General features: G+C 72.8%; 52 protein-coding genes, 1 pseudogene and 1 riboswitch (1 of these 54 cut by a window edge). Of the genes and pseudogenes, 16 read left to right on the top strand and 37 right to left on the bottom strand.

Going from position 1 to position 56,500, the window contains the following annotated elements; translation table 11 throughout:
• Positions 1–116, bottom strand: the 5' portion of a protein-coding gene (locus VFJ94_RS05405) for a DUF3046 domain-containing protein (RefSeq protein WP_414654568.1). 133 nt of this gene lie to the left of the window's left edge; 116 of the gene's 249 nt are visible here — the first part of the coding sequence; its start codon is at positions 114–116; its stop codon lies off the left edge, out of view.
• A gap of 175 nt (positions 117–291) precedes the next feature.
• Here VFJ94_RS05405 and VFJ94_RS05400 point away from each other — a divergent pair, with 175 nt between their 5' ends.
• Positions 292–1,809 carry a DUF3352 domain-containing protein gene (locus VFJ94_RS05400; protein ID WP_325003173.1) on the top strand — a complete coding sequence of 506 codons (1,518 nt, stop codon included), beginning with the start codon at positions 292–294 and terminating at the stop codon, positions 1,807–1,809.
• A gap of 51 nt (positions 1,810–1,860) precedes the next feature.
• On the opposite strand, the gene VFJ94_RS05395 is transcribed toward VFJ94_RS05400, so the two are convergent.
• The 5 genes from VFJ94_RS05395 to rimO form a co-directional block, all read right to left on the bottom strand.
• A complete protein-coding gene (locus VFJ94_RS05395; RefSeq protein WP_325003172.1) occupies positions 1,861–2,697 on the bottom strand; it encodes a serine hydrolase in 837 nt (278 codons plus the stop codon).
• Positions 2,698–2,704: 7 nt separating this feature from the next.
• Positions 2,705–3,019, bottom strand: coding sequence for a helix-turn-helix transcriptional regulator (locus VFJ94_RS05390; RefSeq protein WP_325003171.1), 315 nt, complete (start codon positions 3,017–3,019; stop codon positions 2,705–2,707).
• A 111-nt stretch (positions 3,020–3,130) separates the two neighbouring features.
• A complete protein-coding gene (locus tag VFJ94_RS05385) occupies positions 3,131–3,634 on the bottom strand; it encodes a CinA family protein (RefSeq protein WP_325003170.1) in 504 nt (167 codons plus the stop codon).
• Positions 3,635–3,641: 7 nt separating this feature from the next.
• Positions 3,642–4,274 carry a CDP-diacylglycerol--glycerol-3-phosphate 3-phosphatidyltransferase gene (gene pgsA, locus VFJ94_RS05380; RefSeq protein WP_325003169.1) on the bottom strand — a complete coding sequence of 211 codons (633 nt, stop codon included), beginning with the start codon at positions 4,272–4,274 and terminating at the stop codon, positions 3,642–3,644.
• Positions 4,271–5,716: a 30S ribosomal protein S12 methylthiotransferase RimO gene (rimO, locus tag VFJ94_RS05375; RefSeq protein WP_325003168.1), complete on the bottom strand. Its 1,446-nt coding sequence runs from the start codon at positions 5,714–5,716 to the stop codon at positions 4,271–4,273. The genes pgsA and rimO overlap by 4 nt, the downstream gene beginning before the upstream one ends.
• Positions 5,717–5,752: 36 nt before the next feature.
• Between rimO and VFJ94_RS05370 the strand changes: the two genes are divergently transcribed.
• Positions 5,753–6,958: a dipeptidase gene (locus VFJ94_RS05370; protein WP_325003166.1), complete on the top strand. Its 1,206-nt coding sequence runs from the start codon at positions 5,753–5,755 to the stop codon at positions 6,956–6,958.
• Here VFJ94_RS05370 and VFJ94_RS05365 read toward each other — a convergent pair.
• The 4 genes from VFJ94_RS05365 to VFJ94_RS05350 form a co-directional block, all read right to left on the bottom strand.
• On the bottom strand, positions 6,951–7,694 hold the full coding sequence (locus VFJ94_RS05365; RefSeq protein ID WP_325003165.1) for an ion channel: 744 nt from the start codon (positions 7,692–7,694) through the stop codon (positions 6,951–6,953). The two genes, VFJ94_RS05370 and VFJ94_RS05365, sit on opposite strands and share 8 nt — an antisense overlap.
• Positions 7,695–7,925: 231 nt before the next feature.
• Positions 7,926–8,219: a hypothetical protein gene (locus tag VFJ94_RS05360; protein WP_325003164.1), complete on the bottom strand. Its 294-nt coding sequence runs from the start codon at positions 8,217–8,219 to the stop codon at positions 7,926–7,928.
• Positions 8,216–8,998 (bottom strand): hypothetical protein, encoded by a 783-nt coding sequence (locus VFJ94_RS05355; protein ID WP_325003163.1) that lies wholly within the window; start codon positions 8,996–8,998, stop codon positions 8,216–8,218. Before VFJ94_RS05355 ends, VFJ94_RS05360 begins: the two co-directional genes overlap by 4 nt.
• Before the next feature lie 833 nt (positions 8,999–9,831).
• Complete coding sequence (locus VFJ94_RS05350) at positions 9,832–12,687, bottom strand: DNA translocase FtsK (protein WP_325003162.1); 2,856 nt, start codon at positions 12,685–12,687, stop codon at positions 9,832–9,834.
• A 179-nt stretch (positions 12,688–12,866) separates the two neighbouring features.
• Positions 12,867–12,981: riboswitch (SAM riboswitch) on the top strand.
• Positions 12,982–13,016: 35 nt separating this feature from the next.
• Here VFJ94_RS05350 and VFJ94_RS05345 point away from each other — a divergent pair.
• On the top strand, positions 13,017–14,420 hold the full coding sequence (locus VFJ94_RS05345) for an aminotransferase class V-fold PLP-dependent enzyme (protein ID WP_325003161.1): 1,404 nt from the start codon (positions 13,017–13,019) through the stop codon (positions 14,418–14,420).
• Here the strand turns inward: VFJ94_RS05345 and VFJ94_RS05340 are convergent.
• The 11 genes from VFJ94_RS05340 to paaA form a co-directional block, all read right to left on the bottom strand.
• A complete protein-coding gene (locus VFJ94_RS05340) occupies positions 14,404–15,372 on the bottom strand; it encodes an endonuclease/exonuclease/phosphatase family protein (RefSeq protein ID WP_325003160.1) in 969 nt (322 codons plus the stop codon). The two genes, VFJ94_RS05345 and VFJ94_RS05340, sit on opposite strands and share 17 nt — an antisense overlap.
• 3 nt (positions 15,373–15,375) lie before the next feature.
• Positions 15,376–17,061 (bottom strand): ribonuclease J, encoded by a 1,686-nt coding sequence (locus VFJ94_RS05335; protein ID WP_325003159.1) that lies wholly within the window; start codon positions 17,059–17,061, stop codon positions 15,376–15,378.
• Between the two features lie 10 nt (positions 17,062–17,071).
• Positions 17,072–17,959, bottom strand: a complete 888-nt coding sequence (gene dapA, locus VFJ94_RS05330; protein ID WP_325003158.1) for a 4-hydroxy-tetrahydrodipicolinate synthase — start codon at positions 17,957–17,959, stop codon at positions 17,072–17,074.
• Between the two features lie 51 nt (positions 17,960–18,010).
• Complete coding sequence (locus VFJ94_RS05325) at positions 18,011–18,481, bottom strand: dihydrofolate reductase (RefSeq protein ID WP_325003157.1); 471 nt, start codon at positions 18,479–18,481, stop codon at positions 18,011–18,013.
• Positions 18,482–18,783: 302 nt separating this feature from the next.
• Positions 18,784–19,599: a thymidylate synthase gene (locus VFJ94_RS05320; RefSeq protein WP_325003156.1), complete on the bottom strand. Its 816-nt coding sequence runs from the start codon at positions 19,597–19,599 to the stop codon at positions 18,784–18,786.
• A gap of 101 nt (positions 19,600–19,700) precedes the next feature.
• The gene (locus VFJ94_RS05315; RefSeq protein WP_325003155.1) at positions 19,701–20,675 is read right to left on the bottom strand and encodes a hypothetical protein; all 975 of its coding nucleotides are present in this window, start codon (positions 20,673–20,675) and stop codon (positions 19,701–19,703) included.
• Between the two features lie 204 nt (positions 20,676–20,879).
• A complete protein-coding gene (gene paaE, locus VFJ94_RS05310) occupies positions 20,880–22,070 on the bottom strand; it encodes a 1,2-phenylacetyl-CoA epoxidase subunit PaaE (RefSeq protein WP_325003154.1) in 1,191 nt (396 codons plus the stop codon).
• A 14-nt stretch (positions 22,071–22,084) separates the two neighbouring features.
• Positions 22,085–22,600, bottom strand: coding sequence for a 1,2-phenylacetyl-CoA epoxidase subunit PaaD (paaD, locus tag VFJ94_RS05305; protein WP_325003153.1), 516 nt, complete (start codon positions 22,598–22,600; stop codon positions 22,085–22,087).
• Positions 22,600–23,424 (bottom strand): 1,2-phenylacetyl-CoA epoxidase subunit PaaC, encoded by an 825-nt coding sequence (gene paaC, locus VFJ94_RS05300; protein ID WP_325003152.1) that lies wholly within the window; start codon positions 23,422–23,424, stop codon positions 22,600–22,602. The genes paaD and paaC overlap by 1 nt, the downstream gene beginning before the upstream one ends.
• Positions 23,421–23,711 carry a 1,2-phenylacetyl-CoA epoxidase subunit PaaB gene (gene paaB / locus VFJ94_RS05295; protein WP_325003151.1) on the bottom strand — a complete coding sequence of 97 codons (291 nt, stop codon included), beginning with the start codon at positions 23,709–23,711 and terminating at the stop codon, positions 23,421–23,423. The genes paaC and paaB overlap by 4 nt, the downstream gene beginning before the upstream one ends.
• Positions 23,708–24,754, bottom strand: coding sequence for a 1,2-phenylacetyl-CoA epoxidase subunit PaaA (gene paaA, locus VFJ94_RS05290; protein WP_325003150.1), 1,047 nt, complete (start codon positions 24,752–24,754; stop codon positions 23,708–23,710). The genes paaB and paaA overlap by 4 nt, the downstream gene beginning before the upstream one ends.
• A 72-nt stretch (positions 24,755–24,826) precedes the next feature.
• On the opposite strand from paaA, the gene VFJ94_RS05285 reads away from it, so the two are divergent.
• The 6 genes from VFJ94_RS05285 to VFJ94_RS05260 are packed head-to-tail and all read left to right on the top strand — an operon-like array spanning position 24,827 to position 29,401.
• Positions 24,827–25,498 (top strand): GNAT family N-acetyltransferase, encoded by a 672-nt coding sequence (locus tag VFJ94_RS05285; RefSeq protein WP_325003149.1) that lies wholly within the window; start codon positions 24,827–24,829, stop codon positions 25,496–25,498.
• Entirely contained in the window at positions 25,495–26,229 is a 735-nt protein-coding gene (locus VFJ94_RS05280) for an AzlC family ABC transporter permease (protein WP_414654566.1), read from the top strand. Before VFJ94_RS05285 ends, VFJ94_RS05280 begins: the two co-directional genes overlap by 4 nt.
• Positions 26,226–26,540, top strand: a complete 315-nt coding sequence (locus tag VFJ94_RS05275; RefSeq protein WP_325003148.1) for an AzlD domain-containing protein — start codon at positions 26,226–26,228, stop codon at positions 26,538–26,540. The genes VFJ94_RS05280 and VFJ94_RS05275 overlap by 4 nt, the downstream gene beginning before the upstream one ends.
• A 1-nt stretch (position 26,541) precedes the next feature.
• A complete protein-coding gene (locus VFJ94_RS05270; protein ID WP_414654565.1) occupies positions 26,542–27,291 on the top strand; it encodes a (Fe-S)-binding protein in 750 nt (249 codons plus the stop codon).
• A complete protein-coding gene (locus VFJ94_RS05265) occupies positions 27,288–28,736 on the top strand; it encodes a LutB/LldF family L-lactate oxidation iron-sulfur protein (RefSeq protein WP_325003146.1) in 1,449 nt (482 codons plus the stop codon). The genes VFJ94_RS05270 and VFJ94_RS05265 overlap by 4 nt, the downstream gene beginning before the upstream one ends.
• On the top strand, positions 28,733–29,401 hold the full coding sequence (locus VFJ94_RS05260) for a LutC/YkgG family protein (protein WP_325003145.1): 669 nt from the start codon (positions 28,733–28,735) through the stop codon (positions 29,399–29,401). Before VFJ94_RS05265 ends, VFJ94_RS05260 begins: the two co-directional genes overlap by 4 nt.
• A gap of 238 nt (positions 29,402–29,639) precedes the next feature.
• Here VFJ94_RS05260 and dapB read toward each other — a convergent pair whose 3' ends face one another.
• Complete coding sequence (gene dapB / locus VFJ94_RS05255; RefSeq protein WP_325003144.1) at positions 29,640–30,440, bottom strand: 4-hydroxy-tetrahydrodipicolinate reductase; 801 nt, start codon at positions 30,438–30,440, stop codon at positions 29,640–29,642.
• A gap of 478 nt (positions 30,441–30,918) precedes the next feature.
• Between dapB and VFJ94_RS05250 the strand changes: the two genes are divergently transcribed.
• Positions 30,919–32,169, top strand: a complete 1,251-nt coding sequence (locus tag VFJ94_RS05250) for a hypothetical protein (RefSeq protein WP_325003143.1) — start codon at positions 30,919–30,921, stop codon at positions 32,167–32,169.
• 50 nt (positions 32,170–32,219) lie between these two features.
• Here VFJ94_RS05250 and VFJ94_RS05245 read toward each other — a convergent pair whose 3' ends face one another.
• Both VFJ94_RS05245 and rpsO read right to left on the bottom strand, forming a co-directional pair.
• The gene (locus VFJ94_RS05245) at positions 32,220–34,517 is read right to left on the bottom strand and encodes a polyribonucleotide nucleotidyltransferase (protein ID WP_325003142.1); all 2,298 of its coding nucleotides are present in this window, start codon (positions 34,515–34,517) and stop codon (positions 32,220–32,222) included.
• Positions 34,518–34,683: 166 nt separating this feature from the next.
• Positions 34,684–34,953 (bottom strand): 30S ribosomal protein S15, encoded by a 270-nt coding sequence (gene rpsO / locus VFJ94_RS05240; protein WP_325003141.1) that lies wholly within the window; start codon positions 34,951–34,953, stop codon positions 34,684–34,686.
• Between the two features lie 243 nt (positions 34,954–35,196).
• Between rpsO and VFJ94_RS05235 the strand changes: the two genes are divergently transcribed.
• Complete coding sequence (locus VFJ94_RS05235; RefSeq protein WP_325003140.1) at positions 35,197–35,352, top strand: DUF6131 family protein; 156 nt, start codon at positions 35,197–35,199, stop codon at positions 35,350–35,352.
• Positions 35,353–35,876: 524 nt separating this feature from the next.
• Here VFJ94_RS05235 and VFJ94_RS16530 read toward each other — a convergent pair.
• Together VFJ94_RS16530 and lpdA are read right to left on the bottom strand one after the other, a co-directional pair.
• A pseudogene (locus tag VFJ94_RS16530) lies at positions 35,877–36,059 on the bottom strand (helix-turn-helix domain-containing protein); the annotation flags it as partial.
• 216 nt (positions 36,060–36,275) lie between these two features.
• On the bottom strand, positions 36,276–37,673 hold the full coding sequence (lpdA, locus tag VFJ94_RS05230) for a dihydrolipoyl dehydrogenase (RefSeq protein ID WP_325003139.1): 1,398 nt from the start codon (positions 37,671–37,673) through the stop codon (positions 36,276–36,278).
• Between the two features lie 135 nt (positions 37,674–37,808).
• Between lpdA and VFJ94_RS05225 the strand changes: the two genes are divergently transcribed.
• Positions 37,809–38,102, top strand: a complete 294-nt coding sequence (locus VFJ94_RS05225) for a DUF3311 domain-containing protein (protein ID WP_325003138.1) — start codon at positions 37,809–37,811, stop codon at positions 38,100–38,102.
• Positions 38,099–39,769, top strand: coding sequence for a monocarboxylate uptake permease MctP (gene mctP, locus VFJ94_RS05220; protein ID WP_325003137.1), 1,671 nt, complete (start codon positions 38,099–38,101; stop codon positions 39,767–39,769). The genes VFJ94_RS05225 and mctP overlap by 4 nt, the downstream gene beginning before the upstream one ends.
• A 28-nt stretch (positions 39,770–39,797) precedes the next feature.
• Here mctP and VFJ94_RS05215 read toward each other — a convergent pair whose 3' ends face one another.
• The 11 genes from VFJ94_RS05215 to ileS all read right to left on the bottom strand — a co-directional run bounded on the left by VFJ94_RS05215 (position 39,798) and on the right by ileS (position 51,984).
• Complete coding sequence (locus VFJ94_RS05215; protein WP_325003136.1) at positions 39,798–40,931, bottom strand: FUSC family protein; 1,134 nt, start codon at positions 40,929–40,931, stop codon at positions 39,798–39,800.
• A 12-nt stretch (positions 40,932–40,943) separates the two neighbouring features.
• Positions 40,944–42,908, bottom strand: coding sequence for a penicillin-binding protein 2 (mrdA, locus tag VFJ94_RS05210; RefSeq protein WP_325003135.1), 1,965 nt, complete (start codon positions 42,906–42,908; stop codon positions 40,944–40,946).
• A 106-nt stretch (positions 42,909–43,014) separates the two neighbouring features.
• A complete protein-coding gene (locus VFJ94_RS05205; RefSeq protein WP_325003134.1) occupies positions 43,015–43,515 on the bottom strand; it encodes a rod shape-determining protein MreD in 501 nt (166 codons plus the stop codon).
• Positions 43,512–44,351, bottom strand: coding sequence for a rod shape-determining protein MreC (gene mreC / locus VFJ94_RS05200; protein ID WP_325003133.1), 840 nt, complete (start codon positions 44,349–44,351; stop codon positions 43,512–43,514). The genes VFJ94_RS05205 and mreC overlap by 4 nt, the downstream gene beginning before the upstream one ends.
• Positions 44,352–44,355: 4 nt before the next feature.
• The gene (locus tag VFJ94_RS05195; protein WP_325003132.1) at positions 44,356–45,381 is read right to left on the bottom strand and encodes a rod shape-determining protein; all 1,026 of its coding nucleotides are present in this window, start codon (positions 45,379–45,381) and stop codon (positions 44,356–44,358) included.
• Between the two features lie 19 nt (positions 45,382–45,400).
• The gene (gene ndk / locus VFJ94_RS05190; protein ID WP_325003131.1) at positions 45,401–45,823 is read right to left on the bottom strand and encodes a nucleoside-diphosphate kinase; all 423 of its coding nucleotides are present in this window, start codon (positions 45,821–45,823) and stop codon (positions 45,401–45,403) included.
• Positions 45,824–45,832: 9 nt separating this feature from the next.
• On the bottom strand, positions 45,833–46,216 hold the full coding sequence (locus VFJ94_RS05185) for a DUF4233 domain-containing protein (RefSeq protein ID WP_325003130.1): 384 nt from the start codon (positions 46,214–46,216) through the stop codon (positions 45,833–45,835).
• 61 nt (positions 46,217–46,277) lie between these two features.
• The gene (locus tag VFJ94_RS05180) at positions 46,278–46,724 is read right to left on the bottom strand and encodes a hypothetical protein (RefSeq protein ID WP_325003129.1); all 447 of its coding nucleotides are present in this window, start codon (positions 46,722–46,724) and stop codon (positions 46,278–46,280) included.
• A gap of 36 nt (positions 46,725–46,760) precedes the next feature.
• Positions 46,761–48,149, bottom strand: coding sequence for a folylpolyglutamate synthase/dihydrofolate synthase family protein (locus VFJ94_RS05175; RefSeq protein ID WP_325003128.1), 1,389 nt, complete (start codon positions 48,147–48,149; stop codon positions 46,761–46,763).
• Entirely contained in the window at positions 48,146–48,703 is a 558-nt protein-coding gene (locus tag VFJ94_RS05170; RefSeq protein WP_325003127.1) for a GNAT family N-acetyltransferase, read from the bottom strand. The genes VFJ94_RS05175 and VFJ94_RS05170 overlap by 4 nt, the downstream gene beginning before the upstream one ends.
• Positions 48,700–51,984 carry an isoleucine--tRNA ligase gene (ileS, locus tag VFJ94_RS05165; protein WP_325003126.1) on the bottom strand — a complete coding sequence of 1,095 codons (3,285 nt, stop codon included), beginning with the start codon at positions 51,982–51,984 and terminating at the stop codon, positions 48,700–48,702. The genes VFJ94_RS05170 and ileS overlap by 4 nt, the downstream gene beginning before the upstream one ends.
• Positions 51,985–52,231: 247 nt before the next feature.
• On the opposite strand from ileS, the gene VFJ94_RS05160 reads away from it, so the two are divergent.
• The 3 genes from VFJ94_RS05160 (at position 52,232) to VFJ94_RS05150 (ending at position 56,239) form a co-directional block, all read left to right on the top strand.
• Positions 52,232–53,590: an FAD-binding oxidoreductase gene (locus tag VFJ94_RS05160; RefSeq protein WP_325003125.1), complete on the top strand. Its 1,359-nt coding sequence runs from the start codon at positions 52,232–52,234 to the stop codon at positions 53,588–53,590.
• Positions 53,591–53,643: 53 nt separating this feature from the next.
• Complete coding sequence (locus VFJ94_RS05155) at positions 53,644–54,177, top strand: NUDIX hydrolase family protein (protein ID WP_325003124.1); 534 nt, start codon at positions 53,644–53,646, stop codon at positions 54,175–54,177.
• Between the two features lie 61 nt (positions 54,178–54,238).
• Positions 54,239–56,239, top strand: coding sequence for a TIGR03960 family B12-binding radical SAM protein (locus VFJ94_RS05150; protein WP_325003123.1), 2,001 nt, complete (start codon positions 54,239–54,241; stop codon positions 56,237–56,239).
• Positions 56,240–56,500: the final 261 nt, after the last annotated feature.

Below are 56,500 nucleotides of genomic sequence, written 5' to 3'. Positions count from 1 at the left end.
GCCTGCAGGACGGTGCGGCCGGACAGCGCATGAAGCACGTGGTCGCGGGCCAGCGAACCGGCATACGCCTGCCCGAACTCGTCGTTCATCAGGGTCCAGAAGTGACTCATCCGCACTCTCGACAGTCTCGCACGACCAGGTGGAGCGACCGGTCGCTCGTTCCCCTTCGAGCGACAGCTCGCGGATGCGGCCATTTGTCCCGCTATGTTCCTGGGTCTCCTGCGCCCGCGATATCCTCTCCGCGGGGCCCCACCGGGTCCGCCGTCCTTTCTTCGAGTCAGGGGAGACCTCATGAGCCAGCCACCGTCCCACGCCACAGCGGGCGCGCCCGAGCCCGTCGGCGTGGGCCTGTCCGACGAGCCGAGCGCGCCGCGCACCAGGAAGACGGGCCTGCTCGTCGGGGGGGTCGCCGCGCTGGCCCTCCTCGGCGGCGGCGCCGCCTTCGCCGCAAGCCAGCTGGGGGGCGGCGGCGCGCAGCCGGCGGACGTCCTCCCCGGCGACGCCTACGCCTACGCGCGCGTCGACATCGACCCCTCCGCCGGCCAGAAGATCGCGGCCGTGCGCTTCCTCGACAAGGTCCCGAAGCTGGGAGACACCCTCGGCTCCGGCGACCCGCGCCAGAAGCTGTGGAACCTCCTGGCCAAGGACGCCGGCAGCTGCGTGCAGGGCTACGACTACGCCAAGGACATCGCCCCGTGGCTCGGGGACCGCGCCGGCGTGGCCGTCCGCCCGGGCGGCACCAAGGACCAGCCCAACGTCGTGGTCGCCGTGCAGGTCAAGGACGAAGCCACCGCCTCGGGCACGCTGGGCAAGCTGCTCGGCTGTGCCAAGGGCGACCAGCAGTCCGAGCTGCGTATGAAGGACGGCTACGCGCTGATCACGCCCAAGGGCCAGGCGGACGCGACGGTCGCCGCCGTCGACAAGGGCACCCTCGCCTCCAACACCACGTTCAGCGGCGACATGCAGGCCCTCGGAGAGCAGGGGGTGATGTCGCTGTGGGTCGACGCCGCCCCAGCGGTCAAGGCCCTCGGGGACGCCGCGGGCGCGGGGACGGCCTCGGCGCCGGTGACGGGCCGGGCGGCCATGGCGCTGCGCTTCGACCCCGGCTACGTCGAGGTCGCCGGGACCGCCCGGGGGACCACGGGGGTCACCAAGGTGGCCGGCGGCGCGACCGAGCTGACCACCCTGCCCCAGGACACCGTCGGGGCGATCCAGGTCTCGGGGGCCGGCCAGCTGCTCGATGCCGCCTGGCCCCAGCTGAAGAAGGTCATCGACGACGCTGCCGCGAAGAGCGGCCAGGACGACCCCGTCGGCATGATCGAGCAGCAGCTCGACGTCAAGCTGCCCGACGACCTCAAGGTGCTCCTCGGCTCCTCGCTCACGGTGGCCGTGCCGGCCCAGGACTTCGGCTCGAGCGCCCTCGCCATCGGCGGCAAGACGGTGACCTCCAACGCCAAGCGCGCCGGGGAGGTGCTGACCTCGATCACCGACGCCGCCGGCGGCGCCCTCACCCTCGACAAGAAGGTCGTCGGCGACAAGGTCTACGTCGCCTCGACGCCGGACTACCTCGACAAGCTCGTCACTGGCGGCAGGCTGGGCGACTCCGACGCCTTCAAGGTGGCCGTCGGCGACACCAAGGACACCAACGTCGCGGTGTTCGTCGACCTCGACCGGATCGAGAAGCACTACCTGTCCGCCGTCGACGAGCAGGCGCGACCGGCTGTCGAGGCGCTGCGCGCGGTGGGGCTCAACTCCGTCATCACCGGCGCCGGCGAGCAGCGGTTCACGCTGCGGCTCGTGGGCAACTGAGCCGCAGGCACGCGGTCGAGGACGTCGCCCTGGCGACGTCCTCGACCGGCGTCACGTGGTGAAGACCCGCCACACCTCTCGAGCGACAGAGGCGACGAGGGCGGCTCCGGCCGCGTCGTCCAGGCCGGTCGTCGTGCACACGGAGAGCACGAACGGCGGCCGGTAGACCGGCCGCACGAGGCAGACGTCGTGCGCGACGCCCGGGACCCACCCGGTCTTGTTGGCGCTCGGGACCGAGCCCGGGAGACCCGCCGGGATCATGTTGCGGTGCACCTGCCTGGCCAGCATCGCCTCGACGGGGGCGCACACCATGGGACCGCCGAGGGCGGTGTCCCGCCTGCCGATGGCGGCCATGATGAGCCCGAGGTCGGCGGCCGTGACGGTGTTGGTGATGCCCGCCTCACGCGCCGTTGCGTCGTCGATGCCGCGCGCGATGGCGGTGGCGGGCGAGCACCCCACCGTCTGGAGGACCCTGCTCACCTCCGGGAGCCCGACGACGTCGAGCAGCAGGTTGGCCGCGAGGTTGCCCGACTGGGCCAGGGCGTGGTCGGCGAGCTGCAGCACCGTGCGGGTCCCGCCGAGCGCGCCCCACGTGCCGGGGTCCTGGTCCTTGGCCGGGTCGAGGGAGTACGTCGAGCCGTCGGCGACCGACCGGAACTCGTTGTGGACGTGGACGGGGGCTGACAGCTGCAGCTCGCCGCGGGCCGCGCGGCGCATGGCGGCGACGACGAGCGGCAGCTTCATCGTCGACGCCGCGTCGTGGGGCACGGTGGCGGCCCGGGCGAAGCGAACCCCGAGCAGGTCGCTCCACCACACGGACACCGTGGCCCCGGAGCCGCCGGCGCTCTCCAGCAGGGCCTCGAGGCCCCGGAACGGGGAGACGGACATGGCCGGCTCAGGCGGCCGAGGCCGACACGACCGTGTCGGGCAGGGCCTGGTCGGGCGGGCCGGGCAGCGCCACCGTGAGCGCGAGCCCCTCGGACTCGGCCATCCGGCTCGAGACGTCGATGAGGACCTGGGAGAGCGGCAGCTCGAGCGCCCCGCAGATCGAGGCGAGCAGCTCGGAGGACGCCTCCTTCTCCCCGCGCTCGACCTCGCTGAGGTAGCCCAGGGATACCGAGGCGGTCGCGGAGATCTCGCGGAGCGTGCGGCCCTGGGCCCGGCGCCGCTCGCGCAGGACGTCACCGAGTTCACGTCGCAGCAAGGTCATGTCGTCCTCCTCGGTGTCGTCGTCGATGTCGGGTGCCCTTGGCTCCTACCGTACCGCCTGCTCGCGTCCGGGGCCCGGGGGTTGTGCGGCACCGGCCTGGCGGGCGGCCGGTCACCCCACCCCGGGCCGCGTCCCCGAGGCGCCGGGGGGCACGCCCATCTGGGTGGCGGCCAGGTCGAGCAGCTGCCGCACGGCCGCGGCCCGCACGTGCGCGCGTGATCCCTGCAACCGCAGACGCTCGGTGCGGATTCCCGCGGGCCCGGCCACCGCGATGTCCACGGTGCCGGCCGGCTTGCCCTCCGCGGGCCCGGGGCCGGCGACGCCGGTCGTCGCCAGGCCCCACGTCGCCCCCAGCCGCGTCCGCGCCCCCGACGCCATGGCGGCGGCGACGGCGGGGTCGACGGTGCCGACGCGCTCGAGGAGCCCGGGGTCGACCCCGAGCAGCGCGACCTTGAGGTCGGCGGCATACGCCACCACCGCGCCGCGCAGCACGAGCGAGGCACCCGGCACGTCGGCCAGGGCGGCGGCGACGAGCCCGGCCGTGAGCGACTCGGCGCAGGCCACCGTCTGCCCGAGCCCGGTGAGGTGCCGCACGATGCGCCCGGACGTCTCCACCGGGCGCTCAGCCCCGGCGCGCGGCCCGCCGGGCCGCCGTGCGGGCACTCGACCGGCGCAGGTGCGCCGCCTTGAAGACGTAGTCGACGCCGGTGACGACGGTGACGACCAGGGCCGCGGCGAGCACGCCGTATGCCGCCCACCGCCACGCCTGCGCGAACGGCAGCACCTGCAGGGGGAAGGTCAGGGCGGCCAGGGCGAGGGTCTGCAGCATCGTCTTGAGCTTGCCCCCGCGCCCGGCCGGCATGACCCCGTGACGGATGACGACGAAGCGCAGCAGCGTGATCCCGAGCTCGCGGGCGAGGATGACCACGGTGACCCACCACCAGATGATGCCGAGGAGCGACAGGCCGATGAAGGCCATGCCGGTGAGCGCCTTGTCGGCGATCGGGTCGGACACCTTGCCGAAGTCCGTGATCTGGCCGCGGCTGCGCGCCAGCCGGCCGTCGATGCCGTCGGTGACGGCCGCCCCGACGAAGACGACCCACGCCCAGAACCGCCACCACGGGTGCGATCCGTCGCCGTGGAGCAGCAGCCCCCCGTAGACCGGCACGAGGAGGATGCGCAGGACCGTGAGGGCGTTGGGCACGTTCCAGTCGGTGGGCTGCCGCGCCGACCGCTCGCCGGGACGAGCCCTCATCGGGGCTCCGCCACGAGGTCGATCCCCTCGCTGTCGACGACGACGGCCCGCACGAGGTCGCCCACCGCGGGGGCGCGCTGCCCCGGCGCAGGTCGCAGCATGGTGACGCCGTCGACGTCCGGCCCCTGGAAGCCGGTCCGCCCGAGGGCACCTCCCGTGGCCGGGTCGTGCTCCTCGACGAGCACCTCGACCTCCTCGCCGACGCGCTCCTCGGCCCGCTCGGCGGTGAGCGCCTCGACGAGCGAGGAGAACCGGTCGACGCGCTCGGCGACGGCCGCGGGGGTCAGCTTCGCGGCATACGACGCTGCCTCCGTGCCCTCCTCGTCGGAGTAGCCGAAGACACCCACGACGTCCATGCGGGCCGCGACGAGGAAGGCCTCGAGCTCGTCGAGGTCGGCGTCGGTCTCGCCCGGGAAGCCGACGATGACGTTGCACCGGATGCCGGCCTGCGGCGACCCGGCGCGGACCCGGCCGAGCAGCTCGAGAAACGCCGCGCGGGAGCCGAAGCGCCGCATGGCGCGCAGCAGGCGCTCGGACGCGTGCTGGAAGGAGATGTCGTAGTAGGGCACGACGCCGGGCGTGTGCGCCATGGCGGCGAGCAGCCCGGGGCGGATCTCGGCCGGCTGGAGGTAGGACACCCGGACCCGCTCGACGCCGTCGACGGCGACGAGCTCGGGCAGCAGCCTCTCGAGCAGGGTCAGGTCGCCGAGGTCCTTGCCGTAGGAGGTGGAGTTCTCCGAGACGAGGAAGAGCTCCTTGACCCCCTGCTGCGCGAGCCACCTGGCCTCGGCCAGCACGTCGGCCGGAGGGCGGGAGACGAAGGCGCCGCGGAACATGGGGATGGCGCAGAAGGCGCACCGCCGGTCACAGCCGCTCGCGATCTTGAGCGGCGCCCAGGGCCGCCCGTCGAGCCGCGCGCGGACCACGGGGGGCCCGGAGGCGGGGGCGCGCCCCTCGGCGGCGGACCCGGCCACGCCGTGACCGGGCAGGGCCACCCGGGCCGCCTCGCGCTGGCGGTCGGCCGGCGTGAGCGGCAGGAGCCGGCGCCGGTCTCCGGGCGTGTGCGAGGGCACCGAGCCGCCGGCGAGGAGGGTGCGCAGATGCGTGGAGAGGTCGCGATACGAGTCGAATCCGAGCACCGCGTCGGCCTCGGGCAGCTGCTCGGCGAGCTGCTCGCCGTAGCGCTCGGCGAGGCAGCCGACCGCGACGACCTTCCTCGTCCGGGCGTCGTGCTTGAGATCGGCCGCCTCGAGGAGGGCGTCGATGCTGTCCTTCTTGGCCTGCTCGACGAAGCCGCACGTGTTGACGACGGCGACGTCTGCGTCGGCCGCGTCCGCGACGAGCCGCCACCCGTCCGCACGGAGCCGGCCGGCCAGCTCCTCGCTGTCGACCTCGTTGCGCGTGCACCCCAGGGTGACGAGGGCGACGCTGCGGTCCGGCATGCGCTCACTCTAGTTGCCGGGTGTTCAATGACCGGCATGTCCCGTCCACCCGACTCCCTCGTGCGCCGCGCCCGCCGCCTCCTCGCGGACCACCCGCTCATCGACGGCCACAACGACCTCCTCTGGGAGGCGCGCGAGCAGGCGGGCTACGACTTCACGGCGCTCGACCTCGCGGGGCCGGTGGCGACCACGCAGACCGACCTCCCACGGCTCACCGAGGGCGGCGTCGGGGGACAGTTCTGGTCGGTCTTCGTGCCGAGCACGCTGCAGGGCGACACGGCGGTCACCGCGACCCTCGAGCAGGTCGACGGCGCGCACCGGATGATCTCCGCGTATGCCGACCGGCTGGCCTTCGCGGGCACGGCGGACGAGGTCGTGGCGGCCACGGCGGACGGCCGGATCGCCTCCCTTCTCGGCGCCGAGGGCGGGCACTCCATCGGCTGCTCCCTGGCCGTGCTCCGGACGCTGCACGTGCTCGGCGTGCGCTACCTCACCCTGACCCACAACGACAACGTCCCCTGGGCGGACTCGGCGACGGACCGGCCCTCGGCCGGCGGCCTGACGGCATTCGGCCACGAGGTCGTGCGCGAGATGAACCGACTGGGCATGATGGTCGACCTCAGCCACGTCGCGCCGACGACGATGCGGGCGGCGCTTCGCACGAGCGAGGCGCCGGTCATCTTCAGCCACTCGTCGGCGCGGGCGCTCTGCGACTCGCCACGCAACGTGCCGGACGACGTGCTCGCGGCGCTGGCCGGCAACGGCGGGGTGTGCATGGTCACCTTCGTGCCGGAGTTCGTCTCCCCGGCCGCCGCGGAGTGGCGGGTGGAGGCAGCGGCAGCCGCCGCGGAGGTCGGCGTGGACGCCAAGGACTGGCTCGCCTTCTCGGGCTTCGTCGCCCGTTACTCCCGGCAGCGGCCGAAGCCCGAGGCGACCATCGAGCAGGTGGTCGCGCACGTCGAGCACGTGCGTGACGTCGCGGGGGTCGACGCCGTCGGGATCGGCGGCGACTACGACGGCACCGACACCTTCCCGGTGGGGCTCGAGGACGTCGCGGCCTACCCACGGCTCGTGGCCGCGCTGCTCGAGCGCGGCTGGTCCGACGCCGACCTGCGTCGCCTGGTCCGGGACAACACGCTGCGGGTCCTGCGGGACGTCGAGGCGGTCGCCCGCGACGCCCAGCAGCGGCGGTCCCCCAGCCTGCGCACGTGGGCCGAGCTGGATGGCGGCACCGCTACTTGAACCGGGCGATCGTGAGCCCGACCACCCGGGCGACCACGAGCGCGACGAAGAGCATCCCGCACACCTGCTCCACCATGACGAACGACCGCGCGTGCTCGGTGACGGGGATGATGTCCGACGGCCCGGCGCCGGTCATCGTCTGGAACGACAGGAAGAGCAGCTGGTACCACGACCGCTCCCCGGTCCCCGCTTGGCCGTGGGCGGCGAACGAGTGCGGCCAGAGCACCTGGACCGCGACGTAGAGATGAGCGAACGCCCACGCGAAGACGGCGAACGCCGCACCGGTCGCGTAGACCTCGTCGCGGGTCACCCACGTGTCGGCGAACATGTACCGCAGCAGCGCGTAGGCCGTGTAGCCGTAGAAAGCCGCATGGAGCAGCGAGGACCAGAGGAGCACCGCCGCGCTGTCGGGCAGGACGACCTGCGCGACGGCCAGCCCGGCAGCCGACAGCCCGAGGATGAGGGCGACCGACAAGGGCGCCGGCGTGACCCGGACGGCGCGCACGGCGAGGAGGAGGACGACCAGCCCGACCAGCCCGACCAGGACCCGGCCGGACTGCCGGAAGCCGCCGAGCGTCGCCGTCTCCAGGAACGGGACGGCGACGATCGCCGCGAGCTGGACGACGAGGAGCAGCGCCGACGGCAGCTGCACGACAGCTCGCCTCAGCCGGTCCCACCGGGTCGGCTGGCCCGTCCGGCGCGGAGGCACGGGCCACAGCTCGAGTGACGCGCTCACGGGTAGTGAGGGGCGCCGTGCCGTTGCCTGTCCGTTTCCCCATCCCCTTTCGCTAGTGCGTGCGGCTTTCCCGAACACGGCTTACTGATGATCTTCTGGACATGGGTACGCAGTCTTCGGATAACGGATCGTGCCACGGACCACGTAGTCGCCAGGTCACTGATGCAGACCGGCGGGTTCAGACCCCGACCACACCACGACTTCACCCTGCGTCGTGAAGAGCCCCTTGTCTCAGGGTGGCGGACTGATGCCTGTGCGGATGCGTATCTCGGGGGCGGGCTTGGCCCGAGCCCATTCGAGAAGGACCGGGAAGGTCACCGGCTGGGGGCTTTCGATGATGTGGCCCTCCTCGTCGGTCCACTCACCGGCCCAACCGTCTCGTTCCTGGTGGAGGTAGACGATGCCGGTCCCGTAGGCGGGTGCGCCGGTCACCCGCGAGAACCCCCCGTCGCCGGGGGCTGCGTCGTGGTGGTAGTGGGAGGCGAACTCGGCCTTGGGGTCGCGTTCGGGCAGCGGTTCGCTCATATGTTCTGCCATCCTCCGCCTGCCGGCGTAAGGGGACCGGACGGGGTGTCCCAGTCGCCCTGGTAGTGCGACTGGTAGCCGATCTCGTGGGTGAACTTGGCCGACTTGGCGAAGTAGTACCACCGGCCTGGGTAGTTGTAATCGCGCCAGAAGACCTCGTGGAACGTCGCCTGGGTCTGGTACGCGCACTGGTTGAGGACCAACCCGTCCCACGACATCGTCGTGCCTGCGGCCTTGTCCAGCGCCGCGGACTGCGCGGACGTACCGCACTTCGTGCCGGAGGGGTAAGTCGAGTTGACCAGCAGGTTGCTGTCGTACCAGATGTTGCCCTTGGTCGCGGCGTCCTTGGTGCTGTGCTGGTTCTGGACCTTGACGAACGTTGAGCCTCCTGTGAGGTAGTCCACGATTGTGAAGAGCCCGATATGGATTTGCTGCGTGCCGATGCCCACGCAGCCGTTGATGTCGCAGGAGCCGTAGCTGCCGACCGCGTCGAACTCGCTGTGGATGTAGAGGGGGCTGTCGGTGTTCCAGAAGTACCAGCACCCCGTCGCGTTGCACCATCCGTTGATGCCGTCGCCGCCGGCCGTCGTGGAGGCCGTGGTCGTCGCTGCCACCGTGGCGGGCAGGGCCGACCCGCTGTAGGCCCCCTTGGTCATCTCGACGTGCGGGCTGCTCACGTCGGGGAAGGTGCCCTTGGCCCGGTCGGCGGCGTGCCGGGCGCCCAGCTCGCGGGACTTGGCGATGTCCACGCAGAACCACCCGCCGTGACGCTGGGACATCGGCTTGCTGCACTGGTCCTGCGACGTGCTAGCCGGGATGGTGTCCCCGGTAAGCCCGGCCGCGCCGCTACTGAAGACGCGCGCGGCTGCGGCAAATGGCACTAGGACACGTGCCCTGGATCTCCGTAACTGCATGTTCGGTTCTCTCTCGCTGCGCCCCCCATGTGGAGAGACGATATTTCGGAGAGTAGACCTGAACCCTCGACGCCGCACGGGCAGCGCATGCCGCGTTAGCCTCGGCCCGAACCGGTGACCCGCGCACTCCTCGTGGGATGGTCGAGTCGCCCAATGGCGTTGAAGACTGCCCGCAAGCCGTCCGCTAAGCCGCGATCTGCGCGCGCCAGGTCGCGCTCCAGATGAGTCACGTCCCCACGTGGTCGCACCCGTAGCCGGTTCGCTCGGCGAATTCCTGTACCGAGAAGTGTACGAAGGAGCGATATGAGCGTGCTGTGGAGATCGATCGCGCTCGGGATTGGGGCAGTTGCTTGGGTGAGCATATCCTGGGGGCAAGGGGTGGCGCTTGCCAAATTGGGCCTGAATAAGCTTAGGGAGCGTCCACCGATGTGCTCGGTGGCGTAGGAGGCATCTCAGGCTCCGCGCAGTCGAAACTCTAGGGCCCCCCGCGAATTCATCCTCAGTCGTGGAGTCAATTTCCCGGCCTTTAGTCGCACAGGTTCAGGAACTATTCGCCTTGGGCTACAGTAACTCGGGACAGCGCCGACTCGCGCTCGTGCCGTTGCCGCCGATGTAGCCCGCTCATGGGGCCTTATGACGTTCATAGCGGCGTGCCTTCGTCCTTTTGGGTCCGCCATTGGGAGCGGCCGCCGGCGGGTTTACCAGCGCTCGCTGCCCCGGTCGGTGAGCGACCAGGCGTCCTCCGACTCTTGGTCCTCCTCCTCGTCGTCCTCGTCGACCACCGGCGTGAGGTCCCCGGGCGTCCACCTGCTCGAGCCGGCCGCCTCCTGCCGCTCGCCTCGGTCCGCCACGATGGCGGCCGTGCGGGGCGACCCGGCATACGTCTGCTCGTCCTCCCCGTCGGCCGCCCGCTCGAGCGCGACGACCGAGTCGTCGTAGGGCTCCGGCTCGGTGACCTCGAGGTCGTCACCCACGCCGGTCGGCGGCGGCACGTCCTCGCCCCGGAGCAGGGCCAGCGTCTGCGGGAGGTCGTCGGGTCGCACGAGCACGTCGCGTGCCTTGGAGCCCTCGCTCGGGCCGACGACGCCGCGGGACTCGAGCAGGTCCATGAGCCGGCCGGCCTTGGCGAAGCCGACCCGCAGCTTGCGCTGGAGCATCGACGTGGAGCCGAACTGGGTCGTCACGACGAGCTCCGTGGCCTGCAGCAGCACGTCGAGGTCGTCGCCGATGTCGTCGTCGACCTGCTTCTTCGGTGTGACCGCCACGACGTCCTCGACGTAGTGCGGCTTCAGCTGGGTCGTGACGAACCTGACGACCTCGTGGATCTCGGACTCGTTGACCCAGGCGCCCTGCACGCGCATCGGCTTGTTGGTGCCCATCGGCAGGAAGAGCGCGTCGCCCTGGCCGATGAGCTTCTCGGCGCCCGGCTGGTCGAGGACGACCCGGGAGTCGGCGAGCGACGACGTGGCGAAGGCCATCCGCGAGGGCACGTTGGCCTTGATGAGGCCGGTGACGACGTCGACCGAGGGGCGCTGGGTCGCGAGGACGAGGTGGATCCCGGCGGCGCGGGCGAGCTGGGTGATCCGCACGACCGACTCCTCGACGTCGCGCGGGGCGACCATCATGAGGTCGGCGAGCTCGTCCACCACGACGAGCAGGTAGGGGTAGGTGCTCAGCTGGCGCTCGGAGCCGGGCAGGGGCTTGACCTTGCCCGCCCGGACCGCCTTGTTGAAGTCGTCGATGTGCTTGAAGCCGAAGGCGGCCAGGTCGTCGTAGCGCTGGTCCATCTCGCGCACGACCCACTGGAGCGCCTCGGCGGCCTTCTTGGGGCTGGTGATGATCGGGGTGATGAGGTGCGGGATGCCCTCGTATGCCGTGAGCTCGACCCGCTTGGGGTCGACGAGGACCATCCGGACCTCCTCGGGCGTCGCCCGCATGAGGATCGAGGTGATCATCGAGTTGACGAAGGAGCTCTTGCCCGAGCCGGTGGCGCCGGCCACGAGCAGGTGCGGCATCTTCGCGAGGTTGGCGATGACGTAGGCGCCCTCGACGTCCTTGCCGACCCCCATGACCATCGGGTGGTCGTTGCCCCGCGCCGTCTGGCTGCGCAGCACGTCACCGAGGGCGACGTTCTCGCGGTCGGTGTTGGGGATCTCGATCCCGATGGCCGACTTGCCCGGGATCGGGGAGAGGATGCGCACGTCGGCCGAGGCGACGGCATACGCGATGTTCTTGGAGAGGGCGGTGACGCGCTCGACCTTGGTGCCGGAGCCGAGCTCGACCTCGTAGCGGGTGACGGTCGGGCCGCGGGTGAAGCCGGTGACCTGGGCGTCGATGTCGAACTGCTCGAAGACATGGGTGAGCGAGTCGACGACCCGGTCGTTGGTCTCGCTGCGCGTCTTGTGCGGCGCTCCCGGCGTGAGGATGGCCTGGTCCGGCAGGCGGTAGGTGATGTCGCCGCCGAGGGAGAGCTGCTCCACCCGGGCCGGGAGGTCGCTCATGGGCGGCGGCACCAGCTCGGCCTTTGGCCCGACGGCGGCGGCATCGACGGTGGCACCCCCTGACCCGACGCCGTCGGGGCGGGCCGGACCGGCGGGCCGCGGCGCGGGAGCGCCCGAGGTCGCGCGCCGCTCCCCCGGACGCGGGCGGGCACCCGCAGCCTCGGTCTCCGCCGCCTTGCGGAAGGCCTCGTCCCCCTCGCGGTCGCCGTCGAGGTCGGCGGCCTTGCGGCGGGAGCGCCGCGGGGGCCCGCCGTCTGCGGCCGCGTCCGCGGTCGATCCCTCCCCCGCGCCCGGGCCGTCGCCGGAGGACCGGTGCAGCACGACGTCGCGCAGCTGGCGCAGCCGGGTGGGGATGAGGCCCACCGGGGTGGCCGTGACGACGAGGAGACCGAAGACGCCGAGCAGCACGAGGATGACCACCGCGCCGTAGACGGACACCGCGGCGGCGAGCGGGCTCGACGCGAGGAAGCCGATGATGCCGCCGGCCGCGCGCATGCCGTCTGCACCGTCGGGCGGGTTGGGGATCCCGTCGCTGATGTGGGCGAGCCCGCACGCAGAGAACGTCAGGGCGATGCTGCCCACGACGAGACGGTTGGTGGCGGCGTCGTCCTGTGGGGCGCGCAGCAGGCGCAGGCCGAGGGCGAGCAGCACCAGCGGCACGGCATACGCGACCCGGCCGAACGTGCCGGCGAAGACGGCGTGCACCGCCTGGCCGAAGAGGCCCGACACGCCCCACCACTCACGGGCCGCGACGACGACGGCGAGGGCGAGCAGGGCGAAGCCGAGACCGTCACGCCGGTGCTCCGGCTCCAGCTCGCGGGCGCTGTGGCCGACGCGGCGCACTGCTCCGCCGGCCACGTGCGAGACGCCCATCCACGTGTTGCGGGCCGCCCGGAGCGGCAGCGGCAGGCCGCCGCCCTTGGCGCGGCCCGCGTGCGCACCACGGGGCGTCGGCGGGCGCTGGGCAGGACGGCTGGCCCGCGGGGCAGGCCGGGAGGAACCGCCCTTGGGCGCGGAACCCGAGCGCGTGGTGCTGGACGGACGAGTCGCCATGCCGGCACGGTACGCCACCGCGACGACATAGCCCAGCAGCCACACTGGCAACGCCAGCCACACGCCGGCGCCGGCGCCGGCGCCGGGGACACTGGGGCATACGGCCGACGCGTCCGGATGGCGACACGCGCGCCCTGCCGGCTGGACAGGGCACCGGCGGTCTCCGTAACCTACGTGCAGGTCATGAGTGCCAGTGACAAGCCCCGGCTCGCTGGTCAGCAACCCTCCTCCGCGGTGGGGTGCTCCGGGTGACGACCCGGCCGACCCTCGTCCCGAGGTCGGCAAGCGCGGACCTGCGCCCCGTGGGTCCCCCGACCCAGGAGCACCCCGTGTCCGTCCTCCCGGCGACCAGCCCCCGTTCCACCCGCACCCTCAGCCGCCCCCTCGAGGCGGGAACCGCACGCGGCCGGGCCCTGCACGTCGTCCCGCCGACCGCGCCGCTGCCGCGCACCGTCGGCGCCGACCTCGTCGTGCCGACCACGAGCGGCCCCCGGACCTACGTCAACCTCGACCTGGCCGCGTCCACGCCGGCGCTCGAGACGGTGCAGGCGGCGGTCGACCGCACCCTGCAGACCTACTCCTCCGTCCACCGCGGCGCCGGCTACGCCTCCCGGGTGACGAGCGCGTGGTACGAGCAGGCGCGCGCCGAGGTGGGCGAGTTCGTCGGAGCGCGGGACGACGACGCGGTCATCTTCACCCGCACGACCACGGACTCGTGGAACCTGCTCTCGCGGGCCCTGCCCCGGCGCACGGTCGTCTTCGTCTTCGCCTCCGAGCACCACTCCACCCTGCTGCCGTGGGGAGCGCACCGCACCGTGCGCCTGCCGATCCCGAGCAGCATCGAGGACGCGCTCGACCTGCTCGACGAGGCCTTCGCCGAGCACCCGGCCCGGCACCGGCTCGCGGTCGTGACCGCCGCCTCCAACGTCACCGGCGAGGTGTGGCCGGTGGCGCGCTTCGCGGCCCTCGCCCACGAGCACGGCGCCCGCCTTGCCGTCGACGCCGCGCAGCTCGCCCCGCACCGACCGGTCGACCTCGCCGGGTGGGACGCCGACTACGTGGCCTTCTCCGGGCACAAGACGTACGCGCCCTTCGGCGCCGGGGTGCTCGCCGGTCGGGCCGACTGGCTCGACTCCGGCCAGCCCTACCTGGCCGGCGGTGGGGCGACCCGCGCGGTGACGGAGCGGGGCACGGTCTGGGCGACCGGCGCGGCCCGGCACGAGGGCGGCAGCCCCAACGTCGTCGGTGCCGTCGCGCTCGCCGCGGCCTGCGCCACGATCCGGGCGCACCGGGCCGACATCGAGCGCCACGAGGCGCAGCTGCTCGCCCGCCTGCGCAGCGGCCTGGAGACGGTGCCCGGCGTGGAGCAGCTCTCGCTCTTCTCCGACGACTCCGACCGCGTCGGCGTGGTGGCCTTCACCGTCGCCGGGTTCGACCCGTCGCTCGTGTCCCAGATCCTGTCGGTCGAGCACGGGATCGGTGTGCGCGACGGCAAGTTTTGCGCCCACCTGCTCGTGGACGAGCTGCTCGAGGACCCCTGGAGCGAGTCGCCCGCCACGGCGGTGCGGGCCAGCCTCGGCCTGGCCTCGACCGCGGAGGGGGTCGACCGGCTGGTCGAGGCGCTCCGCGAGCTCGTGACCGAGGGCCCCCGGGCCACGTGGACGCACACCGCCGCGGGCTGGGTCGTCGAGGGCGACGACCCGCGCGACGCGCCGGTCACCCGCCCCTGGTGAGGGCGTAGGCGCCCCACACGATGGCGTGGTCCGTCCCGTGCACGGCCACCTGTCCCGCATCGGTGAGGACCAGCCCGCGGCTCAGCACGTGGTCGAGCTGCACCCACGGCGGCATACGGCGGCCGACGAAGGGCCACGTGCGCACCCAGCCGCCCCCAGCAGCCCGCTGCGCGTCCTGCAGCCCCTCGGCCACCTCGCGGAACGCCGGATGCCCGGCGCTGGCGTTGAAGTCACCGAGGACGATGAGGCGCTCCCCCGGCGGCCGGCTCCCCCGCCACGCGGCGAGGGCGCGCAGGTCGGCGCGCCACTGGGCGCTCGTCCTCGGACCGGGTGCCTCCGGGTGGACCGCCTTGACGCGCACCGGCGTGCCGGCCACGTCGATCGTCACCTCCGGCTGCGCGCTCGAGCTGCCCGGCGCCGGACGGTCCGCACCGGGCTGGACCGCGGTGACGCGATAGCGGCTGAGCACCATCACGCCCCCGGTGCCGTCGCCGGCGGCCGGCTCGCCGACCCGCTCCGGGAAGTAGTCGGCGAGGCCCGCGGCGTCGAGCCGGCGGACCGCGTCCCGCGTCACCTCGACGAGCACGAGGACGTCGACGGCATGGAAGCGCACGGCGTCCATGACCTGGTCGGCGTCCGCGCGGCCCTTGAAAAGGTTGACCGACATCGCCGTCAATGCGCGGGTCGCCGTGGGGTCCGCCTCGGAGAGGAAGGCCGGGACGGCGATCACGCCTGCGGTGAGCGCGGCCACCCCGACCGGCACGAGCACGGCCCACCGGCGCAGCAGCGCGGCGACGACGAGCAGCAGCACGAGCCCGATGACGACGAAGGGGCCGGTGGTCTGCAGGACCACGACGGGGTATGCCGTGACGTCGAGCCAGCGCAGCGCGCCCACGCCGACGAGCAGCAGCAGGGCCCCGGCGATGGCGACGTCGGGCCACCGCCCCCGCACGGCTCAGGCCTGCAGGACGACGGGGATGATCATGGGCCGGCGCCGGATCTTGCCCCCAGCCCACGAGCCCACGGCGCGCCGGACCACCTGCTGCAGCTGCTGGTCGTCCCGCACACCGCCCGCCACCGCCTCCTCCACCGCGCGCTCGACGCGCGGGATGACCTGCTGGAAGAGCTCCTCGTCCTCGGCGAAGCCGCGCGCCGTGATCTGCGGGCCGGACGCGATCTTGCCGGTGGCCGCGTCGATGACGACGACACAGGTGATGAAGCCCTCGTCGCGCAAGATGCGGCGGTCCTTCAGCAGCGCCTCGTCGGCGCCGCCCACGTTGCTGCCGTCGACGTAGACGTAACCGCAGTCGACGACACCGGTGATCGCGGCCTTGCCGTCGACGAGGTCGACCACGACGCCGTCCTCCGCCACCACGACGTGGTCCTCCGGCACCCCGCTCAGCAGCGCCAGCTGCGCGTTGGCGTGCATGTGGCGCCACTCGCCGTGGACCGGCAGCACGTTGCGCGGCTTGACGATGTTGTAGCAGTAGAGCAGCTCCCCCGCGCTGGCGTGCCCGGAGACATGGACCCGGGCGTTGCCCCGGTGCACCACCGTGGCACCGAGCCGCATGAGCCCGTTGATGACGCGGAAGACGGCGTTCTCGTTGCCCGGGATGAGGCTCGACGCGAGCAGCACCGTGTCGCCCGGGCCCACGTCGATGCGGTGGTCGCGGTTGGCCATCCGGGCGAGCGCGGCCATCGGCTCCCCCTGGGACCCGGTCGCCACGAGCACCACCTCGTCGTCGGGCAGCGAGTCGAGCCGCTTGACGTCGACGAGGATGCCGTCGGGCACGTGCAGGTAGCCGAGCTCCGCCGCGATGCCCATGTTGCGCATCATGGACCGGCCGACGAAGGCCACCTTGCGCCCCGCCTTCGCGGCTGCGGTGAGCACCTGTTGCACGCGGTGCACGTGGCTGCTGAAGCACGCGACGATGATGCGGCGCTCGGCGTGCCGGAACACGTGGTCGATGGCCGGCGCGATCTCGATCTCCGGCGTCGTGAAGCCGGGGACGTCGGCATTCGTGGAGTCGGTGAGGAAGAGGTCGACGCCCTCCTCCCCCAGCCGGGCGAAGGCGCGCAGGTCGGTGAGGCGCCCGTCGAGCGGGAGCTGGTCCATCTTGAAGTCCCCGGTGTGCAGCACCGTGCCGGCCGCCGTCCGCACGAAGACGGCGAGCGCGTCGGGGATGGAGTGGTTGACCGCCACGAACTCGAGGTCGAAGACCCCGAGCCGCTCCCGCTGGCCCTCCTTGACCCCCATCGTGAACGGCCGGATCCGGTGCTCCTTGAGCTTGGCCTCGACGAGCGCGAGCGTCAGCTGCGAGCCGAGGAGCGGGATGTCGCCCTTGAGCCGGAGGAGGTAGGGCACGGCGCCGATGTGGTCCTCGTGCCCGTGGGTCAGCACGATCGCCTCGACGTCGTCGAGCCGGTCCTCGATGTAGGAGAAGTCGGGCAGGATGAGGTCGACGCCCGGGTGGTGGTCCTCGGGGAAGAGCACGCCGCAGTCGATGACGAGCAGGCGTCCCTGGGTCTCGAGGACGGTCATGTTGCGCCCGACCTCGCCGAGGCCACCGAGGGCCACGACGCGCAGGCCGCCCGTCGGCAGGACGGGCGGCGCGGTCAGCTCGGGGTGGGGATGGCTCACGGAGGTCCTCTTAGTCGATGGGGAGCGGGAGGCTCTCGCGCAGCAGCGCCAGCTGCTCCGCGTCGGCCTCCACGAGGGGCAGCCGGACGGCCGGCGACTCGAGCAGTCCCTGGAGGGCGAGGGCGGCCTTGGCCATGATCGCCCCCTGGGTGACGTTCATGACGGCGTTGACGAGCGGGACGAGGCGCCGGTGGGTGGCCAGGGCGTCCTCCCAGCGTCCAGCGACGGCCGCGTCGGCCAGGTCGCGGTATGCCGCCGGGTCGACCTGCGAGGTGACCCCCACGAAGCCGGCCGCGCCGTTGGCGAAGTGGGCGAGGTTCATCCCGTCGTCTCCGGAGTACCACTGCAGGCCGGTGCTCATCATGACCTCGGTGGCCAGCCACAGGTCGCCGCGGGCGTCCTTGACCGCCACGACGCGCTCGTGCTCGGCGATGCGCAGGTAGGTCTCCTTGGCGATGGCGATGCCGGAGCGGCCCGGGATGTCGTAGACCATGACCGGCAGCCCCGTCGCGTCGGCCACCGCGAGGAAGTGCGCGGCGACCCCCGCCTGCGGAGGCTTGTTGTAGTACGGGGTGACGACCAGGACGGCGTCCGCGCCGGCGGCCTCGGCCTGCCGGGCGGCCTCGACGGAGTGCGACGTGTCGTTGGAGCCGACCCCGGCGATGATGACCGCCCGGTCCCCGACCGCCTGGACGACGGCCCGCAGGAGGGCGTCGCGCTCGACGGCGGTCGTCGTGGGCGACTCCCCCGTGGTGCCCGAGACGACGAGCCCGTCGTGGCCGTTGTCGACCAGGTGGGTGGCGACCCGCTGGGCGGCCTCGAGGTCGACGGACCCGTCCGCGCGCATGGGCGTGACCATCGCGGAGAGGACGCGGCCCAGCGCGGGAGTTGCTGCCATGGGGGCAAGGTTAGCGTCTGCTCCCCACCCGGGCCGGGCAGCCACCGGCCGCTAGGCGCGGCGCTCGTAGGTGACGAACGTGAAGCCCTCGCGCGGCACCCGGTCCGTCTCCACCCAGGCATCGAGGTCGATCGGTGGAAACACCACGGACCCGGCCGGCTCCTGGTCCACCTCCGTGATGAGGAGGCGGGCGGCATACGGCATGGCCTCGGCGTAGACCGCGCCGCCGCCGGCCACGAACACCTCCCCCACCGGCCCCGCGAGCGCCAGCGCCTCGGCGAGCGAGTGCGCGGTCTCGACGTCGGGGTGGCGCCAGTCGCGTTGCCGCGTGATCACGATGGTGCGCCGCCCGGGCAGCACCTGCCCGATGGAGTCGAACGTGCGGCGACCCATGATGAGCGCATGGCCGAGCGTGGTGGCCTTGAAGTGCCTGAGGTCCTCCGGCAGGTGCCACGGCATGGACGTGCCGTCGCCGATGACCCCGTTGCGGCCGACGGCGGCGATCATCGTCACGTTGGTCATGGGTCCAGCCTCTCAGAGAAGGGCTCCGCCTCGCCGGTGGTCCGCTTCGCCGGTCGGCCGCTTCGCCGGTCGGCCGCCGCGGCAGATCAACTGGCAGATCAACTCGCGACTGATGCTGCCCTGACGACACCATCCGCCAGTTGATCCGCCAGTTGATCCGCCAGGTGATCCCGGCGGCCTGCCTCGCTGGCGCTCGGTCGATCCTCACGCCTTGGCTCAGACGGCCACCCGCTCTGCCGCCCGAGCCGAAGCGGCGCTCCGGTCCTCGCTCGCTGGCGCTCGGTCGATCCTCACGCCTTGGCTCAGACGGCGATCGGCGCCTTGATCGACGGGTGCGCCACGTAGCCCTCGAGCGCGAAGTCGTCGAGGTCGAAGGCGTCGATGTCGGTCTTGCCCGGCGTGATCCGCATCGTCGGCAGCGGATGCGGCTCCCGCGTCAGCTGCAGCCGGGCCTGCTCGAGGTGGTTGAGGTAGAGGTGCGCGTCACCGAGGGTGTGCACGAACTCCCCCGGCTCCAGGTCGGTCAGCTGGGCCACCATCTGCGTGAGCAGCGCGTAGGAAGCGATGTTGAACGGCACCCCGAGGAAGACGTCGGCCGAGCGTTGGTAGAGCTGGCACGACAGGCGGCGGCGACCGCCCGCCCCTCGCGGCGCACCGACGTAGAACTGAAACATCGTGTGGCACGGCGGCAGGGCCATGTCGTCGACGTCGGCGACGTTCCAGGCCGAGACGATGTGCCGTCGCGAGTCGGGGTTGGTCCGGATGGACTCGATGACCCGGGCGATCTGGTCGACGTGCCGCCCGTCCGGCGTGGGCCAGGAGCGCCACTGGTAGCCATAGACCGGGCCCAGCTCGCCGTGCTCGTCGGCCCACTCGTCCCAGATCGTGATGCCGCGCTCCCGCAGCCACCGCACGTTGGTGTCGCCGCGGAGGAACCACAACAGCTCGCCGATGATCGAGCGCAGGTGCAGCCGCTTCGTCGTCACGACCGGGAAGCCGTCCGCGAGGTCGAAGCGCATCTGGTGCCCGAAGACGCTCCGCGTACCGGTGCCGGTCCGGTCGCTCTTCTCCTCGCCGTGGGTGAGGACGTGGCCGAGGAGGTCGAGATACTGCCGCACGCCCCGAAACCTAACACCGGGGCCGCGTCCCATCGACCGCCACGTGCAGCCGTGTGCGGCCGTCCGGGCCGGGGCACGGCATACCGCACACAGCGCCGGCGTCACACGACGATGCCGCGGACCAGCGCGCAGCCGGGGCGTCGGCAGGGCCGCGGTATGCCGCGCCAGCCGCGGGCCCGGAGGATGTCGACCAGCTCGGCGGCCAGCTCGCACGGGGTCAGGGCGACGTCCGGCCAGAAGACGCGCACGGTGAGCCACCCCTCGCGGGCGGACGCCCGGTCACGGCGACCGTCGCGCTGACGTCCGACCCAGCCCTCGTGCCCGAGGCGGCCGTCGACCTCCACGATGAGCCTGACCTCGTCATACGCGTTGTCGCGGCGCGTGGAGCCGGTCCCGGGGTCCTGGCGACGCGCCTCGGGCAGCCCGTGCGCGCGCTCGACGTCGTGCACATAGCGCCACTCGGCGGGGCTCTCCACGCCGAGCCCGACCCCCGTCAGCCCCTCGAGCAGGAGCCGCCGATGGGCCTGCCCGGGGCGGCTGTCGAGGGCCGCGGCCAGCGACTGCGTCGACACGAGGCCCTTCTGGCAGGCCCGCGCCACGAGCCCCACGATTCGGTCCATGGGCCGGCCACCCGCGAGGTCGAGCACGGCGTGCTCCGCGGTCACGCGGTGAGGCCAGGCGCTCGGGTGCACCCGCTCGAGCATGTGGCGACTGCGCGTCACCTCGATGCCCGGACGTGACGTGCCGCGGCGGCCGGCGGGCACGACGACGGTGACGCCTCCGGTCGGCTCGGAGACCAGCCCCCAGGCATGACCGGCGCTCGGACCGCACAGCGCGGCCGGTGCGCCGACGCACAGGAGCGCGGCGACTGCTCGCATCTCCCAGTCGTCCCTCCCCGGCATGGTGAGGTAGACCCCGGGATGGACCGCCAGCCACCGACCCGACGCCACCCGCCACGCGATCGCGTCGTCCGTGAAGCCGCCACCATGCGCCTGGGCGCGCGTGAGCAGCCCCGCCTGCCCGGCGATCCGCGCCGCGAGCAGCCGGTCGACCCCCTCCCTGCGGGCGTCACGCATGCAGCCATGATCGGCGGCCGGGCGCCCGGGGCGGCCGGCCCATCCACAGGCAGCGGCCCCCCGACGGGCCTGTGTGCGGCCGCCCCACGGGCCTGTGTGCGGCCGCCCAACGGGCCTGTGTGCGGTCGTCCGAGTCGGGGCACGGCATACCGCACACAGCACGCCACGGCAGCACCGCGACCGCGCCACCACGCTCGCCCGGGGTCAGGCGTCGTAGTCCAGGGACACCTCGTCGGTCACCGGGTGGCTCTGGCAGGCGAGCACGATGCCGGCGGCGACCTCCTCCGGCTCCAGCGCGAAGTTGCGGTCCATCCGCACCTGGCCGGAGACGAGCCGCGCCCGGCAGGTGCCGCACACGCCGCCGGTGCACGAGTAGGGCGCGTCGGGCCGCGACCGCAGGGTGGCGTCGAGGATGGACTCCTCGCGCGTCGGCATCGGGATGACGGTCGTGCGCCCGTCGAGGTTGACGGTGACCACTGCCTCGGGAGGAGCAGTGTCGTTGACGACCACCTTGGCCCGCGGCGCGCCGTCGTCGACGTGGAAGATCTCGTGGTGCACGTGGCGCGGGTCGACGCCGCGGTCGAGCAGCAGCGCCTCCGCCTCGAGCACCATGCGGTAGGGCCCGCACAGGTACCACTCGTCCACCGTCGCCGGTGGCACCAGGGTCGCGAAGATCCGCTCCAGACGCTCGCGGTCGAGCCGACCGGAGAAGAGCTCGACGTCCTGCGCCTCCCGGGACAGGACGCTGACGAGGTGAAAGCGCTCGGGGAACCGGTTCTTGAGGTCCTCGAGCTCCTCGAGGAACATGATCGTGCCCGTCCGGCGGTTGCCGAAGAGGAGCGTCACACGCGACCCCGGCTCGTCCTCGAGGGCCGTGGTGATCAGCGAGAGGACCGGCGTGATGCCCGAGCCCGCCGCGATGGCGACGTGGTGTCGTATGCCGTCGGGCCGGGTCGGGCAGGTGAACGACCCGAGCGGCGTCATGACCTCCATCCGGTCGCCCGGGCGCACGACGTCGGTGAACCACGTCGACATCCGGCCGCCCGGCACGCGGGCGACCGCGACTCTCAGACGGCGCGATCCGCCGGGCGCGTTGCGGGACTGGCAGATCGAGTAGGACTGGCGCACCTCCTCGCCGCCCAGCACGGCCCGCACCGTGAGGTGCTGGCCCGGCTCGAACGCGTACTCCTCGACGAGGTCGCCCGGGACCGCGAAGGTCACGGCCACCGCATCGTCGGTCAGCCGCTCGACCGCAGCCACGGTGAGCGGATGGAAGCGGCCGCGGTGCCGGCCTCCCGGCCCCGCCACGGCCGCCCCGGGGGCCACGGGCGCCCCGCCCTCCGCGCCGTCCGCCGGGGGCGTGCGGACGCCGACCGGGTCGGTGGTCTCGGTCATCGAGGGCGCCTCACCTAGAGCGCCTTGAACTCGTCGAACGGCTCCCGGCACGCCTCGCAGCGGCGCAGCGCCTTGCAGGCCGTCGAGCCGAAGTGGGAGATCTCGGTCGTGTCCGTGGACCCGCAGTGCGGGCAGGCCACGACGTGCCGCCCGAGCTCGACGGGCACCGGCCCCGCAGGCCCGGCGCTCCGCACCGGACCGGCCGGGCCGGGCGGGACGATCCCGAAGCGGCGCAGCTTGTCCCGGCCAGCCTCGGTCACCCAGTCGGTGGTCCAGGCGGGCGAGAGCCGGGTGCGGACCGACACGGCATACCCGAGCGCCCGCGCCTCGAAGTCGACCCGCGCCGCGATCGCCTCCATGGCCGGGCACCCGGAGTAGGTCGGCGTGATCGTCACCGTCACCGTGCGGGCCTCCTCGTCGACCTGCACGTCGCGCAGGATGCCGAGGTCGGCGATCGTGACGACCGGCACCTCGGGGTCGGGGATGCGCGAGATCGCCTCGGAGACAGGCACGCTCACCGTCGTGGCCATCACCAGCTCGCCCCGGGGTGGGAACGGGCGACGTGCTGCAGCTCGGCGAGCAGGAAGCCCATGGGGCGCGAGTGGATGCCGTCGCGCCCGCCTCGGGAGCGCCACCGGGCCGGCTCCGGCATGCTCAGGGTCGCCTCGTCGACGACGCGCTCCACGGCGGCGAGGACCGTCGGCCGTGCCTGCGACGGCAGCCGCCGCAGCACGCCGCACTCGACGGCCGCCCGGGCGTGCGGCTCGTCGTCGAACAGCTCGTCGACGTAGGGCGCCACCCAGTCGAGGGCCGCCTGCATCCGGCGGTGCGACTCGTCGGTGCCGTCACCGAGCCGCAGCACCCACTGGCGGGCATGGTCGAGGTGGTAGCGCACCTCCTTGACGGCCTTCTCCGCGACCCCCGCCGCCACCGGGTCGGCCGAGCCGGCAAGCGCTCCGCCGTAGAGGTCGAGCTGGTAGGCGGAGAACCAGAGCAGGCGGGCCATCTCCTGGGCGAAGTCCCCGCGCTCCTGCTCCACGAGGTGGACGTTGCGGAACGCGCGTTCGTCACGCAGCATCGCGAAGTCGTCCTCGCCGCGCCCCGTCCCGTCGAGCTCGCCGACCCTGGGATAGAGGGCCCGCGCCTGCCCGAGCAGGTCGAGGCAGATGTTGCCGAGCGCCATGTCCTCCTCGAGCTGCGGCGCGTTGGTGAGCCACTCACCCAGCCGTTGGGCGTAGACGAGCGCGTCGTCGGCCACCGCGAGCAGGTATGCCGCAGAGCCGAGCTTCGCGGTGCCCTCGCTCGGGGCCTCGCTCGGGGCCTCGCTCGGGGCGCGAGTGCGGTCGTCCGTCATAGGTAGTCGACGTCCTCGGGCACGTCGTAGAACGTCGGGTGGCGGTAGACCTTGTCGGCGGCCGGGTCGAAGAAGGCGTCCTTCTCGTCGGGGCTGCTCGCGGTGATCGCGTCGGCGCGGACGACCCAGATCGAGACGCCCTCCTGCCGGCGCGTGTAGAGGTCGCGCCCGTTGCGCAGGGCCATCCGCTCGTCCGGCGCGTGGAGCGAGCCGACGTGCACGTGCGAGAGCCCGCGCTTGGGCCGGACGAAGACCTCGTAGAGCGGCCAGGGCCTCTCCTCGCTCACGCGGCACTGCCCTCCCGCACGGCAGCCCGCTTCGCGGCATACGCCGTCGCGGCCTCCCGGACCCAGGCGCCCTCCTCGTGGGCGTGCCGCCGGTGGGCGATCCGCTCCGCGTTGCACGGGCCGTCGCCCCGGAGCACGCGCCAGAACTCGTCCCAGTCGACCTCGCCGAAGTCCCAGTGCCCGCGCTCCTCGTTCCAGCGCAGCTCGGGGTCGGGCAGCGTGAGGCCGAGCTTGTGCGCCTGCGGCACCGTCATGTCGACGAACTTCTGGCGCAGGTCGTCGTTGCTGAAGCGCTTGATGCCCCAGGCCATCGACTGCTCGGTGTGGCCGCCCTTGGTGGCGGCCACACCGGTGTCGCGGGGGCCGAACATCGCCAGGGCCGGCCACCACCAGCGGTTCGCGGCGTCCTGCGCCATGGCCTGCTGCGCCTCGGTCCCCCGCATCAGCGTCCAGAGGATCTCGAAGCCCTGCCGCTGGTGGAACGACTCCTCCTTGCACACGCGGATCATGGCCCGCGCGTAGGGGCCGTAGGAGCACCGGCAGAGCGGCACCTGGTTCATGATCGCCGCGCCGTCGACGAGCCAGCCGATGGCGCCGCAGTCGGCCCAGGTCAGCGTCGGGTAGTTGAAGATCGAGGAGTACTTCTGCCGACCGTCGTGCAGCCGGTCGAGCAGCTCCGCCCGGTCGATGCCGAGGGTCTCGGCGGCCGAGTAGAGGTAGAGCCCGTGACCGGCCTCGTCCTGCACCTTGGCGACGAGGATCGCCTTGCGCCGCAACGAGGGGGCGCGGGTGATCCAGTTGCCCTCCGGCTGCATGCCGATGATCTCGGAGTGCGCGTGCTGGGCGATCTGGCGGATGAGGGTCTGGCGGTAGTCCTCCGGCATCGCGTCACGCGGCTCGATGCGCTGGTCGGCCGCCAGCAGCGCGTCGAAGTCGCCCCCGACCTCGGCGCGGCGGTCCTCGTGCTCCCGAGCGTGGTCATAGGCGCCCGTCTCGGCCGCGTTGAGCGGCTCGTTCGGGTCGATGACGTCGTTGCCGTACATGCGTCCAGTATGCGAGATGGTCGACAGGGCGGGCAAAGGGGCCGGCCCGGGGGCCCTGCGACAATGCCCGACGTGGCGCCCTCCCAGCACGCACCCGACCCGGCCGACGGGCCCGACGACCCGCACGCCCACCCGCACGAGCACTCCCACGCGCACGAGCACCCCCACGCGCACGACCCCGGGCCACTGGCCGACGCGAGCGTCCGACTCGCCCGCCCGGCCGACGTGCCGGCGGTGGCCCTCGTGCAGTCGGTCGTGCTGCGGGAGGCGTATGCCGCCGTCCTCGCCCCCGAGGCGGTCGCCCAGCTCGAGCCCGGCGCCCTGGCGGCGGTGTGGCGCCGCTCGCTCGCCGAGCCGCCCACCCCCGACCACGTGCTGCTCGTGGCGTGCGCCGGCGAGCAGGTCGTCGGCTTCGCGGCCGTCGGCCCGTCGAGCGACCCGGACGCGACGGCCGAGACCGCCGAGCTGCTCGTGCTCGGCGTCCACCCCGCCGCCCGGCGCCAGGGCCACGGGTCGCGCCTGCTCAACGCCGCCGTCGACACCGTCCGCGGCCGGGGCCGCACCGAGCTCGACGCCTGGCTGCTCGCCTCGGACGACGCCGGGCGCGCCTTCCTCCTCGCCGCCGGCCTGCAGCCCGACGGGGCACACCGCGCCAGGGTCGTCTCCCCCGACGGTCGGGCCGAGCGCGAGGTCCGGCTCTCGGCGCGGGTGGACGACTCCCGCCAGCATGGAGCGGACACGTGAGCGGCCCGCCCGACGCCGTCTCCCTCGGCTCCGCCCCGCTCGACCCCCGCCCGCTCGACGCCTCGGTCCGCCGGTCCGTCGTGCGCCAGGGTGTCTCCGTCGGCGTCGCGACGGGTGCCTACGGCGTGAGCTTCGGGGCGCTCGCCGTCGCTGCCGGGCTCGACGTGGGGCAGGCGATGGCCCTGTCCGCGCTGATGTTCACCGGCGGCTCGCAGTTCGCCTTCGTCGGCATCGTCGCGGGCGGCATGGGCGCGGCACCGGCCGCCATCGCGGCGTCGTCGATGCTCGGCATCCGCAACGGCCTCTACGCCCTGGAGCTCACCCGGCTGCTCGGAGTGCGCGGCCTCCGGCGCCTGGCAGCGGCGCACCTGACCATCGACGAGTCCACGGCCGTGGCCATGGGTCAGCGCGACGTGCGAGCGGCCCGCGTCGGCTTCTGGGTCACGGGGGCCAGCGTCTTCCTCCTCTGGAACGCCATGACCCTCCTCGGGACCCTGCTCGGCAACGCCATCGGCGACCCGCGCACGTGGGGCCTCGACGCCGCGGCGTGCTCGGCGTTCACGGCACTGCTCTGGCCACGCCTGCGCAGCCGCGACACCGTGGCCATCGCCGTCGTGGCCGCTGTCGTGGCGGTCACCCTCTCCCCCGCGCTGCCACCCGGCATACCTGTCATCGTCGCGGCCTTCGCCGCCCTGCTGGCGTGGCGGTCCCCCGGAGAGGCGCGCGCGTGAGCCAGTGGACCGCCGTCCTCGTGGCCTCGGGGATCGCCTTCTCGCTCAAGCTCGCCGGGCACCTCGTGCCGCGCGCGCTGCTCACCGGCCAGCGGACGAGACGGGTGACCGCGGCCCTGCCCGTCGCGCTGCTCGCCGCGCTCGTCGCCACCCAGGCCCTGACCGGGCACGGCGGCGCACCGGTGCTCGACGCGCGCCTCGCGGCGGTCGGCGTGGCCGTGGCCGCGCTCCTGCTCCGCGCGCCGTTCATCGTCGTCGTCGTGGCCGGTGCGGTGACGGCTGCCGGCCTGCGCGCGCTCGGTTGGCAGTAGCGTGTCGGCCGTGAGAGTCGCTCTGTTCGCCACGTGCTTCAACGACACGATGTGGCCCTCGACGCCCAAGGCCGTCGTGACCCTGCTCGAGCGGCTCGGCTGCAGGGTCGAGTTCCCCCGCGCACAGACCTGCTGCGGCCAGATGTTCACCAACACCGGGTATGCCGCGGAGGCCATCCCGCTCGTGCGGTCCTTCGTCGACGTGTTCGCGTCCTACGACGCCGTCGTCGTGCCGTCGGGATCCTGCACCGGCTCGATCCGCGAGCAGCACGCCGGCCTCGCCCGGAGAGCGGCCGACCCCGGACTCGAGGCCGCGGTCGGCGAGGTGGTGCCCAAGGTGTACGAGCTCACCGAGTTCCTCGTCGACGTGCTCGGCGTCACCGACGTCGGCGCCTACTTCCCCCACCGGGTGACCTACCACCCGACCTGCCACTCGCTGCGGATGATCCGCGTCGGCGACCGGCCGCTGCGGCTGCTGCGTGCCGTGCGGGGCATCGACCTCGTGGAGCTGCCCGCGGCGGAGGAGTGCTGCGGCTTCGGGGGGACCTTCGCGATGAAGAACGCCGACGTCTCCGTCGCGATGGGGGCGGACAAGGCCCGGCACGTCCGCGAGACGGGCGCCGAGGTCCTCGTCGCGGGCGACAACTCGTGCCTCGCGCACATCGGGGGCCTGCTGCATCGGCAGCGCGCCGGCGTGCGGACGCTGCACCTGGCCGAGGTCCTGGCCGCGACCGAGGAGGACGGGGAATGAGCCGCACCTTCGTGGGCCTGCCGAAGTTCCAGGAGGGCGCCCGCAAGGCGCTCGCAGACACGCAGCTGCGCCGCAACCTCGCCCACGCGACGGCGACGATCCGCACGAAGCGGGCCAGGGTCGTCGGGGAGGTCGGCGACTGGGAGGACCTGCGGGTCAAGGCAGCCGAGACCAAGGACCGCGTGCTCGCGCACCTCGACACCTACCTGCTCGAGCTCGAGGCCCGGCTCACCGACGCCGGCGCGACGGTGCACTGGGCCCGCGACGCGGCCGAGGCCAACGCGATCGTCGTCGATCTCGTCCGGGCCACCGGGGCCGACGAGGTCGTCAAGGTCAAGTCGATGGCCACCGTGGAGATCGAGCTCAACCAGGCGCTCGAGGCAGCGGGGATCGCCGCGTGGGAGACCGATCTCGCGGAGCTCATCGTCCAGCTCGGCGACGACCTGCCGAGCCACATCCTCGTCCCGGCCATCCACCGCAACCGCTCCGAGGTCCGGGAGGTCTTCCGGCGCGAGATGGGCAAGGTGGGGCGCCCGGCCCCGGAGGACCTCAGCGACGAGCCGGCCCGGCTCGCCGAGGCCGCCCGGCTCCATCTGCGCGAGAAGTTCCTGCGCGCCAAGGTGGCGGTGAGCGGCGCCAACTTCGCCGTCGCCGAGACCGGCACCCTCGTCGTCGTCGAGTCGGAGGGCAACGGCCGGATGTGCCTGACCCTCCCGGAGACCCTCATCTCCGTCGTCGGGATCGAGAAGCTCGTGCCGACGTGGGAGGACCTCGCCGTCTTCCTCCAGCTCCTCCCCCGGTCGAGCACCGGCGAGCGGATGAACCCCTACACGTCCATGTGGACCGGGGCGACCGAGGGCGACGGGCCGCAGGACGTGCACGTCGTCCTCGTCGACAACGGGCGCACCAACGTCCTCGCCGACCCGGTCGGGCGCCAGGCGCTGCGGTGCATCCGCTGCTCGGCCTGCCTCAACGTGTGCCCGGTCTACGAGCGGGTCGGTGGCGTGGCCTACGGCTCGGTCTACCCCGGCCCCATCGGCGCCGTCCTCGGTCCCCAGCTGCGGGGCCGGCAGGGCGCGCTCGAGCAGTCCCTGCCCTACGCCTCGACCCTGTGCGGCGCCTGCTTCGACGTGTGCCCCGTGCGCATCGAGATCCCCGACCTGCTCGTGCACCTGCGCACCAAGGTCGTCGACGACCACCGGGGCGGCCGGCCGACGGCCGAGGGCCTGGCGATGAGGGCCGGAGCGTTCACGCTGTCCAAGGCCGGGCGGCTGGAGAAGGCCCAGAACCCAGCCACCACCGTCGGTCGCCTGCTCGGCGGGCGTCCGTCGCTGGGCCGCCTGCCGTGGCCGCTGTCGGCCTGGAGCGACGCGCGTGACGCCCCGGCGCCACCCAAGGAGACCTTCCGCCAATGGTGGGCCGCGAACCGAGGAGGTCGGGCGTGAGCGCGCGGGAGGAGGTCCTCGAGCGGATCCGGTCTGCCCTGCAGGTCCCGGGCACGCATCATCCCCGCACCGACGGGCCCCCGCGGACCCCGGGCCTGCCCGTGCCGACCGACCCGGATGCCGTCCTCGACCTGTTCGTCGAGCGGGTCGCGGACTACCGCTCGGTCGTGGAGCGCGCCCGCCCCGGGCAGGAGGCCGCGGCCGTCGCAGCCGCGCTGTCCGGGCACGGCATACGGCGCGTCGTCGTGCCCCGCGGGCTGCCCGACGACTGGGTCGAGGCGATCGCCGGCGCGGGCATCACGGTGACCCACGAGCACGACGTGACCGAGCACGCCCTGCTCGAGGACGTCGACGCGGTCGTCACCGAGGCGACCGTCGGCATCGCCACCACCGGCACCATCGTCCTCGACCACTCGGCCGGCCAGGGCGCCCGGCGGCTGACCCTCGTGCCGGACGCGCACCTGCTCGTCGTGCGCGCCGACCAGGTCGTCGCCGACGTGCCAGAGGCCGTCGCCCGCCTGCGGGAGGCCGTGCTGGCTGGCCGCCCCCTCACCTGGATCAGCGGCCCGAGCGCGACGAGCGACATCGAGCTCGACCGGGTCGAGGGCGTGCACGGCCCACGGACCCTGCACGTGGTGCTCGTCGACCCGCCCGGCGCCGGCTGAGCAGACGCTTCGCCCGGCTCAGTGGCTGCAGTCCTCGCACGTGCAGTCGGCGCACGTGCAGTTCTCGCAGGTGCAGCCGGGCGGGCAGTTCTCGCACGTGCAGGCGCCCGTCGTGGTTGCGGCCTGGTCGCGATGCTGGACGTCCATCGTCGTGCTCCTCACGTCGTCGTTGCGCCCAAGTCTCCGCCCCGGCCGCGGGTGGGACAAGCCCCGGCTCGGGCCGCTCAGCGCAGGCCGCTCAGCGCAGGCCGAGGTAGTGCTCGAGTCCCACGGTGAGCCCGGGGTGGTCGGCGACCCGCCGCACCCCCTCGAGCACTCCCGGCATGAACGAGGCCCGCTCGAAGGAGTCGTGCCGGATCGTCAGCGCCTCGCCCGCGTTGCCGAGCAGCACCTCCTGGTGCGCCACGAGCCCGCGCAGGCGCACGGAGTGGACGGGTATGCCGTCCACGCGGCTCCCGCGCGCACCGCCCGGATCGTGCGTCGTCGCGTCGGGCACGGGGCCCAGACCGGCCTGGGCGCGCGCCTCCCCGAGGAGCCGGGCCGTGCGCGCCGCGGTCCCCGAGGGCGCGTCCACCTTGTCGGGGTGGTGCAGCTCGATGACCTCGACCGACTCGTAGAACCGCGCCGCCTGGGCGGCGAAGGACATCATCAGGATGGCGCCGATCGCGAAGTTCGGCGCGATGAGCACGCCGACCCCGCCGCCCGTGCGCGCCGGCCCGGCGGCTGCGAGCTGCTGCCGGAGGGCCTCGAGCCGGGCGTCGTCCCAGCCGGTCGTGCCGACCACGACGTGCGCCCCCCGCTCGACGCAGTGTGCGACGTTCGCGGGGGACGCGTCGGGCACGGTGAACTCGACGACGACGTCGGCCCCCGCGAGGTCGCCGAGGTCGTCGCCGTCGTCGAACCGGCCGACGAGCCGCAGGCCCTCGGCGGCCTCGATCGCGCGGCATACCTCCGAGCCCATGCGACCGCCCGCCCCGATCACCGACACGGTGGCCGCTCTCGTGCCGGGCTGCTCCTCGACCTGCTTCGCCTCGCTCATCCCGTCAGCGTAGTGAGGCCCGAAACCTCCGCACCTCGAGGTCGCCGCCGCGGCCTGCCCCACCCCGTCGACTGGCCACTTGTGCACAACCCGCCGAGCCAAGACCCCGTCGACTGGCCACTTGTGCACATCCCGCCGAGCCAAGACCCCGTCGACTGGCCACTTCCGCACATGCAGCCCTGTACCAAAGTGGCCACTCGACCGGAGCGGGGCGCCCCCCGGGACGAAAGTGGCCACTCGACCAGGGAGTGGGGCTGCACCTGGGACGAAAGTGGCCACTCGACCGGGGAGGGGGGCTGCCCCCGGGACGAAAGTGGCCACTCGACCGGGGAGGGGGCCCACGATCCGTCAGAATCACAATGTGCGGTCAGGCAAGCGGCGCCCTGCGGGCCGGTCCCATCGTGAGCCACCACCTCGGGTATGCCGGCATGGTGCAGGCCCCCGAGGGCGGGCCCGACGCCGCACGTGGCTGCCGACCGTGGTCCTCGCGGTGGCCGCCGCGCTCGCCGTGGCCTCGTGCGACGCAACCGCGGTCGCTGGTCGCCCGTCGACGGGCGTGCCCTCTGCCGGCGACCGCGCCGCCGCCGCGGGGCCGCCCTCCGGGACCGGCGCGCCTGCCGCTCCGGTCCCGCGCACCAGCAGCGTCGTGCAGGGACTGCATCCGTATGCCGGTGCTGGCGCGGGCCACCTCACGGGTGCGGCCCTGCGGGCGAAGCGACTCGTCTACGTGCCCAACCAGCTCTCCGGCACGGTGCAGGTCATCGACCCCACGACGTACCGCGTGGTCGCGCGCCTCCCGGTGGCGGCCTCGCCGGAGCACGTCGTGCCGTCGTGGGACCTCGGCCGGCTGTGGGTCAACTCCGACGCGGGGGACGCGCTCACGCCCATCGACCCGTCGACCGGCCGGCCGGGCAGTCCGGTGGCGGCCCGAGACCCCTACAACCTCTACTTCACCCCGGACGGTCGGTCCGCCCTGGTGATGGCCTCCCGGTTCCGGGCCATCGACGTGCGCGACCCCAGGACCATGCGGCTGCTCCGCTCGGTCCCCGTGCCGATGTGTGCGGGGGTCAACCACGCCGACTACACCGCCGACCTGCGCCACCTCCTCGTCAGCTGCGAGTTCAACGGCCGTCTCCTCGTCCTCGACGCGGGCGCCACGAAGGTCCTGCAGGTGCTCGACCTCAACGGCATACGGACACCCGGCGCCACGCCGCCCGCACACGCGCACCTCATGCCCGGACCGAAGTCCCAGCTGGTGGCCGGCGCGTCAGCCATGCCCCAGGACGTGAGGCTCACGCCGGACGGCAGGTGGTTCATGGTCGCCGACATGCTGCGCAACGGCGTGTGGTTCGTCGACGCGGCGAGGCGGTCGGTGCACCACTTCGTGCCCACGGGGCTCGGCACGCACGGCGTCTACCCGTCCCGGGACGGCAGGCGGGTCTTCGTCACGAACCGGGACGCCGGCTCGGTCGGCGTCTTCGACGCCGCGAGCAACTCGCTCGTCGCGACCTGGCGGCTCCCCGGGCGGGCCACCCCCGACATGGGCGGGATCTCGGCGGACGGCTCCGAGCTGTGGCTGACCGGCCGGTACACCGCGGAGGTCTACGTCATCGACACCCGGACCGGCAGGCTCCTGCACCGGATCCCCACCGATGCGGGGCCGCATGGACTGCTCGTGTGGCCGCAGCCGGGGCGCTTCTCCCTCGGCCACACCGGCAACACACGCTGAGCGGCCCGGCACCCCCCGTGGGGGCACCGGGCCGCGTCGGCGCTCGTCCGTCAGATGACGGCCGCGGGCTCGGTGTCCTCGGTCGTGGAAGCGCCGCCGTCGCCTCCCGCGTCGCCCTCGCCGTCCGGCAGGACCGCGGCGAGCGAGAGCTTGCCACGCGGGTCGATCTCCTTGAGCTCGACCTGGATCTTCTGGCCGATCTTGACGACGTCGTCGACGCTGTCGATCCGCTTGCCGCCGACGAGCTTGCGCACCTCGGAGATGTGCAGCAGGCCGTCCTTGCCGGGGAGCAGCGAGACGAACGCCCCGAAGGTGGTCGTCTTGACGACCGTGCCGAGGAAGCGCTCCCCGACCTCCGGCATCTGCGGGTTCGCGATGGCGTTGACCGCGGCGCGAGCCGCCTCGGCCGACGGACCGTCGACGGCTCCGATGTAGACGGTGCCGTCGTCCTCGATGGAGATGTCGGCGCCCGTGTCGTCCTGGATCTGGTTGATCATCTTGCCCTTCGGGCCGATGACCTCACCGATCTTGTCGACCGGCACCTTCACCGTGATGATCCGCGGCGCGAAGGGGCTCATCTCGTCGGGCACGTCGATGGCCTCGGCCATGACGTCGAGGATGTGCAGCCGCGCATCCCGTGCCTGGTTCAGCGCCGCGGCGAGGACGGAGGCCGGGATGCCGTCGAGCTTCGTGTCGAGCTGGATGGCCGTGACGAACTGCTTGGTGCCGGCGACCTTGAAGTCCATGTCGCCGAACGCGTCCTCGGCCCCGAGGATGTCGGTGAGGGCGGCATACGCCGTGACCTTCTCGCCGTCCTCGTTCACGATCTCGTCGGAGACGAGGCCCATCGCGATGCCCGCGACCGGGGCGCGCAGCGGCACACCGGCGTTGAGCAGCGAGAGGGTCGAGGCGCAGACCGAGCCCATCGACGTGGACCCGTTGGACGACAGGGCCTCGGACACCTGACGGATCGCGTAGGGGAACTCCTCACGCGTCGGCAGGACGGGCATCAGGGCCCGCTCCGCCAGCGCGCCGTGGCCGATCTCGCGGCGCTTGGGCGACCCGACGCGGCCGGTCTCACCGGTGCTGTAGGGCGGGAAGTTGTAGTTGTGCATGTAGCGCTTGCGCGTGACGGGGCTCAGCGTGTCCAGCTGCTGCTCCATCTTGAGCATGTTGAGGGTCGTGACGCCCAGGATCTGGGTCTCGCCACGCTCGAAGATGGCCGAGCCGTGCACGCGCGGCAGGACCTCGACCTCGGCCCCGAGGGCGCGGATGTCGGCCAGGCCACGGCCGTCGATGCGGACCTTGTCGCGCAGGATCCGCTGGCGGACGAGCTTCTTCTGCACCGCGCGGAAGGCGGCCGACAGCTCCTTCTCGCGGCCCGCGAACGACTCGGCGAGCTGCGCCTTCATGGCGCTCTTGATCTCGTCGAGCCGGTCCTCGCGCTCGGTCTTGGCCGGGATCCGCAGCGCGGCGGCGGCGTCATCGGACACCGCGGCCTCGACGGCGGCGTAGGCGTCCTCCTCGTAGTCGAGGAAGACCGGGAAGTCCTGCACGGGCTTGGCGGCCTTGGCCGCGAGCTCGGCCTGCGCGTCGCAGAGGAGCTTGATGAATGCCTTCGAGGCCTCGAGACCCTCAGCCACGACGTCCTCGGTCGGGGCCTGCTTGGCCTCGTTCTTGACGAGGTTCCACGTGGCCTCGGTCGACTCCGCCTCGACCATCATGATGGCGACGTCGTCGTTGCCGTCCTTGTCCTTGACGACGCGGCCGGCCACGACCATGTCGAAGACCGAGCGCTCCGCGTCCGAGAAGTGCGGGAAGGCGACCCACTGGCCGTCGATGAGGCCCACGCGCACCCCGCCGATCGGGCCGGAGAAGGGCAGGCCCGAGATCTGCGTCGAGGCCGACGCGGCGTTGATGGCGAGCACGTCGTACTGGTGGTCGGGGTTCAGGGCGAACACCGAGATGATGACCTGCACCTCGTTGCGCAGGCCCTTCTTGAACGTCGGGCGCAGCGGTCGGTCGATGAGGCGGCAGGTGAGGATCGCGTCGGTGGACGGGCGGCCCTCGCGACGGAAGAACGAGCCGGGGATCCGCCCCACGGCATACATGCGCTCCTCGACGTCCACCGTGAGCGGGAAGAAGTCGAACTGGTCCTTGGGCGTCTTGCCCGCGGAGGTGGTGGACAGCAGCACGGTGCCGTCGTCGATCGTCTCGTCGAAGAGGTATGCCGTGACGGCGCCCCCGGCCTGCTTGGCCAGCCGGCCGGTCTCGAACCGGACCGTCTTCGTGCCGAGGGAGCCGTTGTCGATGACGGCCTCGGCGAAGGTGATGTCTGGACCCTCCATGTGGGCCCTCGCTTTCTTTTTCTCATGTTCCCTCGCACATCGTCGTTGTGTGCGTGGCGTCCTTCGAGCCGGGCCTCATGGCCCGGCGGCTGCCCGCGTCGCGGGCGGCACCTACGACGAAAGGCGGTCTCCGCGGGGACGCGGTGACCGCCTTTCGTCGCTCAGCTCATCGGCGCAGGCCGAGGCGCTTGATCAGGGAGCGGTAACGCTCGATGTCGGTGGCCTCGAGGTAGCGAAGCATCCGCTTGCGGCGGCCGACCAGCAGGAGCAGGCCGCGCCGGCTGTGGTGGTCGTGCTTATGCGTGCGGGAGTGCTCGGTGAGGTCCTTGATGCGCTGCGTGAGCATCGAGATCTGCACCTCGGGGGAGCCGGTGTCGCCCTCGGTCGTGGCGTACTCGGTCATGATCTGCTTCTTGACGTCAGACTCCAAAGGCATGGGCATCCAGCTCCTTGTTCTTGTCGTTGCGCGGTGCACCAGGGCATGTCCACCTGGGCGCTCTCGGTCCGCGGCCGGTCACACGGCACGGACCAGACTAACAGCGGCGGCGGGCCCGCCCTAATCGAGCCGTTCGGGCGGTTTCACACACGCCACAACGGCACCTACTGTTGCAGGGCGCCATTTAGCGATACCTTGCGAATCCCCCGGGGAGTTCCCAACCAGAAGGAGTGGATCAGCACCATGATCGTTCTCGGACTCATCCTCCTGATCGTCGGTCTCATCGCCAAGATCAGCATCCTCACGACCATCGGGGTCATCCTCCTCGTCGTGGGCGCCGTCCTTGCGGTGCTCGGCGCGACGGGTCGCGCGATCGGCGGCCGCAAGCACTGGTACTGACGGGTCCACCCCGACCAGCCTCGGGTCGACAGCGGCGTCGCACCGTGCGGCACCGGACGCCCCCGCCCCACCGGCGGGGGCGTTCGTCGTCTCCGGAGAGGAAGGGCACAGTCCTGCTCCTCTGTACGCACGACGGTGTCTCCTTCTGCGCGGCGAAGCGCGGCGTCCCCTCCAGCGCGGCGCCGACGCTCCTCGACTGCGCTCCACCACCGCGTGCGGCCATACATCCGCTCGCGCCGGCGCTGGTGCAGCTGCTCGGTCGTCGGATGGTCAGGCAGCGCCGGAACGAGGCGCTCCTCAGGCCCCCGAGCGCCCCGGCGCCGGTCGCGCTCCGACCTTAGGTGATACCACGCTTTGGCCGGCAGCCGGTCGTAGCGCGGGTACCAGGCGCGGTGCCGTGGCACGTCGTCAGGTGGCCGCACGTCAAGGTGAGCCGGAAAGCGTCGGCCGGCGTTGTCGCGCACCGCGTCCGCTGGGAAGGGCGGCACCTCACGCCCGGCGCCGTCGAGGACGGCCACCCGAAGCCCCGCGAGCGCCAGGATGGCGTCCAGCAGCTCCGCTGACGCGCGGCGCTGGCCGTTCTCGAGCCGCGCGACCGTCGAGGGCGCAACCCCCAACCGCTGGGCGAGCTCACGCTGGCTGAGGTCCGCCACGCGTCGTGCGCGCGCGATGTACGCGCCGGCCTCGCAGCTCGTGCTGTACCCCATGAGATGTCCTTCCTCGTGGGCGACCCGTCGTCGTCCTGCACCCGAGACTGGCACCCGGCGCCGACACCGCCCCTGCTGCCGGCCCGTGGGCCCGGCTACGCGGGCAGACCCACCCTGCCCGCTCACTACGCCACTGCTCCCGCTGAGGCAGCAGTGGCGTGGTGAGCGGCAGGGGAGTGTGCTTTCCGCCAGCGGGCTGCTCAGAGGTTGGTCATGTCAGAGGTTGATCATGTGGCCGGCGATGCCCTCGATGGCTTCCTTCATGGCCTCGCTCAGGGTGGGGTGGGCGAACACGTTGCGGGCCACCTCGTCCGCGGTCAGGTCCCACTGCTGGGCGAGCGTCAAGGCGGGCAGCAGCTCGGTCACCTCCGGACCGATGAGGTGCGCCCCGAGGAGCTCATTGTGGGCCGCATCGGCGACGATCTTGACGAAGCCGACGCCCTCGGCCATGCCACGGGCCTTGCCGTTGGCGGAGAAGGGGAAACTCGCCGTCTTGACGTCGTAGCCCTTCTCCTTGGCCTGCTCCTCGCTGTAGCCGAACGAGGCGATCTGCGGCTGGCAGAAGGTGGCGCGCGGGATCATGTCGAAGTTGATCTCCATCGTCTCCGCGTCGGCGATGGTCTCGGCCGCCACGACGCCCATGGCCTCTGCCGTGTGGGCAAGCATGAGCTTGCCGGTGACGTCGCCGATGGCGTAGACCCCGGGGACGCTCGTGCGCCCACGGGCGTCGACGTCGATCGCGCCACGGGGAGTCATGGTCACCCCGAGCGACTCGAGCCCGTAGCCGTCGACGCGCGGGGCGAAGCCGATCGCCTGGAGCACCTTGTCGGTCTCGAGCACCTGCTGGCTGCCGCCTGCGGCGGGGCTCACGGTGACCTTGACCTTGTCGCCCGAGTCGTCGATGGACTCCACCTTCGTCGACAGCAGGACCTTGACGCCGAGCTTCTTGTACTGCTTGAGCAGCTCCTTGGACACGTCGACGTCCTCGGTCGGCACCATCCGGTCGAGGAACTCGACGATGGTGACGTCGACGCCGAAGTTCTTCATGACATAGGCGAACTCGACGCCGATGGCCCCGGATCCGGCGATGACGACCGACTCGGGCAGCTCGTCGCTGAGGATCTGCTCCTCGTAGGTGACCACGCGCTGAGAGAGCGACGTGCCGGGCACGAGGCGGGTCGTGGCGCCCGTGGCGATGATCAGGTTGTCGCAGGTCAGCGACCGCGTGGAGCCGTCGTTGAGGGCGACGTCGATCGACGTGGGCCCCGTGATGGTGCCCCAGCCGTCGACCTCCTCGATCTTGTTCTTGCGCATGAGGTAGTGCACACCCTTGGCACTGGCGTCGGCGACGGCGCGGCTGCGCGCATGCGTCGGGCCGAACGACATCGTGGCGTCGCCCTCGATCCCGAAGGTCTTCTTCTCATGGGTGATGATGTGGGCGATCTCGGCGTTGCGCAGCAGCGCCTTGCTCGGGATGCAGCCCACGTTGAGGCAGACGCCGCCCCAGTACTTCTTCTCAACGACCGCCACCCGCTTGCCGAGCTGGGCGGCACGGATCGCCGCGACGTAGCCACCGGGACCGGCACCGAGCACCACCACATCGAAATCAGCCATGGCGACACCCTAGCGGGGCGAGCACGCAGCGCCCGGCGGCGTCGTCGGTGTGGCGCCGCACACAGGGCGCCCCGAGGAGAGTATGTTTCAGCGCCGGAGGCTGGCAGTCCGTCGGCCCGGCCGAAGGAGGTCAGCATGAGCGACATTCCGCCGCATCATGAAGCACCCCCGGCGAACAAGGGTCTCCTGGCGGTTGCCGGGGTCCTCCTCGCCATTCCCATCGTCGCCCTGCTCCTCGTCGGCACCTACGCCAAGGACGAGCCGCGGGTGCTGGGGTTCCCGTTCTTCATCTGGTACCAGTTCGTCTGGGTGGCGCTCTGCTCCGCGCTGACCTACACCGCCTACCGGATCGTCCTCAAGGCCCGGCCGCACCGGCCGATGAACCCAGAGGGCACCGAGTTCCTCGACAACGACCGGGAGAACCGATGAGTAGCCTCGTGGCCGAGACCAACACGGGCGTCAACGGCATCGCCCTCGTCGTTCTCATCTTCTTCTTCGTGGTCGTGGCGGCGGCTGGGTTCTGGGCCGCCCGCTGGCGGCGACCGGCGAGCATGGAGAGCCTCGAGGAGTGGGGCCTCGGCGGCCGGTCCTTCGGCACGTGGGTGACGTGGTTCCTGCTCGGCGGCGACCTCTACACGGCCTACACGTTCGTCGCGGTGCCAGCCGCCATGTTCTCGGCCGGTGCGGTCAGCGGCTTCTTCGCCGTGCCCTACACCATCGTGCTCTATCCGATCATCTTCATCTTCATGTCGCGCCTGTGGTCGGTCTCGCACCGGCATGGCTACGTCACGCCCGCCGACTTCGTCAACGGCCGTTCCGGCTCGCGCGGGCTGTCCCTCGCCGTGGCCGTGACCGGCTTCCTCGCGACCATGCCCTACATCGCGCTGCAGCTCATCGGCATCCAGGCCGTCCTCGAGGTCGTGGGTATCGGTGGCGGCGGCAACTGGCTGGCCAAGGACGCGCCGCTCTTCATCGCCTTCCTCGTCCTCGCGCTCTACACCTACACCTCAGGCCTGCGCGCGCCGGCCATCATCGCCTTCGTCAAGGACATCCTCATCTACCTGGTCATCCTCGTGGCGGTGGTCTACCTGCCTTCGAAGGTCGGCGGGTGGTCGCACGTCTTCGACGCCGCCCAGGGCAAGATGCAGAAGGTCAACCCGGCGACGAACAAGCCGGCTGGCGTGTTCATCCCCGGTTCCGGGCAGTACTGGGCCTACGCGACCCTCGCGCTGGGCTCCGCCATGGCGCTGTTCATGTACCCGCACTCCATCACCGCGACGCTGTCGGCCAAGAGCCGCAACACGATCCGCAAGAACGCCTCGATCCTGCCGGCATACTCCTTCCTCCTCGGCCTGCTGGCGCTGCTCGGCTGGGTCGCCATCGCCGCCGGCACCAAGCCGGTCGGGCTCGACGGCAAGGCCAACCCGCAGCTCGTCGTCCCGCAGCTGTTCGAGGACTTCTTCCCGTCGTGGTTCGCGGGCGTTGCCTTCGCGGCCATCGCCATCGGTGCCCTCGTGCCGGCCGCCATCATGTCCATCGCGGCGGCGAACACCTTCACCCGCAACATCTACCGGGCCTGGCTCAAGCCCGACGCCACAATGGAGCAGGAGGCCCAGGTCTCCAAGGTGACCTCCCTGGTCGTCAAGGCGTTCGCGCTGCTGTTCGTGCTCACCCTGGACAAGCAGAACGCCATCAACTTCCAGCTCCTCGGCGGCATCTGGATCCTGCAGACCTTCCCGTCGGTCGTCTTCTACCTCTACACGCGCTGGTTCCACCGGTGGGGCCTGCTGCTCGGCTGGGCTGTCGGCATGGTCTACGGCACGGTGTCGGCCTACAACGTCGTCAACCCGGTCACCAAGGCGCCCTTCGGCGGCTCGCTCTCAGCCATCCCCGGCATCGGCGACCTCGGCTACATCGCGGTGACGGCCTTCGTGATCAACGTCGTCGTCGCTGCCGTCGCGACGCTCGTGCTGCGAGCCCTGAAGGCCGACGAGGGCGTGGACGAGACGATCCCCGCCGACTACTTCGCCGACGAGGGCGACCCCCGCGTGCAGAAGCTGCCGGCCATGCCGCACGAGACGACCCCGTCAGCCTGACCCCGATCCGGGCAGGAGCGCCCGCCCGTCAGTCGCGAGGGCGCTCCTGCGGCAGGGCCGCGATGGCGTCGTCGACGTCCATCCCGGTGAGGCGCAGCAGGTCGACCACGACCGACCGGATCTGCGCGAGCACCGTCTCCGTGGCCAGGCTTGCCGTGCGCGGGACCGCGCCGGTGGCCGTGGCCACCCGCAGCACCCCGGCGCGCGCCACCTCGGGCGACGCGTTCTCGGCAAGGGCGCGCCCGATGACGTCGGTGGCCTCGGCGAGCCGCTCCAGCAGCTCGGGGTAGCCGGCGGGGAGCCGCTCACCCCGTCCGACCGCGACGGTGATCCGGCGCACGAGCACCCGGGTGCTGCGCATGGCCCGGTCGAGCGGCTCCACGAGGTCGACCATCTTGCGCACCCCGGGCGCGTGGGACCGCGAGAAGGGCGAGCTCGCGATGACGGACAGCCCCTCGTCCGCGGCCGTGCGCAGGTCCCGCAGGAGGGAGTCGGTGGCACGGGCCGAGGCGAGCACGGCCGCGGCGGCCTCCACGTCACCGTCCCGGGCGCTCGCCGCCGCCCGGCGCAGCAGCTCGCCGATCGTGCGCACCGCCTGCGACGCGACCACACGCGGACGTCGCAGCGGTGCCTGCGGGACGATGGTCGCCGCGACGAGCGCCACCCCGCCGCCGATGAGCGCGTCGGTCCATCGGGTGAAGGCCTGTCCGGGGCTCGCGACGAGGGTCGTGACGACGATGCTCTGGACCGCCGCCTGCGTGACGAGGATCCGGCCGGCGTCGAGCAGCTGAGCGAGCGCCATGGACGCCAGCACGACCGTCGTCACCTGCCACGGGCCGGTCCCGACGACGTGGACGAACAGGTCCGCCGTGAAGACGCCCACCGCCACCCCGATGGCCACCTCGAAGACCCGCCGCAGCCGCTGACCGTAGGACATGCCGAGGCACACGACGGCGACGATGGGGGCAAAGAACGGCGCCTGGTGACCCACGACGGTGGTCGCGAACCACCACGCCAGGCCCGCGGACACCGCGCTCTGCACGATGAGGAAGGCGTTGGTCCGCACGCGTCGCAGCCGCGTCGCCACCGAGTCGCGGCTGCGGTCCCAGGCCCGGTCGAGCGCCTCGGCCACCCCGGCCTCGCTCCCCGTCCGTTCGCTCACGTCCCGCTCCCGTCAGAGTCCAAGCCTCAGGATGGCATCGAAGATGCCACGCACGGCGGGGGCCGCCACCTTCGAGCCCGAGCCGCCCTGGCTCACCACGGCGACGACGGCATACCGAGGCCTCGTCGTCGGCCCGTATGCCGCGAACCACGCCGTCGCCTGCCTGCCGAAGACCTCGCCCGTGCCGGTCTTGCCGGCGACGGGGTAGCGGTCCAGGGGGAAGCCGGCGAACGCCGAGTGCGCCGAGCCGCCCACGCGCGGCACGTCGGCCAGGGCGGCCCGGACGTAGCCCAGCACATCCGCACGCAGCGGCACGGTGCCGGTCCGTCGGGGTGCGATGGCCTGCGTCGCACCGGCCCGGTCGCGGTAGCCGGCGGCGACCTGCGGCTGCCAGAGCGTCCCCCCGTTGGCGATGGCGGCATACACGCCGGCGAGCTGCAGCGGGGTGACGGCGAGGTCCCCCTGTCCGATGGACAGGTTCACCGCGTCGCCGGCGCGGTACTGGAAGCCGGTGGTGCAGTTCTCCGCGGCGAGGGCCGTGAGGTAGCGGGCCCGGGCCGGGTCGGTCCGCGCGACCTCGGGATAGCCGGACCTGGCGCGGGCGCACGTGCTGGCCCTGGTCGCCTCCCATGTCGCCCGCTTCCAGGCCCGGTCCGGGATCCGCCCCGCTGCCTCGCCCGGCAGGTCGACGCCGGTGCGGCGCCCGAGGCCGAAGGCGCGCGCCATGTCGACGAAGGGGTCGGGCGTCGACGGGCCGGCGGCCAGGCCGCCCTGGCCCAGCCAGGCGGCATACGCGAGGCGGTAGAAGACGGTGTCGCACGAGACGACCAGGGTCTGGTGCAGGTCGATCAGGCCGTAACCACGCGACTCGAAGTTGTGGAAGAGCTGGCTCCCGACCCGGAAGGTCGGGCTGCAGTCGTACCGGCCGTCGAGGGAGGCGCCGGCGTTGACCGCGGCCGGCACGGAGACGACCTTGAACGTCGAGGCCGGTGGGAACGTCTCGGCGGTGAGGCGCGAACGCAGCGGCGTGCCGGCGCCGGCGTCGGTCAGGTGCGCGAAGTCGGCCGCCGAGATGCCGCCGGTGAAGACGTTGGGGTCGTATGCCGGGTAGCTCGCCGCGGCGACGACCGCCCCGCTCGTGACGTCCAGGACCACCGCGGCGCCGGAGTCGGCCCGCTGGCCCGCCGCCCGGGCCCGCTCGACCGCCTGCCGCAGCGCCGTCTCCGTGCTGGCCTGCAGACGCGCGTCGAGGTGGGTCACGACGTCCCGGCCGGGCACGGACGCGGTGCGCGAGACCGTGTCGCGCACGACGCCGCGGGGGTCGACGGACACGACGGTCCGCCCGTTGACGCCACGCAGCACGGCGTCGTACTGCTCCTCGAGGCCGCCGCGGCCCACGACGTCCTCGGCGTCGACGCGACCTGCGCCGCTGCCCACCTCCTCGGCGTTCGCGCGCGTCACGTAGCCGAGCAGGTGGGCCGCGCCCGCGCCGTCCGGGCCGGGGTAGGTGCGCGCCGGCTCGGCCACGACGCCGACGCCGGGATACTTCTCGGGCTGCTCGAGCAGCGTCAGCGCGGCGCGGGGGTCGACGCCCGTCGCGATCGGCACGGGGACGTAGGGCGAGCCGCCCCAGCAGGCCGGCGCCCGCGGCGCACCGGCGGTGCCGCAGAGCGTCGTCTTGCCCCAGAGCTGCTCGACGGGCAGGTGGAGGGCGGCGGCGACGCGGCTGACGAGGGCCCGGCCGCCGTCAGCCGCGTCGAGCAGGGTGGCGCGCTGCACGGTGACGCTCGTCGTGAAGGTGTTGGCGGCGAGCGGCCTGCCCGCCCGGTCGAGGATCCTGCCGCGCAGGGCGTGCTCGGTGACGGCCCGGGTGTTGACCGTGCGGGCCGCCTCGGTGAGAGTCGGGCCCTGCACGAGCTGGACCTGGCCCAGCCGTCCGACGAGGAGGGCGAAGAGGGAGACGAGCAGCGCGAGCACGAGCCACGGCGCTCCCCCGCGGCGGGCCCGTCGACGCGCGGGTCGCCGTGCCGGTCGACGGGCTGTCCGACGGGCCGGCCGACGGGTCCATCGGCTGTGCACTGTCTCAGCCCAGCCTGCGCCGCACGAGGGCGCGGTCGACGGCCACGAGGGCGGGCAGGATGAGCAGGCCGACCGTCACGGTGGAGGCGAAGCGGCCGAGCGCCTCGCCGGGGACGAGGCCACCCTCGGCCAGCGCCGACACCGCGAGCCGGCCGAGCACGGCCACGAGTGACGCGGTCGCGAGGGCGGCAGGTGCCCGGAGCGCGGACCGCGAGGACTGCGTGGCGAAGGCGCCGGCGGCCGCACCGGCCAGGGCGAGGACGAGGGGCGTGACGCCGAGCGGCCGCCCGACGGGCGGCACGAGCTCGACCAGCCACCCCGCGCCGAGGCCGACGAGGGCGCCGTGCACCGGCCCGCGCAGCACCGCGGTCGCGACGACGCCGACGAGGACGAGGTCGGGCACCCAGGCCGCGCCGACGCCGAGCCGCGGCAGCACGGTGGCGCTCAGCAGGGCCGCCACGACGACGTATGCCGTGCGCAGCAGGCCGAGCGTCGTCGGCCTCATCGCCCGGCCGCCGCTGGTGCAGGCGTGGCCGCGGGACGGGCGGCCGCGCGGGGCGTGGGCAGCACGACGGCGACGACGTCGAGGCTGTCGAGGTCGACGGCCGGGCGCACTGTGGCCGAGCGGGTCACCTGTCCCCGGTCCGGGTCCACCGCCACCACGGTGCCGACGGGAAGGCCCGCGGCATACGGCCGCTCGTCCACGCTGCCCAGGGTCGTGACGACGTCGCCCACCGCCGGCGCGCCGGGTTGGACGAGCGTGAGGCTGAGCGTGCCCCGGGGGCGGGGCGCCTGGTCGGCCCCGCTCGGCGGGGACACGGTGCCGAGCGTGCCCGCGCGCCCGACGCGGACGCCCACCGTCGCTCCCGTCGTGCCCAGGACGGACACGTCGCTCGTCCACGGCCCGACGGCGACGACGCGGCCGACGAGTCCGCCGGCGGCCGCGACCGTCGAGTCCACGGCGATCCCGTCGCGCGAGCCGACGTCGAGCGTGACGCTGCGCCCGCCGAGCGCGCTGAGCTCCGTGGCGACGACGCGGGCGGCCACGAGCCGGTGGGATGCCGCGGCCGAGCCGAGCAGCCCGCGCAGCTCGCCGAGCTCACCCAGCTGCCGCTCCTGGGTGGCGACCGTCGTCCGGAGGCGGGCGTTGTCGGCCCGGAGCACGGCGACCTCGTCGGCGTCCGCGGTGCCGGACAGGGCCCGCTGGACCGGGCCGAGCACGACCCCACCGGCCTGCCGCACGGCGGCCGCCGCCCCCGAGCCGGCCAGGTCGGCGACGAGGAGGGCGAGGGTGAGCACGACGAGGACGGCGAGGAGCCGGCGGCGCGCGTGGAGGTCCATGGCCTCAGAGCCGGGAGTCCTCGACGAGGACCCGCTCGAGGCTCGCGAAGTCGTCGACGCACCGGCCGGCCCCGCGGGCCACGGCGCGCAGGGGGTCCTGCGCGACGGACACCGGCACGCCGAGCTCGTGGCGCAGCCTGGCGTCGAGGCCCCGGAGCAGCGCCCCACCACCTGTGAGGGTGATCCCGCGGTCGAGGATGTCACCGGCGAGCTCGGGCGGGCACACGTCGAGCGTGGCGCGCACAAGCTCGACGATCTGCAGCACCGGGCCCTCGATGGCGCGCCGGACCTCGGCCGAGCTCACCGTGACGGTCTTGGGCAGGCCGGTCACGAGGTCACGGCCGCGCACCCGGGTCGTCAGCTCCTCGCGGAGCGGGAAGACGGAGCCGACCGCGACCTTGATGTCCTCGGCGCTGCGCTCTCCGAGGAGGAGCGAGTACTCGCCCTTGACGTGGGCGATGACCGCCTCGTCGATCTCGTCGCCGGCGATGCGCAGCGAGGTCGACGTGACGATGCCGCCGAGGCTGATCACCGCCACGTCCGTCGTGCCCCCGCCGATGTCGACGACCATGCTCGCGCCCGCCTCGTAGACCGGCAGGCCCGCCCCGACGGCCGCGGCCATCGGCTCCTCGATCATGTAGACCCGGCGCGCCCCGCAGCGGGTGGCCGCGTCCTCCAGCGCCCGGCGCTCGACACCGGTCACCTCGCTCGGGACGCACAGCACCATCCGGGGCCGCACGAGCCGGGACTGGCGCACCTGGTCGAGGAACCAGCGCAGCATCCGCTCGGTCTCGTCGGCGTCGGAGACGACCCCGTCGCGCAGCGGCCGCACGGCGCGGATCGAGCCGGGAGCCCGCCCGAGCATCTCCTTGGCCCGTGCCCCCGCCGCCACGAGCCGTCCCGTGCCCACCTCGACGGCGACGACGGACGGTTCCTCGAGGACGACGCCGGCGCCGCGGGCGTGGATGAGCGTGTTCGCGGTGCCGAGGTCGATCGCGAGGTCGCGGCCCTGCCAGGGCCGGGAGGTCATCCAGGACACGGGCCGCCCGTCAGAGCCGGGGGAACCAGATCGCGACCTCGCGGGCCGCGGACTCGGGCGAGTCGGAGCCGTGCACGATGTTCTGCTGCACCTTCGTGCCCCAGTCGCGGCCGAGGTCGCCGCGGATCGTGCCGGGGGCGGCCTCGGTGGGGTTGGTGGCCCCGGCGAGGGCGCGGAAACCGCGGATGCAGTCCTCGCCCTCGATGACGGCCGCGGTGACCTGCCCGGACGACATGAAGTCGACGAGCGGCTCGTAGAACGGCTTGCCCTCGTGCTCGGCGTAGTGCGCGGCGAGCTGCTCCCGGGTCGGGGTGAGCACGGAGAGGGCCACCAGGGAGTAGCCCTTCGCCTCGATGCGGCGCAGCACCTCCCCCGTGAGCCGGCGCGAGAAGCCGTCGGGCTTGACGATGACGAGGGAACGTTCGCTGCTCACCGGGTCACCCTATCGGTGCCGCCGCTGCTCCTCCGAGGCGTCCACGCGCGCGCCCTGCACGAGGCTCACGACCCACAGGGCGAGGAAGATCACCCCGGCGGCGAGCATCATCGGCACGACGAGCGCCGACAGGAGGGTGAGCGCCTGCACGAGCCACCCGAGCGTCACGCCCCAGGGTCCCCGGAGCAGTCCCGCGGCGACGAGGCAGAGGAGCGCGATGCCGGTGCCGACGAGCAGGTATGCCGTCGAGCGTCCGCCGTCCGGCCCCGTGGCGGCGACGGCCCGGCCGACGAGCGCGCCGAAGAACACGATGACCGACTGGCCGGCGAGCACCGTGGCGAGCATGCGCCAGGTGAACCTGCCGGTCGTGCCGTGCAGGGTGAGGCCGCTCATGCTCCTCCCTTCCCGATGGGCCTGGTCACTGGTCTCGAGGCGGGTCGGTGGTTGTGGGGCATCAGTAGCTCTGGGTCGTGTCCCACGACCGGATGATGGCGCGCGCCTCGGTGTCGCTCGCCCCCGTCGCCTCGGCGTAGAGGCTGCGCGCCTCGTCCGTGCGGCCGGCCTCGACGAGCGTGCTGATCCGCAGCCGCGCCTCGTCGGTGAGCCGCCCCTGCGTCCACGATGCGGCGGCGTCCTTGACCCCCGGCCCGCGCCCCGGGACGAACCACGAGCTCACGGCCCGCTTCGCGTCGAGCAGCGGCGCCCCGGTCGCCTCGCGGTAGAGCTTGATCGCGTTGACGGTGCGGCCGCTGCTGATCTCGCGGCTGATCCGCCCGCGGACCGCCTCGGTGAGCCCCGGGTGGCGCGCCTCCGGGTCCCGCCGGCCGACGAGGCGGCCGTAGAGCACGACGACGGTCGCCATGATGAGCAGGACCACCAGGAGCTTGACCGGGAACGGCATACGGGCCAGCCTACGGGCCCCCGGCGACGGGCCGGGTCACGTGTCGGTCCGCCCGAGGAGCATCCGCACCTCTCCGGCGGTGATGACCGATCCCGTCGCCACCACCCCGCCTCCCAGGCCCTCCTCCTCGGCGAGGGTGACGGCCTGCTCGAGGGCGTCCGGCAGGTTGGGCACGACCGTGACCCGCCCCTCGCCGAAGACCTCCGTGGCCAGCTCCCCGAGCCGCTCCGGCGCAAGTGCCCGAGGCGACGAGCTGCGGGTCACGACGACGTGGTCGAGGGCCGGCTCGAGCACCTCGAGGATGGTGGCCGCGTCCTTGTCGGCGACGATGCCCACGAGGCCGACGAGCCGGGTGAAGGTGAACGCCTCTGCGAGGGCCGCCACGAGGGAGCGGGCCCCGTGCGGGTTGTGGGCGGCGTCGACGAGGACGGTCGGCGAGCGCCGGACGACCTCCAGACGGCCCGGGGAGGTCATCGCCGCGCACGCGGCGGCGAGCACGTCGCCGTCGAGCGCCTGGCTGCCACCGCCGAGGAAGGCCTCGGTCGCGGCCACGGCCGTGGCGAGGTTGGCGGCCTGGTGCGCGCCGTGGAGGGGCAGCAGGAGGTCGCGGTACTCCCCGGCCAGCCCCCTGACCGAGACGACCTGCCCGCCCAGGGCGACCTCCCGGGAGAGGACGCCGTAGTCGCGCCCTTGGACGGCGAGGGAGGCCCCCACCTCCTCGGCGCGCTCGCGGAGCACCGCGACGACCTCCTCGGGCTGCTCCCCCGCCACGACGGCCGCGTCCGCCTTGACGATGCCGCTCTTCTCGCGGGCGATCGCCTCCACGTCGTCGCCGAGCAGGTGCGTGTGGTCGAGGTCGACCGGGGTCACCACGGCCACCTGCCCGTCCGCGACGTTGGTGGCGTCCCAGGTGCCGCCGAGGCCCACCTCGACGACGGCCACGTCGACGGGCGCGTCGGCGAACGCGGCATACGCGACCGCGACGAGCACCTCGAAGAAGTTCATCCGCCGGCCGCCCGACTCGAGCGACCGCGCGTCGACGATGTCGATGAGAGGGGCCACGTCGGCGTAGGCCGCGAGGAACTTCTCGCGCGGGATCGGCTTGCCGGCCAGCGTGATCCGCTCCCTGACGTCGTGCAGGTGCGGTGAGGTGAACCGCCCCGTCGCCAGGCCGGCCTCGCCGAGGATGGCGTCGATCATCCGGCTCGTCGACGTCTTGCCGTTGGTGCCCGTCACGTGGATGACGGGGTAGGCGCGCTGCGGGTCGCCGGCCAGCTCCATCACGGCGGCGATCCGCTCGAGCGAGGGACCGACGTCGTTCTCGGGCGCGCGGGCGAGGATCTCCTCCTCGACCTCACGCATCCGCTTGCGCAGCTCGAGGCTGCGGGCGGCCTCCTGGGCGGCTGCGTCTGGTCGACCGGTCATGGCTGCTCCTCCGGTTGGGGCGTGGCGCCGAGGTCCCGGGCCACCCATACGCTGTCGGGCACGCCGGAGCCGCCGGACTCGACGTCGGTGCGCACGAAGCCGTTGCGGGCGTAGAACCGGCCGGCCTGCTCGTTGTCCGCGAGGTGCGACAGCACCACCCGCGCCCGGCCCAGCTCCTCGCCCCGCCGCAGGACCGCGTCCAGCAGGGCGCGGCCCACCCCGCCGCCCTGGTGCTCGGGCGGGACGTAGAGCTTCCACAGCACGAGGTCGTCGCCGCGCAGCCCGTAGGCCGCCAGGCCCACGACGTCGCCGTCGCGCTCGGCCACGAGGGTGCGGCCGAGCCGGATGGAGTCGATGACGACGTCGGAGGTCCACCACTTGGCGAGACCCATCGCGACGTAGTCCGGACCGGCGATCGGCTCGTACGTGGCCCGCCAGGTGCGGTGGCCGATGTCGAGCACGGCATCGAGGTCGTTGCCGGTGGCCGTGCGCACGACCACGGCGCTCACGACGACGCGGTCGCGGCGCCCGGGATCGGGACGTGCGCCGCTCACTGCCTGCGCACCACGATGCGCGCGTCGAGCCCGTCGCCGACGACGACGGGCGTGCCCACCCCGTCCGGCAGCGGATGGTCCGGTCCGGCCGAGGCGAACTGGACGGCGAGGGTCTCGTCGACGATGAGGTCGCGATGCGTCACCGTGGCGTCGAAGACCTCGGGCGCGCCGACGATGGTGAGGCTGATCCGGTCGGAGACGTGCAGGCCGGCGTCGCGACGGGCCTGCTGCACCGCACGGACGAGGTCGCGGGCCACGCCCTCGCGGGCGAGCTCGGGCGTCACCGTCGTGTCGAGCACCACGAAGCCGCCTCCGGGCAGCATGGCGGTCGCCCCTGCTCCCGGCGCGTCGCCGGAGACGACGGTGTCGAGGGTGTACTCGCCCTCGACGAGGGTGAGGCCGCCCGCGGTCACGACCCCGTCAGGCGCCACGGACCAGTCCCCCGACTTGCTGCCCTTGATGGCCGTCTGCACGTCCCGGCCGAGGCGCGGGCCGGCGGCGCGGGCGTTGACGGTGAGGCGCCGGCTGATGCCGAAGTCGGCCTCGCTCGCCGTGGCGAGGTCGACGAGCGTCAGCTCCTTGACGTTGAGCTCGTCCCGGATGACCGACCGGAACGGCTCGAGGGCCTGCGGCTCCGGCACGACGACGGTGAGGCCCGCGAGCGGCAGCCGGGCGCGCAGCGACCTGGCCTTGCGCAGGCTCGACCCCGCCCCGCACACGTCCCGGGCCCGGTCCATCGCGACGACGAGGCCGTGGTCGGCGGGCAGCTCCTCGGCGAGGGGGTAGTCGGTCAGGTGCACGGACCGCTCCCCCGTGAGGCCGCGCCAGATCTCCTCGGTCGTCAGGGGCAGGAGGGGGGCGATGGCGCGGGTCACCGTCTCGAGCGCGGTCCACAGCGTGTCGAACGCCGCGAGCGACTCCCGCGACTCACCCCCCCAGAACCGGTCGCGGGAGCGACGGATGTACCAGTTCGTCAGCACGTCGAGGAAGGCGCGCATGGTGTCGCACGCCGAGGCGATCTCGTAGGCGTCGAGCTGGGCCTGCATGTCCCCGACGAACTCGCGCAGCTTGGCGAGCAGGTAGCGGTCGAGGACGTCGGCCGAGTCGGTCGACCGGTGCGCCTCGTAGCCCTGCCCACCCCGGGCGGCGTTGGCGTAGAGGGCGAAGAAGGACCAGGCGTTCCACAGCGGGATCATGACCTGGCGCACGCCGTCGCGGATGCCCTGCTCGGTCACCACGAGGTTGCCGCCTCGCAGGATGGGGCTGCTCATGAGGAACCACCGCATGGCGTCGGCGCCGTCGCGGTCGAAGACCTCGGAGACGTCGGGGTAGTTGCGCAGCGACTTGCTCATCTTCTGCCCGTCGGAGCCGAGCACGATGCCGTGGCTGATGCACGAGCGGAACGCTGGCCGGTCGAAGAGCGCCGCCGCGAGGACGTGCAGCGTGTAGAACCAGCCGCGCGTCTGCCCGATGTACTCGACGATGAAGTCGCCCGGGAAGTGGTGCTCGAACCAGTCGGCATTCTCGAAGGGGTAGTGCACCTGGGCGAAGCTCATCGACCCCGAGTCGAACCACACGTCGAGGACGTCCTCGACGCGACGCATCGTCGACCGGCCCGTGGGGTCGTCCGGGTTGGGCCTCGTGAGCGCGTCGATGCTCGGCCGGTGCAGGTCCGTCACCGTCACCCCGAAGTCGCGCTCGAGCTCGGCGAACGAGCCGTAGACGTCGATCCGCGGGTATTCGGGGTCGTCCGACTTCCATACCGGGATCGGACTGCCCCAGAAGCGGTTTCGCGAGATCGACCAGTCACGCGCGTTGGCGAGCCACTTGCCGAACTGGCCGTCCTTGATGTGCGCGGGCGTCCACGAGATCTGCTGGTTGAGCTCGAGCATCCGCTCCTTGAGCTTCGTCACCTCGACGAACCAGCTCGACACGGCCATGTAGATCAGCGGCTCGCGGCACCGCCAGCAGTGCGGGTAGCTGTGGTCGTAGGTCTCGCGGCGCAGCAGGACCGTGCCCGCGGTCGTCGAGCCGAGGTCCTCGCCCTCCGCGCCCCGGCCGGCGTCGTGCCGGGTCCGGGCCCGCAGGTGGTCGACGATGTGGGCGTTGGCGTCGAAGACGTGCATGCCCTCGTAGTCGCGCACCGGGAAGGTGAAGGCGCCGTCCGCGCCGACGGGCACGACGGGGACGATGTCGTGGGCGTCGGTGAGGAGCTTGTCCTCCTCACCGAAGGCCGGCGCGATGTGGACGATGCCCGTGCCGTCCTCGGTCGTGACGTAGTCGGCTGCGAGCACCCGGTGGGCGCCGGGGTGGCCGGCGAAGTAGTCGAAGGGTGGGGTGTAGCGCCGGCCGATGAGCTCACTTCCCTTGAGCCGCTGGAGGATCCGCTGCGGGGCGTCCTCCCCCAGCTCCCGGGCGTATGCCGCGAGCCGGGCCTCGGCGAGGACGTAGCGCTCCGCGCGTCCGGTGACGTCGGACTCCACGACGACGTAGTCGACGTCCGGGTGGACGGCCATCGCCAGGTTGGACGGCACGGTCCACGGGGTGGTGGTCCAGACGAGGGCGACCTCGCCGGACTCGAGGCGGTAGCCGATCGTCACCGCCGGGTCCTGGCGCATCTTGTAGACGTCGTCGTCCATGCGCAGCTCGTGGTTGGACAGGGGCGTCTGGTCGTTCCAGCAGTAGGGCAGCACGCGGAAGCCCTCGTAGACGAGGCCCTTGTCGTAGAGGGTCTTGAACGCCCAGATGACCGACTCCATGTAGGAGGGGTTGAGCGTCCGGTAGTCGTTGTCGAAGTCGACCCAGCGGGCCTGGCGGGTGACGTACTCGCGCCACTCGCCGGTGTAGCGCAGCACCGAGCTGCGGCATGCGTCGTTGAACCGGTCGATGCCGAGGTCGAGGATGTCCTGCTTCGTCTTGAGGCCGAGCTGGCGCTGCGCCTCGAGCTCGGCCGGCAGCCCGTGCGTGTCCCAGCCGAACCGGCGCTCCACCCGCCTGCCGCGCATGGTCTGGTAGCGCGGGACGATGTCCTTGACGTAGCCGGTGAGCAGGTGGCCGTAGTGCGGCAGGCCGTTGGCGAAGGGCGGCCCGTCGTAGAAGACGAACTCGTTCGAGCCGTCCGCCCCCGGGTCCCGGTGCTCCACCGACGCGAGGAACGTGCCGTCCTGGGCCCAGTAGCGCAGCACGCGCTCCTCGATCTGCGGAAAGCGCGGGTTCGACGGGACCCCGGCCGGGGCGGGCGCGGCCGGCTCGGCGTCGGTGGTGACCTTCGGGTAGGTCATGGCGTGGTCTCCTGCTCGTCGCGTCTCGTCCGGTCACGAGGACGACGTCTCCGCCGCGGTACCACCCCGATTGCCGCACGGGCCCACGCAGTCGGCGTGGGCGGCATACGACCGCTCTTGTCCAGGCTGTGACGGGCCCACCCGTCCGGTTCTACTGAGGACCACCCCGGGGGGTGGGCCCGTTCTTCCGGAGGCTCGCCGCTGATGACGGCTCGAACGCCGGTGCCGGCAAGTCTAGCCTGTCAGCGTGACCTCCCTCCCGTCGGCGGTGGCGGCCCGCGTCGTCCTCGACCGCGACGTGGCCGCGTCGTATGCCGTGGACGCCTCCATGCGCTCGACCGCGCCGGAGTCCTTCACCGTGGTGCGTGCCCGCGACCTCTCCGACGTCGTCGCCGTCCTCGAGCACGCGTCGGCGACCGGCACCCCCGTCGTGCCCCAGGGCGCGCGCACGTCGCTCGCGGGTGGCGCGACGGCCTCCGAGGGCGCCATCGTGCTCAACGTCGAAGGCATCGACGGCATCCGGGACATCGACGTCGTGGAGGGGCATGCCGTCGTCGGCCCGGGCGTGGTCACCGCGGACCTCAAGCAGGAGGCAGCCCGGGCCGGCCTCTTCTACCCGCCCGACCCGGCGTCGTCCGCGACGTGCACGGTCGGCGGCAACGTCGCCACCAACGCCGGCGGCCTGTGCTCCATCAAGTACGGCGTCACGGCCGACTACGTCAAGGCGCTGCAGGTCGTCCTGCCGGGCGGCGAGGTGATGCGCACCGGTCACCGGACCGCCAAGGGGGTGGCGGGCTACGACCTCACCGGGCTCGTCGTGGGGTCGGAGGGCACGCTCGGGGTCGTCACGGAGGTCATGGTGCGGCTGCTGCCCGCCCCCGACCCGTCGCTCACCGCCCTCGCCACCTTCGACTCGCTCGACGCCGCGGTCGCCGGCATCGTCGCGCTGCGCCGGGACCCGCACCGGCCCTCGCTGCTCGAGATCCTCGACCGGGCGACCGTCGCGGCCCTGCAGGACCTCGCCGACTTCGGCTTCCCGAGGGACTGCGAGGCCGTGCTCCTCGTGCAGTCCGACCGCCCGGGCCACGCCGACGAGGACGTCGCCCGCTTCGCCGGGCTCCTCACGGCCGCGGGCGCCTCCGAGGTGGCGGCCGCCGACGACGAGCAGGAGGCCGAGGCCCTGATGGCCGGGCGACGCGCGCTCTACCCGGCCTTCGAGCGCAAGGGGCCCCGGCTGGCCGAGGACATCTGCGTGCCCGTCGGCCGCCTCGCCGACTTCATCCGCGCGGGGCAGGAGGTCTCGTCGCGGACCGGGGTCGAGATCCTGCTCAGCGGGCACGGCGGCGACGGCAACCTGCACCCGTCCTTCTTCTTCACCGCCGGGGACCCCGACAGCCTGCACCGCGCCGAGGCCGCCTTCGGGGAGCTGGTCGGCATCGGCCTCTCGCTCGGCGGCACGATCACGGGAGAGCACGGCGTGGGCACGCTCAAGGCGCCGTGGCTCGAGCGCGAGCTCGGCGCGGCGGAGGTGCGGCGCCAGCGCCGGGTGAAGGCGCTCTTCGACCCGCAGGGCATCATGAACCCCGGGAAGGTCTTCGGGCCCTGACCGCGCCGCGGCGCCCGGCCGAGTCGTTTGACGTCGTTTGACAGGATGAGGCCATGAGCGAGACGGAGACCGCCGGTGCGTGGCTGAGCCGCGAGGACCTGGACAGCGCCCGGGACCGGCTGCCGATCCTCTACGTGAGCGCCGTCCCCGTGCGCGTCGACGACCGCGGGTCGGTCACCCACCTCGGGCTGCTGCTGCGGGCCAACGACGACGGCGCCATCGGGCACGAGGTGGTCGGCGGGCGGGTGCTCTACCACGAGAAGATCCGCGACGCCCTGGCCCGGCACGTCGAGAACGACCTCGGTCCCGTGGCCCTGCCCCGCCTGCCCCTGGCCCCGCAGCCGTTCACCATCGCCGAGTTCTTCCCCACACCGGGCGTGACACCCTTCCACGACCCCCGCCAGCACGCGGTGTCCCTCGCCTACGTCGTGCCGGTCATGGGGGACTGCCGGCCGCAGCAGGACGCCCTCGACCTGTCGTGGGTCACGCCCGCCGAGGCCGCCCAGATCGCCGCCTCCGGGGAGATGACCCCGGGCCACGGGGTGCTCGTGCGGCAGGCGCTCGCGCACATCGGCTTCGCGATCTGAGCGAGGCCGTCGGCCGTCCGCCGGGTCGGAGGCCCGGGGCGGCGCCCCGTACCATGGGCGGATGCCCGGAGAATCCCTGTGGAGCGCCCTGGAGCCCCTGCTGGAGCAGGTCACCAAGCCCATCCAGTACGTCGGTGGAGAGCTCAACTCCACGGTCAAGGACTGGCACGTCGGCGGCCACGGGCCGGCCGGCGAGGAGCTGACCACGCGCTGGGCCCTGATGTACCCCGACGCCTACGAGGTGGGGGTGCCCAACCAGGGCGTCATGATCCTCTACGAGGTCATCAACGAGCGCCCGGACGCGCTCGCGGAGCGGACGTATGCCGTGTGGCCGGACCTGGAGGCGGCGCTGCGCGAGGCGGCCGTGCCGCAGTTCACCGTGGACGGTCACCGGTCGGTGCGCGACTTCGACCTGCTCGGCATCTCGTTCTCGACCGAGCTCGGCTACACCAACCTGCTGACCGCCCTCGACCTCGCCGGCATCCCGCTCCATGCCGTGGACCGCGGGGACGACGACCCGATCGTCATCGCCGGCGGCCACGCGGCGTTCAACCCGGAGCCGGTCGCGGCCTTCCTCGACGCGGCCATCGTCGGCGACGGCGAGCAGGCCGTGCTCACCGTCACCGACATCGTCCGGGAGTGGAAGGCGCAGGGGCGCCCGGGGGGCAGGCGGGAGCTGCTGCTGCGCCTCGCGCGCACGGGTGGGGTCTACGTCCCCGGGTTCTACGACGTGTCCTACCTGCCCGACGGACGCATCCAGCGGGTCGCGCCGTCGCCCGACGCCCCCGGCGTCCCGTGGCGGGTGTCGAAGCACACCGTCATGGACCTCGACGCCTGGCCCTACCCCAAGCAGCCCCTCGTGCCGCTCGCGGAGTCGGTCCACGAGCGCATGTCGGTCGAGATCTTCCGCGGCTGCACCCGCGGCTGCCGCTTCTGCCAGGCCGGCATGATCACCCGGCCGGTCCGCGAGCGCTCGATCACCGGCATCGGCGAGATGGTCGAGCGCGGCCTCGCCGCCACCGGCTTCGAGGAGGTGGGCCTGCTCTCGCTGAGCTCCGCCGACCACTCCGAGATCGCCGACATCACCAAGGGCCTCGCCGACCGCTACGAGGGAACCCAGACGGGCCTGTCCCTGCCGTCGACCCGGGTCGACGCCTTCAACATCGACCTCGCCAACGAGCTGACCCGAAACGGTCGCCGCTCCGGCCTGACGTTCGCCCCGGAGGGCGGCTCCGAGCGGATCCGCCGCGTCATCAACAAGATGGTGACCGAGGAGGACCTCATCGCCACGGTTGCGGCGGCATACGGCGCCGGTTGGCGGCAGGTGAAGCTCTACTTCATGTGCGGCCTGCCGACCGAGACCGACGAGGACGTGCTGCAGATCGCCGAGCTCGCGGGGCGGGTCATCGAGACCGGCCGTAGGGTCTCGGGCCGGCGCGACATCCGGTGCACGGTGTCCATCGGTGGGTTCGTGCCCAAGCCGCACACGCCCTTCCAGTGGGCGGGACAGCTGGGCGTGGAGGAGACGGACGCCCGGCTGCGGAGGCTGCGGGAGGCGATCCGGGCCGACCGGCGCTACGGCAGCTCGATCGGGTTCCGTTACCACGACGGCAAGCCGGGCATCATCGAGGGCCTGCTCTCGCGTGGGGACCGCCGCGTGGGCAAGGTCATCGAGGCGGTGTGGCGCGACGGCGGCCGCTTCGACGGCTGGAGCGAGCACTTCTCCTACGAGCGGTGGGTTCGGTGCGCGCAGGAGGTGTTCGCCAGCGACCCGGAGTGCGCCGGGGTGGACCTGGACTGGTACACCACCCGCGAGCGCGGCGAGACCGAGGTGCTGCCGTGGGACCACCTCGACTCCGGGCTCGACAAGGACTGGCTGTGGGAGGACTGGCAGGCGGCGCTCGACGAGACGCCGGTCGACGACTGCCGGTGGACGCCGTGCTTCGACTGCGGCGTGTGCCCGCAGCTGGGCACGTCGATCGAGGTCGGCCCGACGGGCAAGACCCTGCTGCCGCTCACGGTGCTGGGCTCGGGCCGCGAGGAGCTCCTCGAGCAGGCCTGAAACGACAAGGGGATGTCCGGCCGCCCCCTCCGCGGCCGGACACCGGTCGCCCGGCGGCCGTCGCCGCGGACGAGCTCCCTGATGGAGATGAGGGAACGCTACCGACGCAGCCCGCGCTCGGTGCCGGAATCGCGGAAATCGGGGGCAGACCTGGCCACTTCCTTACCGTCGAGTGGCCACTTCCGTACGTCGAGTGGCCACTTCCGTACGTCGCCACCGCGCACAACTGGCCACTCGACCACGGCGTGGCCCGGCCGGCGC

It is taken from the genome of Intrasporangium sp., from assembly GCF_035688975.1.
Lineage (GTDB): Bacteria > Actinomycetota > Actinomycetes > Actinomycetales > Dermatophilaceae > CALMNV01.
Note: the sequence above shows the minus strand (reverse complement) of the source record. Positions and strands in the feature narration are given on the sequence as shown.

Bases quoted from the DNA above. Each gene is read 5' to 3' on its own strand.
- VFJ94_RS05325 (WP_325003157.1), bottom strand. From the start codon at position 18,481: ATGACCAACGTGACGATGATCGCCGCCGTCGGCCGCAACGGGGTCATC.
- VFJ94_RS05265 (WP_325003146.1), top strand. From the start codon at position 27,288: ATGAGCCGCACCTTCGTGGGCCTGCCGAAGTTCCAGGAGGGCGCCCGC.
- VFJ94_RS05355 (WP_325003163.1), bottom strand. From the start codon at position 8,998: ATGTCCCAGCGTCACGGCGGGTGGTTCTGCGTGGACATCGCCAAGTCC.
- paaA (WP_325003150.1), bottom strand. From the start codon at position 24,754: ATGTACGGCAACGACGTCATCGACCCGAACGAGCCGCTCAACGCGGCC.
- paaC (WP_325003152.1), bottom strand. From the start codon at position 23,424: ATGACGGACGACCGCACTCGCGCCCCGAGCGAGGCCCCGAGCGAGGCC.
- dapB (WP_325003144.1), bottom strand. From the start codon at position 30,440: ATGAGCGAGGCGAAGCAGGTCGAGGAGCAGCCCGGCACGAGAGCGGCC.
- dapA (WP_325003158.1), bottom strand. From the start codon at position 17,959: ATGGCAGCAACTCCCGCGCTGGGCCGCGTCCTCTCCGCGATGGTCACG.
- pgsA (WP_325003169.1), bottom strand. From the start codon at position 4,274: ATGAGGGCTCGTCCCGGCGAGCGGTCGGCGCGGCAGCCCACCGACTGG.
- rpsO (WP_325003141.1), bottom strand. From the start codon at position 34,953: ATGCCTTTGGAGTCTGACGTCAAGAAGCAGATCATGACCGAGTACGCC.
- VFJ94_RS05155 (WP_325003124.1), top strand. From the start codon at position 53,644: ATGAGCGAGACGGAGACCGCCGGTGCGTGGCTGAGCCGCGAGGACCTG.
- VFJ94_RS05245 (WP_325003142.1), bottom strand. From the start codon at position 34,517: ATGGAGGGTCCAGACATCACCTTCGCCGAGGCCGTCATCGACAACGGC.
- VFJ94_RS05195 (WP_325003132.1), bottom strand. From the start codon at position 45,381: ATGACCTCCCGGCCCTGGCAGGGCCGCGACCTCGCGATCGACCTCGGC.
- mctP (WP_325003137.1), top strand. From the start codon at position 38,099: ATGAGTAGCCTCGTGGCCGAGACCAACACGGGCGTCAACGGCATCGCC.
- paaE (WP_325003154.1), bottom strand. From the start codon at position 22,070: ATGACCGAGACCACCGACCCGGTCGGCGTCCGCACGCCCCCGGCGGAC.
- VFJ94_RS05370 (WP_325003166.1), top strand. From the start codon at position 5,753: ATGTCCCGTCCACCCGACTCCCTCGTGCGCCGCGCCCGCCGCCTCCTC.
- rimO (WP_325003168.1), bottom strand. From the start codon at position 5,716: ATGCCGGACCGCAGCGTCGCCCTCGTCACCCTGGGGTGCACGCGCAAC.
- VFJ94_RS05235 (WP_325003140.1), top strand. From the start codon at position 35,197: ATGATCGTTCTCGGACTCATCCTCCTGATCGTCGGTCTCATCGCCAAG.
- mreC (WP_325003133.1), bottom strand. From the start codon at position 44,351: ATGGACCTCCACGCGCGCCGCCGGCTCCTCGCCGTCCTCGTCGTGCTC.
- lpdA (WP_325003139.1), bottom strand. From the start codon at position 37,673: ATGGCTGATTTCGATGTGGTGGTGCTCGGTGCCGGTCCCGGTGGCTAC.
- VFJ94_RS05315 (WP_325003155.1), bottom strand. From the start codon at position 20,675: ATGCGTGACGCCCGCAGGGAGGGGGTCGACCGGCTGCTCGCGGCGCGG.
- VFJ94_RS05185 (WP_325003130.1), bottom strand. From the start codon at position 46,216: ATGAGCGGCCTCACCCTGCACGGCACGACCGGCAGGTTCACCTGGCGC.
- VFJ94_RS05400 (WP_325003173.1), top strand. From the start codon at position 292: ATGAGCCAGCCACCGTCCCACGCCACAGCGGGCGCGCCCGAGCCCGTC.
- VFJ94_RS05180 (WP_325003129.1), bottom strand. From the start codon at position 46,724: ATGCCGTTCCCGGTCAAGCTCCTGGTGGTCCTGCTCATCATGGCGACC.
- VFJ94_RS05360 (WP_325003164.1), bottom strand. From the start codon at position 8,219: ATGAGCGAACCGCTGCCCGAACGCGACCCCAAGGCCGAGTTCGCCTCC.
- ileS (WP_325003126.1), bottom strand. From the start codon at position 51,984: ATGACCTACCCGAAGGTCACCACCGACGCCGAGCCGGCCGCGCCCGCC.
- paaD (WP_325003153.1), bottom strand. From the start codon at position 22,600: ATGGCCACGACGGTGAGCGTGCCTGTCTCCGAGGCGATCTCGCGCATC.
- VFJ94_RS05395 (WP_325003172.1), bottom strand. From the start codon at position 2,697: ATGTCCGTCTCCCCGTTCCGGGGCCTCGAGGCCCTGCTGGAGAGCGCC.
- VFJ94_RS05205 (WP_325003134.1), bottom strand. From the start codon at position 43,515: ATGAGGCCGACGACGCTCGGCCTGCTGCGCACGGCATACGTCGTCGTG.
- VFJ94_RS05150 (WP_325003123.1), top strand. From the start codon at position 54,239: ATGCCCGGAGAATCCCTGTGGAGCGCCCTGGAGCCCCTGCTGGAGCAG.
- VFJ94_RS05225 (WP_325003138.1), top strand. From the start codon at position 37,809: ATGAGCGACATTCCGCCGCATCATGAAGCACCCCCGGCGAACAAGGGT.
- VFJ94_RS05390 (WP_325003171.1), bottom strand. From the start codon at position 3,019: ATGACCTTGCTGCGACGTGAACTCGGTGACGTCCTGCGCGAGCGGCGC.
- VFJ94_RS05175 (WP_325003128.1), bottom strand. From the start codon at position 48,149: ATGACCGGTCGACCAGACGCAGCCGCCCAGGAGGCCGCCCGCAGCCTC.
- VFJ94_RS05350 (WP_325003162.1), bottom strand. From the start codon at position 12,687: ATGGCGACTCGTCCGTCCAGCACCACGCGCTCGGGTTCCGCGCCCAAG.